We start from the raw sequence: 55,418 nt of genomic DNA on the forward strand, positions 1-55,418 counted from the left end.
TGACCACGACACACGACACCACCCGGGGCCTCCTCGAGGTCACGGCAGATGCGACGGCAGGCAGCCGCATCGTGCACGCCGAGGCGCAGCTGTGCGACCTGCCGGTCGAGACCGAGCGGACGGATGCTCTGCAGACGTTCGTCAAGCAGGAGACCATCCTGGTGCGGCTGCGCACTGCGGACGGCACAGAGGGCACCGGATACAGCTACACGATCGGCACCGGCGGAGGAGCGGTGCTCAGTCTGCTGCGCGAGACGCTGCTGCCCGCGCTGATCGGGCTCGAGGCAGAGCGCCCTGAAGCGCTGTGGCTCGCACTGTTCGGCATCACGCGCGCCACGACGGTGGGGCCGGTCACCGCGCTCGCGCTCGCCGCAGTCGACACCGCGGTGTGGGATGCGAAGACCCGCCGAGCCGGCCTGCCGCTGTGGGTCGCGGCGGGTGGAGCCGCACCGTCCGTCCCGGTGTACGACACCGAGGGCGGGTGGCTGCACTTCCGCACCGACGAGCTCGTCGCGCACGCGGTCGACGCGAAGGAACGCGGCATGGGCGGCGTGAAGATCAAGGTCGGGATGCCGCGTGGCCACCAGGACCTGGATCGGCTGCGGGCCGTGCGAGACGCCGTGGGCCCGGGCATGGACATCATGGTCGACGCGAACCAGTCGTTCACGGTGGCTGAGGCCGTGCGACGAGCGCGGCTGTTCGAGCAGGTCGACGTCTTCTGGTTCGAGGAGCCGCTTCCGGCGGAGGACATCGAGGGCCACCGTCTGCTCGCCCGCTCGACCTCGGTGCCGATCGCGGTCGGCGAGAGCATGTACTCGCTCGGCCACTTCCGCGAGCACCTGCAACGAGGTGGGGCATCGATCGTGCAAGCCGATGTCGCCAGGGTCGGCGGCATCACGCCGTGGCTCAAGATCGCACATCTGGCCGAGTCGTTCAACGCCCCGGTCGCCCCGCACTTCCTCATGGAGCTGCACGTGTCACTCGTCTGCGCCATCCCCAACGCGCTGTACCTCGAGCACATCCCGCAGCTGCGAGCGGTCACGACCGGCGAGATCCGCATCGAGAACGGGCGCGGCTGGGCGCCGACCGAGGCAGGGCTCGGAATCGCGTGGGACGACGACGCTCTGGCTCGGCTGATCGTGTCATGAGCGCCGTGGTCTCCTTCGGCTCGCAGCCCGTCGCGATCGGGCGGGCGGGGCTCTCCGCTCCGCCCATCGCGTACGGAGCCGCCGCACTCGGCAACCTCTACCAGGCGCTCGGCGAGGAGGACTGGCCGACGATCGTGCCCGCAGCGTGGGCGGGCGGTGTGCGGTACTTCGATGTCGCGCCGCACTACGGTCTCGGGCTCGCCGAGCGTCGGCTGGGCGAGGGTCTGCGCGACCTGCCGCGCGACGAGATCATCGTCTCGACCAAGGTCGGGCGACTGCTGGTGCCGCAGGATGCCGGGGGCCGCACCGACAGGGAGAATCTGTTCGACGTTCCCGCCGATCACCGTCGTGTGCGCGACTACTCGCGTGACGGTGTGCTGCGCTCGATCGAGCAGTCTCTCGAGCGTCTCGGTCTCGACCGCATCGACATCGCCCTCGTGCACGACCCGGATGATCACGAGCGGGACGCACTGGACGGAGCGTTCCCCGCGCTGAGCGAGCTGCGCGACCAAGGCGTCATCCGCTCCTTCGGCGCCGGCATGAATCAGAGCGGGATGCTCTCGCGATTCGTGCGGGAGACGGATGCCGACGTGATGATGATCGCCGGGCGCTGGACGCTGCTGGATCAGTCGGCGGCGGCCGACCTGCTCCCCGCGGCCGACGAGCGCGACGTCACGGTGCTCGCCGCCGCGGTGTTCAACTCGGGGATCCTTGCGACGGACGCTCCGGGGCAGGACTCCACGTTCGACTACGGCCCCGCAGGCCGCTCGGTGGTCGAACGGGCGCAGGCGATCGCGCGCGTCGCGCATCGCCATGGACGGACGCTCCCGGAGCTGGCCGCCCAGTACCCGTTGACGCACCCGTCAGTCGGGGTCGTCGTGATGGGCGGCGCGAGCGCCGAGCAGGTCGAACGGAACAGCGGGCTCGTCGCTCGACATGTCGGAACCGAGGTGTGGGGCGAACTCCGGGAACGGGGCCTGATCAGCCACGAGGTGGCCCCCGCGCGGCAGGCCGTGGGCCGAGAAGGGCACCCCGTACGATGAGACTCATGTTCGGCGACGACGAGGCACGCGGACCGCGGCCGCTCCCGGCGCGACGCGCCCTCGTCGATGACGTGTACGACGCGGTGCTCGGTCTTCTCATGGACCGGGTCATCGAACCCGGCGCCCGAGTGAACATCGATGCGGTCGCTCGCGATCTCGACGTCTCGCCGACACCCGTGCGCGAGGCCCTCACGCGTCTCGAGTCCGAGGGACTCGTCGCGAAACGGGCGCTCAAAGGCTACGTCGCAGCCCCACTGCTCGACGAGGCAGGCCTCCGCGACCTCTACGACATGCGCGAGCTGCTCGAACCGGAGGCCGCGCGTCGCGCCTCGACCCATCTCGACGACGACACCGAGAACGAACTCGCCGAATCCGTCGTGCAGATGCGTGCTGCATCCGCCCCCGATGAGGACGAGAGCTTCCGCAATTACCGCCGGTTCATCGACGAGGATCTGCACTTCCACCACCTGATCGCCGAGCATGCGCAGAGCCCGCTGCTCTCGGAGGCCATCGTGCGACTGCGCTCGCACATGCACCTCTACCGACTGAACTTCCGACACGACTTCGAGGACGACACGGTCAACGAGCACGAGGGCATCCTCGACGCCCTGCGCAGACGAGACGCGAACGCTGCTGCCGAGGCGATGCGCGCTCACATCGAGAATTCGTACGATCGGCTCGGCCCCGCGCTCGCGCGGCGGGCGGAGAACGCATCCGAATGATCTGATTTCCGGATTCGGAGCGCGCAAAGTGCCCGAAAATCCGGGGGAAGTCGACCATTTGCGCCATCCGCGACGGACATCATCGGCCCGAAAGCGCGGAATATCAAGGTAAACTCGATATCGACACCCGCCCGCCCGCCTGCGCCGCCCCCGGCCGACGAGCTTTGAGGAGCCGCGTATATGCTGACGCTCCTCGCCGTGTTCCTCCTCGGGTCGATCCTGATGCCCGTGCTGGTGCGATGGCTGGGTTCTCAGGCATTCGCGATCGCGGCTCTCATTCCCGCAGCGGCATTCGTCCATGCGCTGGTGCTCACCCCCCAGGTTCTCGACGGGCCCACGCCGTTCGTGTCGGTCGAGTGGATCCCGCAGCTCGGGCTCAACCTGTCTATGAACATGGACGTGCTCGGCTGGGTGCTCACCCTGATCGTCACGGGCGTCGGTGCTCTCGTTCTGCTCTACTGCCGTTGGTACTTCCACGACGATTCGGCGGGGATCGGCCAGTTCGCAGCCGTCCTGCTCGGCTTCGCCGGCGCGATGTACGGTCTCGTCCTGACCGACGACCTGGTCATGCTCGTCATGTTCTGGGAGGTGACGAGCATCCTCTCGTACCTCCTGATCGGGCACTACCGACGCCGTGCGGCCAGCCGACGCGCGGCCCTGCAGGCGCTCCTGGTCACCACCCTCGGCGGCCTCGTCATGTTCGTCGGTGTCGTGCTGCTCGTGGTCGATGCCGGCACCTCCAGCATCCGCGAGATCCTCGAGCTCGCCCCCACCGGTCCCATCGTCGACGCCGCAGTGGTGATGCTCCTGATCGGAGCCATCAGCAAATCGGCGATCTTCCCGTTCCACTTCTGGCTGCCGGGAGCCATGGCTGCGCCGACGCCGGTGAGCGCGTACCTGCACGCGGCGGCCATGGTGAAGGCAGGCATCTACCTGATCGCGCGCTTCGCACCGATCTTCGCGTTCACCGGGCCCTGGCGGCCGATCATCATCTCGCTGGGGATCGTGACGATGCTCCTCGGCGGCATCCAGGCGCTGCGCGAGACCGACCTCAAGCGCATCCTCGCGTTCGGCACCGTGAGCCAGCTCGGGTTCTTCTCGATCGTGATCGGCTACGGCACGCAGGCGAGCGCCCTGGCGGGTCTCGCGCTCGTGATCGGGCACGCGCTGTTCAAGTCGGCGCTGTTCCTGATCGTCGGCGTGATCGACCGTCAGCTGTCGACCCGTGACATCGATGAGCTGAGCGGTGTGGGTCGTCAGGCCCCGGTCATGGCGACCGCGGCATTCATCTCGGTCGCCTCGATGGCGGGCATCGCTCCGACCATCGGCTTCGTCGCGAAGGAGTCGACGCTCACCGCACTCCTCGATGACGCCATGCACGGATCCCCCTGGGGTCTCGTCGCGATCATCGGCGTCAGTCTCGGTTCCATTCTCACTGCGGCATATGGCATCCGCTTCCTCTGGGGAGCCTTCTGGAAGAAGCGCGATGCCGTCGGCGACCACCTGCCGGACACCGCCTGGCCCGACCCGCCTGTCGGCTTCCTCTCGGCGCCGATCATCCTCGCCGGAATCACGATCGCCGCCGGTATCGGCGCACCCGCGCTCGACACCGCCCTGCAGGGCTACGCGCTCACGGCGACCCCCGGTCTCGATGCGGAGGGCGTGGCCGCGGAGGGACCGGGGCACCTTGCGCTCTGGCACGGGCTGGAGCCCGCGCTCGGCATCTCGATCCTCTCCATCCTTCTCGGCGCAGGGCTCTTCCTGCTCACCGTGCGCACCGGGTGGGATCGCAAGGCGCGCCTCATCCCCTTCACCGCGGCGGACGTCTACTACCTGGTGATGCGCGGCGTCGACCGTCTCTCGGTGCTCAGCACGACGCTGACCCAGCGAGGCTCCCTCCCCGTCTACGTCGGCACGATCTTCGTCGTCTTCGTGGCCGCCGAGATCACGGCCCTGCTGGCGAGCGACGTCGACCGTTTCCAGCTGTCCGCGTGGCATACGCCCGCCCAGGTGGTCGTCGCACCGATGATGGCGGCTGCCGCCGTCATGGCCGTTCGCGCGCAGAAGCGCTACACCGGTGTCGTGCTCGTCTCGATCACCGGTCTCGGCATGGTCGTGCTGTTCGCGACCAGCGGCGCCCCCGACCTGGCGCTCACGCAGATCCTCGTCGAGACGGTCACCATGGTCACCTTCGCCCTCGTGCTCCGGAGGCTGCCTGCGCGGATGGGCGAGCACAACGCCTCCGTCGGTCGCATCCCCCGGGCGCTCCTCGGTGTCGGCGTGGGGCTCACCATGGCCCTGGTCGCGATCGTGGCCACGCAGTCGCGCGTCTCCGACCCGATCTCCGAAGCCTTCCCCCGCCTCGCGTACGAGATCGGCCACGGCAAGAACGTCGTCAACGTCGCGCTCGTCGACCTCCGCGGGTGGGACACGATGGGCGAGCTCTCGGTGCTCGTGCTGGCCGCCACCGGGGTCGCGTCGCTGGTGTTCGTCACGCACCGGGCCGACATGCTCTCGGCGACGAAGACGCTGCCCAAGGCCCGCCGCCGTCGCACGCTCAGCCGTCCCCTCGTCGAGACGACCGAGGGCGTGCGCTTCCAGACCTCCGAGAACGAGAGCAGCCCTCGTGCCTGGCTCGTCGGCGGTCAGAGGATGAAGCCCGAGAATCGGTCGATCCTTCTCGAGGTCATCGTCCGCATCCTGTTCCACACGATCATCGTCGTGTCGATCTTCCTGCTGTTCTCCGGGCACAACCTCCCCGGCGGCGGTTTCGCCGGCGGACTCGTCGCCGGCATGGCGCTCGTCATGCGATACGTCGCGGGCGGGCGCTGGGAGCTCGGAGCCGCCGCGCCCACTGACGCCGGTCGACTTCTCGGCACCGGCCTCATCCTCGCCGTCGGCACCGCCGTCGTGCCGCTGTTCTTCGGCATGGCCCCGCTCACCAGCACGTTCTGGGAGTGGGAGATCCCCGGCATCGGCCACATGGAGTTCGTCACGTCGACGATCTTCGACATCGGCGTCTATCTCGTCGTGATCGGTCTCGTGCTCGATGTACTGCGCAGCCTCGGCGGCGAGGTCGACCGCCAGGCGCAGGAGTTCCGCGAGCGGGGGGTGACCCTCTGATGGATGTCTCCCTGACCCTGATCGTGATCATGGCCGTGCTGTTCGCCTGCGGTGTCTACGCGATGCTCGAGCGCAGCCTGACCCGGGTGCTGATCGGCTTCCTCCTGCTCGGCAACGCCACGAACATCCTGCTGCTCATCGTGATGGGCGTTCCGGGCAACGCGCCCTTCTTCGGCACCGAGGGCGAGCTCAGCGATCCGCTTCCACAGGCCCTCACACTCACGGCCATCGTCATCACGTTCGCCGTCTCGGCGTTCCTGCTCGCCCTCATCTACCGCTCCTGGCAGCTGGGTCAGGCCGATACCGTCGAGGACGACGAGGCCGACATCGCGCTCCGCGAGCGCACCGATGCCGACGAGGATCTCATGGACGACGAGGCCGACGCCGCCGACGACGAGGCCACCACCGACTTCGTGGGCGTGCAGACGGCTCCGATCACCGTGCTGCACATGCGCGACCACCCCGCGATCCACGACGACGCGCCCACGGACCGTCCGACCGCCCCCCGTCCGGCGCCCGCGGCGGCAGAGCCTGCGCCGGATACGGAGCCGGATGCGGATGTCGCAGCATCCACTCTCGCCCACGAATCGGCCCCGCCGGAGGCCGACGACGAGAACGGCGCACCGGACGACACGACAGACGGGGAGGACCGCCCATGAGCGCCCTCGTCCCGCTGCTCGTCGCGCTGCCGCTGCTCGGCGCCGCCGTCACGCTGATCTTCGGTCGCAACCCCCGACTCCAGGCCTTCGTCACTGTCGCGACCCTCGCCATCGTCTCGGTCATCGCGGCGGTGCTGCTGGTCGTCGTCGATGCGGGTGTTCCCCTCGCCGTCTCGGTCGGCGGCTGGCCGGTGCCGTTCGGCATCGTGCTCTACGTCGACCGGCTCGCCGCGCTCCTGGTGCTCATCTCGAGCGTCGTGCTGCTCGCCGTCCTCCTCTTCTCCATCGGTCAGGGTGCGGCAGACGGCACCGACGAGACGCCGATCTCGATCTTCAACCCGTCGTACCTGATCCTCGCCGCCGGAATCTTCAACGCGTTCATCGCGGGCGACCTCTTCAACCTGTACGTCGGATTCGAGATCCTCCTCGTCGCGTCCTACGTGCTGATCACATTGGGCAGCACGGAGTCCCGCATCCGCACCGGCGCCGTCTACATCGTCGTGTCGCTGGTCTCGTCCATCCTGTTCCTCGCCTCGATCGCGATGATCTACGGGGCCCTCGGCACCGTGAACATGGCGCAGATCGCCGAGCGGATGACCGAGCTGCCGCAGGAGACCCAGCTCGTCCTCCACCTCATGCTGGTGGTCGCGTTCGGCATCAAGGCCGCCATCTTCCCCGTGTCCTTCTGGCTGCCCGACTCGTATCCGACGGCACCGGCTCCTGTCACCGCGGTCTTCGCCGGCTTGCTGACCAAGGTCGGCGTGTACGCGCTGATCCGCACCGAGACGCAGCTGTTCGCCGACAACAGCATCGACACACTGCTGCTGATCATCGCGCTCGCGACCATGATCGTGGGAGTACTCGGTGCCGTCGCGCAGGCGGAGCTGAAACGAATCCTGTCGTTCACGCTGGTGAGTCACGTGGGGTACATGATCTTCGGTCTCGCGATAGCGACGCCCGCCGCGATCGGCGCGACGGTGTACTACATCGTCCACCACATCATCGTGCAGACGACGTTGTTCCTCGCCGTCGGTCTCATCGAGCGTCGAGCGGGCAGCACGTCGATCCTCAGGGTGAAGGGACTGCTCAAGGTCGCGCCCGTGATCGCGGTGCTCTACTTCATCCCCGCGATCAACCTCGGGGGCCTGCCTCCGTTCTCCGGGTTCATCGGCAAGTTCGCGCTGTTCGAGGCCGCGGCATCCGTCGGAACCCCGCTGATGATCGTGCTGATCCTCGGGGGAATCGTCACCTCGCTCCTCACCCTCTACGCCCTGATGCGCGCCTGGAACCTCGCGTTCTGGCGCGAGGAGGAGGACTCCGCCGAGACCGAGGGGCGCATCTCGTACCTGGGCAACGCCCCGGCGGCCGACGAGCAGCAGGAGCGTCGCCGCATCCCGAGGATCATGACCGTCGCGACAGCCGGCATGGTCGGGGTCACTGTGGCACTGACCGTCTTCGCGGGCCCCCTCTACGCGCTGTGCGACCGCATCGGTGAAGCTCTGCTCGACCCGGTGAGCCTCATCCAGCTGGAAGACGAGGTGGAGGGATGAGCCCCACCGAGACCGGTCGTCACTTCTGGCGTGACATCCGCGTGCAGCTTCCGTTCCTCGCGTGGCTCGTCGTGCTGTGGATGCTGCTGTGGGCGCAGTTCACGGTGCTCGCCTTCCTGTCAGGGCTCGTCGTCGCGGTGTTCGTCACCCGCGTCTTCCGACTGCCGACGGTCGAGCTCTCCGGGCGCATCAACGTCTGGTACGCCGCGCTCCTTGTCGTGCAGTTCCTGTTCGCGGTGCTGCGGGGAGCGCTCGCGGTGACCGTGCAGGTGTTCGACTTCCGGCGTCAGCCCGGGGCCGCGATCATCGCCGTGCCGCTGAAGTACGCGGACGACCTCATGATGACCCATGTGTCGGTCGTGTCGTCGCTCGTTCCCGGGTCTCTCGTCGTCGAAGCCGATCGCGACCGTCAGGTGCTGTATCTGCACGTGATCGGCGTGCGCAGCCTGGCCGACGTCGAGAAGCAGCGGGAGGGCGTGCTCCGCTGGGAGCGACGGGTCGTGCGTGCGCTCGGCGCCCCCGAGCAGTACCGTGCCCTCAAGGCCGACGCGCGCGCGGCCCGTGCCGCCTCGGCCGGCGGTTCCATCGGCTCGGCCGGTGGCGCGAAGAAGGGCGGTGCCCGATGAACATCCTCCTGCTGGCGATCATGGTCGTGTTCGGCCTCGCGGCCATCCTGACGATCATCCGGATCGTGCGCGGCCCGTCGATCCTCGACCGTGCGGTCGCCTCCGACGTGCTGCTCACCGAGGTCATGTGCGTGCTCGGCGCCGAGATGGCGATCAACGGGCACACCCGCAACATCCCCGTGCTGCTCATCATCGCCGCGGTGGGCGTCTTCGGCTCGATCTCGGTCGCCCGGTTCGTCGCCAGAAGGGACAACACGACGCCATGAACGTATTCGGCCTCAGCATCCCCGACGGCGTCATCGACGTCGCCGTGCTCGTGCTGATCCTGCTCGGTGCCCTGCTCTGCCTCTCGGCCGCCGTCGGACTGCTGCGCTTCCGCGACGTGCCGTCTCGACTGCACGCCGCCACCAAGCCCCAGGTGCTGGGGCTCATCCTGATCTGTCTCGCGATCGCGCTGTCGCTGCGCACGGTGGGCGGGATCCTCGTCGGTCTCGCCCTCGTCGCCCCGATCGTGCTCATGCAGTTCGCCACCGCTCCGTTGTCCGCGCATATCGTGGGACGGCAGGCCTATCGCAACGGCACGACCGACGAGCGCAGCCTCGTCGTCGACGAGCTCGCGGAATCGAAACAGACTCCTCCCGGCGCAGGCTGAGGGGGCACAGAGGGGGGACGATGTCAGCACCGCAGGGGTGGTACGACGCGGGTACGCCGGGTCTTCAGCGCTGGTGGGACGGGGTGCAGTGGACCGCACACGAGCGAGCGGCGGCACCGGCGACGCTGTCGATGGGCTGGTACCCGGTTCCGGGCACGACGGACGTCCGCTGGTGGGACGGCGTGATGTGGACGCCGTACCGCGTCCGCGCCGGCAAGCCGCGGCCCGACTGGCTGGCGGTCGAGCCGCCGGCCATGGGAGTCGTGCTCGGCATCCTGTTCTTCGTGCTCGGGACGCTGCAGCTGTTCGCGGCGCTGGTGACGCAGAATCCCGGCAACTTCATCTTCCCCGCGCTGCTTCTGGCGGTGGCGGTGCTCTGGATCGTCGGCGCCGTGTATTCGCGTGGCGTGCGCAAGCTTCCCGTTCCGCAGTCGGCGCCGATCGTTGATCCGGTCGTGCAGCCGCTGCCCGGTGAGGTCGACGGGCCCGATGCCGGATGGTATCCGATGACGAGGCAGGTCAGCCGCTGGTGGACGGGTTCCCGGTGGAGCTGGTACATCGGCACGAGATTCGGTCCTCGACCGGGGCACGCCGGGCCTCGCGGCTATCTCACATCGATGATCGTCGGCTGGTGTGTGGCCGGGCTCGCAGTCATCGGTGTGATCGTCGCGGTGGTGGGAAGCGTCATGGAGCAGAGCCCCGTCACCGGGTTCATGATCGTGTTCGGCATCATCTTCGCAGTGCTCTTCGGTGGTCTGGGGGCGTTCGCCCTGCTGCTGACGAGGTCGCGCCGCAATGCTCTCCTCCTTCCGGCGACACCTCCGCCGCTGCGCTGAGGCATCGGCCGACGGCGAAGGCGACGGGGTGCAGGGTCAGAGATCGTCGGCGAAGGCCTGGATCAGGCGGGCCGCCGGCTCGGAGTCGCTGATCAGCGTGCCATGCCCGTGATCGGGGATCACCTGCAGGTCGGCGCCGGGGATCTCGTCGATGATCTCCCGGCACCAGCTCATGGGCGCGAGCGGGTCGTCCTCGCCGCGCAGCACGAGCACGGGCTGGTCGATGCGCGCGAACGCCTTCTCGGGCTGGTGCACGATGGTCGCGCGGATCTTGCGGATCAGGTGGGGGCCTCCCCGGAGGTACTCCCGCGCACCGCGCCAGATCACCAGCGGGCGCTCGCCGACCAGGTCGGTCAGCAGATAGCTCGCCTGTGCGGCGACATTGCGCGCAGCCTTGTTCACCGTGGGGCCGGCGAGCACGACGCCCTCGACGAGCGAGGGATGCCGGGCCGCGAGCTCCGCCGCGATCTGACTGCCCATCGAATGGCCGATCACGACGACCGGACCTTCACCGGCGTGACGCAGGTAGGCGGCGACGAGGTCGGCGTGCCGCTCCATGGTGAAGGTGCGTGCGGGCTCGGGAGCTTCGCCGAAACCCGGCAGGTCGAGTGCGATGACCCGGCCGCGCAGTCGCTGCACCACATCGAGGTAGACACTGCGACCCATGCCGATGCCGTGCAGCAGCAGGAAGGTGTGTGCGCCTTCTCCGAAGGTCTCCGCGATCAGCGTCGCCCCGGCGTGCTCGAACTCGAGCAGCGTGACGGGTGTGCCCTTCGGGGCGAGATAGCTGGAGACCACCCCCCAACGCTAACCGAGCGAGGGCAGTGGGACTAACCGAACAGGCGTGCGCCGTATGCCGGTGTGCGACATGACGCGCGTTCGCGTCATGCGAGGATGAAGGGTGTCTTCGCCCAGCTCCGATCCCGATCAGATCGAGACAGGGGGCGAGACGTCAGGCCCCGCGAAGGGATTCCTCGCGCGCATCGCAGACGGACTGAGCGACCCGGTGCTGCGGGCCCTCGTCGCGGCGACCGCCGTCTCGCGGATCGGACGCGGCGTATTCCTCGCGGTCACCGTGCTCTTCTTCACGCAGATCATCGGCCTCTCACCCGCGCTCGCGGCGGTGGTGCTCGCGGTGTCGAGCGGATGCGGTGTGGTGGGCTCGCTCCTCGGCGGCTGGCTCGCCGACAGGTGGAGCGCACGACGCCTCGCATTCGGCTTCGAGATGGCCGGCGGCGTGCTGCTCGCCGCGTATGCGTTCGTCGGCGATTTCGTGTCGGCCCTTCTGCTCGCGAGCCTCTCGGGCTTCTTCGACTCGCTCGGATACTCGTCCCGATCCGCGATCATCGCGCGAGGATTCGCGCCGGAGAAGAGGGTGCACGCCCGCGCAGTGCTGCGCACCGTCACGAACCTCGCGATCGCGGCGGGCTCCGGTTTCGGTGCGATCGCCCTGGCACTCGGCACCCCCGAGGCTTATCGGATCGTCATCGCCGGTGCGGGTGCCGTCTGCGCACTCGGCTCGCTCTCGCTGCTCCGGCTGACGTCGGCGGTCGACGCTCCTGCGCGCAGTCGAGTCACTGATCACTTCACCGAGACCGGATCCATCGACACCCGCGCCACGGAGGCGGCATCCGCCGAGCGCAGGGACTGGAACCGCCGCTCGCCGTGGCGCGACCCCCGATACCTGCTGCTGAGTGCGCTCTCGGCGATCTTCGGCATGCAGTTCGGGGTGGCGGAACTCGGGGTGCCGTTGTGGATCAGCGAGTACACGAATGCGCCGGATGCCACGTTCGCGATGCTCCTGATCGTCAACACCGCGCTGGTCGTGCTGTTCCAGGTGCGTGCCTCGCGCGGCACGCACGACGTCCGGGTCGCAGGCAGGGTGACGATGATCGCGGGCTGGCTCATGGTCGCCGCCTGCCTGATCTATGCGCTCGCCGCGGGGCTACCGACGTGGGCGGCGATCGTCATCCTCGTCATCGGCATGATCACGCACACGTTCGCCGAGATCCTGTCGCAGGCCGGGGCCTGGGGACTCAGCTTCGAGCTCGCCGATCCCGTACGGGCCGGCGCCTATCAGGGCGTGTTCGGCATGGGCTTCTCGCTCGGAGCCCTTGCGTCGCCGATCGTCGTGAACGCCACGGCGATCACCTTCGGCTTCGCCGGATGGGCGATGCTGGCGGCGATCTTCCTCGCCGCCGCGGTCGGTATCTGGGCGATCGCGCGCCGCGCCGCCGCATCCGGGCCGACGTCGGCACCTGCCTGAGAGTGCGGTCGAGGCGCGCCTATCCCGCCGGGATCAGAACGAGCGTGTGCCGGGCCGCTGCGTCCACCGCCTTCTCCGAGAAGGCCCAGGGCTTCTGCACGCCGGCCGCCCAGTCGGCGGTCTGATCGATGTAGTGCTCGTCGAACGCGTGACCCGAGGCTCCCGTGAGATGGATCCAGGTCGAGGAGTCGAAGTCCGACAGGTCGATCACCATCCGCATCGAGGGAACCGTGGTCGTCGCATACGACGTGCCGAGCTCCCACCCCGTCGCGTTGACCACCGATGCACCGCCGCTCACGGCGAACGGTCCGCGGTTGAAGAGCATCTCGATCGGAGCGATGCCCGACGAGCCGAGAGTGTCGCTCGTCAGGGTGATGGCGTGCAGATCGCCCCACCTCCAGGCGCTGACCGCGGTGCCCTGCAGGGCGGAGAGTTCGTCGTATGCCTCTTCGGCCGACAGCGCGAGCATTTCGTCCATGCTCGTGACGTCGAGGGCCGGGTTGGTCCAGAGCGGATCGGCGGGGTCGTCGAGCAGGTCGGCGACCACCGTGAACAGACGCCCCTGCCCGTCGATCGGCAGGGGCTGGTCGCGCTCGGCGAACAGATTCTGCACGAGGTTCGACCAGAGGACGTTCGCGTATGCGGCGGCAGCGGAGGATGCCTCGTTCTGGGCATCCCACGATCGCAGCAGGTCGACCGCATCCGCTGTTCCCGCCCCCTTCACCTCGACGTCGCCCATCGCGGATGCCAGGCGCTTGCCGATCCACATCTCGCTGTCCATCTGGATCTCGCGCATGTCCTCGGCGGTGAGCGGCCCGGCAGCGGCCCGTCGTTCGATCAGGTGCGCGATGCGTGCCGCGCGGTAGCCGTAGTCCCAGTCCCGCGAGAGGAAGTACGGGTAGTCGTCGGTGACGATCGCGTTGTTCGCGGTCACGATGTACCCCGAGGCGGGGTTGTACGACACCGGCAGCTCTTCGAAGGGGATGAACCCGGACCAGTCGTAGCTGCTGTCCCATCCGGGCTGCGGCATCCATCCGTCTCCCGCACCGCGGATCGGCAGGCGTCCGGGCGTCTGGTACCCGATGTTCCCCTCGGTGTCGGCATAGATGAGGTTCTGGGCAGGAACATCGAACAGTGAAGCGGCGTGACGGAACTCCTCGAAGTCCTGCGCGGTCGAGAGGGCGAAGATCGCGGTCGCCGCGGTGCCGGGATCCAGCGCCGTCCACCGCAGGCTGACGGCGTACTCGGAGCCGCCGCCTGTCGGTGCCTGTCCCACTGCTCCGCCCGCCGCGAGACCAGGCTCGGGATCGTCGGCGATGGTCGTGAAATCCTCGGTCAGTCCCGAGATGATCGGGCCGTGCACCGTCGAGCGGATGGTCAGCTCGATGTCGTCGCCACCGGCGACCTTGATGGTCTCGGTGCTCTCCTCGAGTGGCACGAGAGCGCCGTCGCGCCAGTACTGGTCGCCCTCGATCCGCTCGATGTACAGGTCGGTGACGTCGGTGGTCAGGTTCGTGAACCCCCACGCGACCTGCTGGTTGTGGCCGATCACGATGCCGGGGAGGCCCGAGAACGAGAAGCCGCCGACATCGAACGGGCACTCGTCTGTGACCTCGCTGCACTTGAGTTGCACCTGGTACCAGACCGAGGGCAGGGATGCGCCGAGATGCGGGTCGTTCGCGAGCAGGGGCATGCCGGTGGAGGTGAGGTCGCCCGAGACCACCCAGGAGTTCGAGCCGATCCCCTCTCCGACGTCGCCGACCAGGATGCTCGCCGCCTCGATCACGTCGGACGCCTCCTGCCACTCGATCGTGGTGGTGGCCTGCTGCAACTCCCCGTCGTTCTCGTCGTCCTTCTCTTCGGCGGTGAACGCGGCGGGTTCCGCATCCATCCCGAGCGCCGGCACGGTGGAGATCTCCGGGACGATGACGGGATGCTCGTCGAACGGATAAGCGGGGTAGAGCGCGTCGAGCGTGGCCTGCGTCTCTGCGGCATCCGCGGAACCGGAGGCGAGCTCCGCCGCGAGCAGCGCCCGCTCGGTCTCGTCCTCGACGTTGCCGCGGAGGTCCCAGGCCATCGCCTTCAGCCAGGCGACGGAATCCGCGGGCTCCCAGGGCTCGGGCGCGTACTCGGGATTCTGTATGCCCAGAACGGCATACTCGAGCGACAGCTCGGCACCGGACCGCGATGCGAGGTAGGCGTTGACGCCGTCGGCGTAGGCCTCGTAGTAGCCGCGGGTCACGTCGTCCATGGCCTCGACCTCGGCCTCGGCGACGGTGCGCCAGCCCAGGGTGCGCAGGAACGCATCCGTCCCTGCCTGCGACTCCCCGAACATCTCGGCCACCCGACCCGCCGTGACGTGGCGGCGGAAGTCCATCTCGAAGAAGCGGTCCTGCGCGTGCACGAAGCCCTCGGCGTAGAAGAGGTCGTGCGTCGAGTCGGCGGTGATCGTGGGGATGCCGCGGTCGTCGCGCTGCACGGTGACCTCGGCCTCCAAGCCGTCGAGGGGCAAGGAGCCGTCGGTCTGGGGGAACGAGCGTTGGATCGTCCACGTGACGAAGAAGGCGGCGGCGACGGCGATCACGACGATCGCGGCCACGACGAGGAAGGCGATGCGGCCGATGCGCGCACCCAGCGGAGGGCGCGAAGGGTCGACGATCTCCGGCGAGTCAGTTGTCATCTTCGAGAACTCTTTCGGGAAGGCAGGGTGGGACTCAGTCCCAGAGAGCCCCAGAGTGCGTCCCAAGGACGCACTCTGGGAATACTACCCACAACGTTCGGGATCCGGGGCCCGTTCTCGTGCGACTGCGCTCAGCCGATGAGGCTCGGCTGCAGATCGCGCAGCGTGCGCCGGTGCGTCATCCGCGTCACGCCGATCGCCGCCAGCAGCAGCGCGCCGACCAGCCAGATGCCCAGCACCACGAGGTCCCAGCCGGCTCTGCCCAGGTTGCCTCCGTACATGAGCTGCCGCATCGCGTCGACGACGTAGCCGAGCGGGAGCACGTGGTGGAGGGCGGCGAGAGGTGCGGGCAAGGTCTGCCACGGGAAGGTTCCGCCGGCGGTGACGAGCTGCAGCACCATGAGCACGAGCCCCAGGAACTGCCCGACCGAACCGAGCCAGACGTTGAGCGCCAGGATGATCGCGGCGAATGTCGCCGACGCGAAGATCATGACCCCGAGCGTGCCGATGGGGTTGTTGAACGTGAAGCCGAGGGTGATCGCGAGGATCCCCATGAGGCCGAGCATCTGCACCGCGCCCAGCATGGCCGGGGTCAGCCAGCCCGCGAGCGTGACGCGGACAGGGGAGTGCAGGGCGGTGATCGCTCGACGAGAGATCGGCTTGACGATGAGGAACAGCGCGTAGATGCCGATCCAGGCCGAGAGCGCGGCGAAGAAGGGAGCGAGGCCTGCGCCGTAGTCCTCGGCGGATGCGACCTTGTCGCTCGACACCTTCACCGGGTCGGCGATGGTGTCGGCCTGCTGGGTGCGCAGTTCGGGGGTCGACACGGGGATCTGCTCGACCCCGTCGGCCAGCCCGTCGCGCAGCTCGGCCGTGCCCGAAGCGAGGGTGCTGAGTCCATCGCGCAGCTGCGCGGCACCGTCGTTCGCCGCTGCCGCGCCCGTGGCGACGGTCTGAGCGCCGCTCGCGACGGTCTGCGCGCCGGTGGAGAGCGTCTGCGTGCCGCTGGCGAGCTGCGAGGCGCCGGATGCCACCGATTCGGCTCCGGCGGCGAGCTGGTCGACCTTGTCGACCGCGTTCTGCACGGTCGAGTTGCCCTCCTGCAGTCGGGTCCCGAGCGGATCGAGGGTCGCAAGGACCCGATCGATCTGCTCCTGCGTCAGGCCCTGATCGGTGAGCACCGCCGCGATGTCCTGGCGGGCCTGGGGCAGAGCATCCGTCGCCTGCTGCACAGCCGACCCCGCGCGGTCGGCGACGTCGGCCAGCTGCCGGTTGCCGTCACTGACCTGCTGAGCCCCCGACGCCAGAGTCGCCGCGCCACCGGCGAGCTGAGCCGCGCCGTCGGCCAGATTCGACGTGCCGCCCGCGAGCTGAGACGTGCCGGCAGCGAGCTGCGATGTTCCGTCGGCGAGTGTGGCGCTGCCGGTCGCCGCGGTGTTCGCGCCGTCGGTGAGCTGATTCGCGCCGTCGACGGCGGTGACGAGGTTGTCGCGCACATCGCTGAGCCCGGTGAGCAGCCGCTCGGCCGCCTCGCTGCCGACCATCTCGGCGACGGAGCTGCGGATCTTCTCGACAGCCTGCGTGCCCATCGACGACGCCAGATAGTTGTTGGCGTCGTTGGTCTCGAGCTCGATGCGCGCCTGGTGAGGGTCGTCGCCCGAGGCGGAGGTCAGTGCGGCCGAGAAGTCGGTGGGGATCGTGACAGTGAAGTCGACGGTGCCCTCGCGGAGGGCATCCGCCGCCTCGTCGGCCGACATGCGCTGCCAGTCGAACGCGTTGCCCTCGATGAGGTTCTCGGCGACGTCCTCGCCGTAGTTGACGGTCTCGCCGGTCGGAGCATCCGTTCCCGTGGTGGGCGTCGCCGCGCCCTCGTCATCGACCACCAGCGCGACCGGGACATCGGGGAACTTGGCGTAGGGGTCCTGGTTCGCCCAGAGGTAGAGACCGCCGTAGAGGATCGGCACGCACACGAGCGCGATCAGGGCGATGATGCCCATCTTGCTCGCGGTGAGGCGCCGCAGCTCGGCGGCGATCATGGAGGGAACCTTCATCGCTCGGCTCCGTTCTCGGTGGTGTCTGCGGGGGTGTCTGGTGTCTCGTCGGCGTCGGCGTCGGCGTCGGCGTGGCCGTCCTCGTCGCCGTCCTCACTCGACGACCGGGGGTCCTCCGCGGGAGAACCCAGGGCATCGGACGGATCGTCGGCGTGTTCGGAATCGGCGCGCGGTGCGTCGCCCGGTTCCTCTGGGTTCTCCGACTCGGATGCCGGGGCGTCGGGGTCGGGTGCCGGCGCGTCGGGTGCCGGGGCGTCGGGTGCCGGGGCGTCGAGCACGAGGGGCTGCACGGGGCCCGAGGCGTTGATGGCCTCGAGCTCGTTCATCCGCTCGAGGGCGACCGCCGCGGATCCGCCGATGATCACGAGCATGGCGTAGCCGCGGTCGGCGAACTCCGACGCGATGCGCCACCAGCCGTCGGGGCTGCCGCCATGGCGGTCGGGGGAGACGAGCACGATGCCCTCGGTGCCCTCGCGCAGCACGGCGAGTTCGCACAGGATGCGTACGCGGGCCGCCGGATCGACGTTGCCGATCGGCACTCCGGCGAGTTCTCCGAAGCCGAGCTGGGTGAGCCAACGACGGGCATGCAGCGGAGTTGCACCGACACCGGCGAACATGAGCTCCTCGCCGACGACACCGGCGAGCGTGATGTCGGCGTGCGGGTCGCTGACATCGGGGGCGTCGACGAGCGCGACGGCGCGGCGGAGCATCCGGTTGTTCGTCGTGCCGTCGACGGTGACGCGACCGGTCTCGGGCTTCATCCGTCCGCTCGCGATCAGGCCGAGTACGCTGGGGCGCTGCTCGGTCTCGGCGAGTGCGAAGCGCACGGCGCCGGTGTGGAACTCGAGGCTCGTCGTCGGCAGCGCCTGGCCTCCGCGCCCCTTGCTGACGTCGTGCAGAGTGATTCTCATGCGCTGATCTCCTGCGTGGCGACGATCTCGGGATGGGTGGCGAGCAGGTCGTCGGCTTCGCGCCACGACAGCCCGGCGATGCTGAGGAGTGTGCGGACGGCGATGTTGTCGGCGCCGGCGCTCGCGGCATCCGTGCGCGACACGACCGTGCGGGCCACCTCTTCGATGAGCCGGGCGAGCGTGGAGGCGGTGAGATCGGTGCGGAAGCTGCCGTCGCTCTGCCCGCGCTCGGCGAGGGCGGCGACAGTGCGACGCAGCGGGGCGAGTGCCTCGGCGGTGTGATCGACATGCGCCTCGTCGAGGGCGAGGGCGGCGGCGACCTGTACGTGCGCGGCCTCCTGCCAGAGCCTGGCGGCGAGGCGAGCGAGGGCGAGGCGAGGATCGGTGTCGGTCACGGATTCGGCGATCGCGTTGAAGCGCTGGGCGCCGACCGAGATGAGCTCGCGGATCAGTGCCTCACGGTCGTCGAAGTGGCCGTAGAGGGTGCGGCGCGAAAGGCCGGCGCTGCGGGCGATGACGTCGATCGAGGCTCGCGGATCGACGGCGAGCGTGGCGCGGGCCGCGTCGAGGATGCCGGCGCGATTCTCGACGGAGTCACGGCGGGGAGCACGGGTGGTCATGCGCCCATTCTACGTATTGTGCACAGCAGTGTGCAAGATAACTCGGAGGACTCACAGGGTCTGGACGGTGGGCCGTTCACAACTCAGCACGGATCGCCGCTCTGAGCCTTTACCAGCACGATCCAGCGTCGAGGCCCGACGTTCATGCTGAATTGTGAACGCCGAGCCGCCCAGACACACAGAAGGGGGACACACGCAAGAGGGGGCGGATGCCGCAGCATCCGCCCCCTCTCTGAAACCGACAGATCAGTCGAGTCCGGAGTCGAACGCAGCGCCCTCGGATGCGTTGTCGACCGCATCGGCGAGGTTCTCATCGACCTCCTCCACGGAACCCGTGATCTCGCCCGATTCGCCGGCCGTGACGCGGCCGACCAGTTCGCCGGTGGCGCCGCCGATGAGGCCGAGACCCGCGTACTGCTCGAGGCGCGAGCGCGAGTCGGCGATGTCGAGGTTGCGCATCGTGAGCTGTCCGATGCGGTCGACCGGGCCGAACGCGGCGTCGCCGACACGCTCCATCGAGAGCTTCTCGGGGCCGTACGACAGGTTGGGCGACGTGGTGTCGAGGATCGTCCAGTCGTCTCCGCGGCGCAGGCGGATCGTGACGGTGCCCGAGATCGTGAGGCCGACCCAGCGCTGGATCGACTCGCGAAGCATGAGCGACTGCGGCTCGAGCCAGCGTCCCTCGTACATGAGACGACCGAGACGGCGACCCTGCTCGTGGTAAGTCGCGAGGGTGTCCTCGTTCAGGATGCCGTTGACGAGGCGCTCGTAGGCGATGAAGAGCAGCGCCATGGCCGGAGCCTCGTAGATGCCGCGCGACTTCGCCTCGATGATGCGGTTCTCGATCTGGTCGCTCATGCCGAGGCCGTGGCGCCCGCCGATCGTGTTGGCCTCCATGACGAGGGCCACCGGGTCGGTGTACTCGACGCCGTTGATGGCGACCGGGCGGCCGGCCTCGAACGTGACAGTGACGTCTTCGGTCTCGATCGCGACCGACGGGTCCCAGAACTTCACGCCCATGATCGGGTCGACGGTCTCGAGCGAGACGTCGAGGTGCTCGAGGGTCTTCGCCTCGTGCGTCGCGCCCCAGATGTTGGCGTCGGTCGAGTACGCCTTCTCGACAGAGTCGCGGTAGGGGAAGTCATGGGCGACGAGCCATTCGCTCATCTCCTTGCGGCCGCCGAGCTCGGTGACGAAGTCGGCGTCGAGCCAGGGCTTGTACACGCGCAGGCGCGGGTTGGCCAGCAGGCCGTAGCGGTAGAACCGCTCGATGTCGTTGCCCTTGTAGGTCGAGCCGTCGCCCCAGATGTCGACGCCGTCTTCCTTCATGGCGCGCACGAGCAGCGTGCCCGTGACAGCGCGGCCGAGGGGCGTCGTGTTGAAGTAGGTGCGTCCGCCGGAGCGGATGTGGAAGGCGCCGCACGAGAGGGCCACGAGACCCTCTTCGACCAGCGCGGTCTTGCAGTCGACCAGACGCGAGGCCTCGGCGCCGTATTCGAGAGCGCGACCGGGGATCGACTCGATGTCGTCTTCGTCGTACTGCCCGAGATCGCCGGTGTACGTGTAGGGGACGGCGCCCTTGTCGCGCATCCACGCGACGGCGACGGAGGTGTCGAGTCCTCCGGAGAAGGCGATGCCGACGCGCTCGCCGACGGGAAGTGACTGGAGGACCTTGGACATGGTTCCCAGTCTATCGGCGGCGTGTCGGCTGTTTCGGACCGAGGTGGGAGTCAGCGCGCGTCGGCGGCTTCGAGCTCGTCGAGCGCCGCTGGCTCGGCCGTCGGCCGAGCCAGCTCGCGCCGTTGGTGCGCCGCATAGCGACTGCCCCAGTCGGTCAGCGCCTCGACGAGGGGCATGGATCCGCGGCCGAGGTCGCTCAGTCGGTACTCGACCTTGGGTGGGACCTGCCGGTAGACCGTGCGGATGAGCAGCCCGTCGTCCTCCAGCTCGCGCAGCTGGCGCGTCAGCACGCGGGCGGTCGGCTCGTCGAGCAGTCTGCTGAGCTCGCCGAACCGCAGCACCTCGTGCTCGCCCAGAAGGCTGAGGATGCTGGGCTTCCAGGCGCCGCCGAGCACCGCGATCGAGACCTCGGCGTCGCATGCGTCTCCCCACTCACGGACGATGCGCTCCGTCTTCTCCCTCATCGGTATGCCTTCCGCTACGCCTTAGTATCCAAAGGGTCACTATGTACCATCAATGACTGTACTTGTCTGAAGTGTACCCGCGGCGCGAGACTGAGGCAGTGACCTTCCCCCTCCCCACGGCAGCGGCCCTGCCTCGTGCGGCTCGGCATCCGTGGCTCGCCATGATCCCCCTGCTTCTCGGCATCCTGATCGGCGCGCTGGCGATCAGCAGCATGTCGACCGCGCTGCCGGCGATCCGCGGCGACCTCGTCCTGAGCGACAGCGGCGCTCTCTGGCTCGTCGACGTGTATGCGCTCTCTCTGGCGGCGACGCTGATCGTCGCCGCCCGCATCGGCGACGCCTTCGGGCGCAAGCGGATCGTGTTGTTCGGCCTCGCCGGTTTCGCGGTGCTCAACGTCATCGGCGGATTCGCCCAGGACGGGATGCTGCTGATCGTCGTGCGCGCCCTCCTCGGCGTCGCGGAGGCGTTCGTCGTGGCCGGCGTCGTCGCCACGATCGGTGCGCACTATCACGCACGGCAGCGCGTGCTGGCCTACGGGCTGTGGACCGCGACCTTCGGAGCCGGCAGCGCTCTGGGCCCGGTGCTCGGGGGCATCGTCACCGAAGGCCCGGGGTGGCGCTGGCTGCTGCTGGGCAGCGTGCCGCTCGCGGTCGTCGCGGGAGTGCTCGCGATCTGGCTCGTTCCCGACTCCCGCAGCTCGCGGCCCCCGTCGTGGGACGTCCTCAGCATACTGTCGTCGATCGTCGCGCTCGGGGCTCTCGTCTTCGCGCTGCACGAGGTGCTCGCGGCTCCCCTCGCCGCGGGCGTCGCCGGCGTCGTCGCGGTCGTGACGCTCGTGTTCTTCATCCGCCGTCAGCAGTCGCTGCGCGAACCACTCATCGACATGCGGCTCTTCCGAGTACCGGGGTTCAGCCCCGCGATCGTGCGCATCGTGGCGAGCAGCGGTGTGTCGACGGCATCCGTGCTCCTGGTGAGCCTTCATCTGCAGGATGCGCGGGGATTCAGCGCGGCCGCGGCCGGCATCGCGATCCTTCCGCAGGCGATCGCGATCGCGCTCGGCGGGGTGCTCGCCCCTCTGTTCCTCCGGTGGCTCACCTCGCCCACACTCACGGTGGTCGCGCTCGTGATCCAAGGCGCCGGACTCGCCTGGCTGGCGACCGGGGTCGACCTCGTCGCGATCCCGCTCGTGCTTGTCGGCGTGGGGTTCGGGATCGCGGCGACGCTCGCCGCGACGACCCTCTTCGACGTGACCACCGAAGACGACGCCGGTCAGGTGGGGGCGATCCAGGAGGTCGGCTTCGCTCTCGGCGGCGGCCTCGGGATCGCCGTGCTCGGCACGATCGCCTCGATCGTCGGGTCGCGCGGCTTCGTCGTCGCGCTCCTCGTCGCGACAAGCATGGTCGTCGCCGCTGCGCTTCTGCCGCTCTGGAGACGCGCTCCGACGCCTCCCGTCCTCGACCCCCGCTGAAGAAGAAAGGCACTCCGTTGTCCGCACCACGCCCGACCATCCACTGGATCTACGCCCACCCGCAGGAGAACTCCTTCAACGCCCGGCTGTTCCGCGACGGGGTGGAAGCCCTCTCGCGCGACCACGACGTCGAGATCACCGATCTGTATGCTCAGCGGTTCGACCCCGTCCTCGCCGCCCAGGACCTCGGCGAGCCCCACGGCAGGGAGGGCAACGTCGTCGATCTCATGGGCGAGGCGTTCGCCGCGGGGCAGCTGCCAGCGGATGTGAGCGAGGAACAGCGCAAGCTCGGGGCCGCAGATCTCGTCGTGCTCCAGTTCCCGCTGTGGTGGTACGGCCCGCCGGCGATCCTGAAGGGGTGGCTCGATCGTGTTCTCACCAACGGGTTCGCATACGGCCCCGTCGACCCGAACACGGGTCTGCCTCTCCGCTACGGTGAGGGCCTTCTGTCCGGACGCCGTGCACTCGTGATCGTGACGGCCGGCGAGGACGAACGCTCCATCGGAGAGCGGGGCATCAGCGGGGATCTCGACTCGCTGATGTTCCCGCTCACCCACGGCACCCTCTGGTACACCGGCATAGAGCCGCTCGACCTGCACGTGGTCCACGACGCCGATGGGCTGGCGCCTGCCGGCATCGACCGGGAGAGCGCGCGGCTCGTCGAACGCCTCGCCGGGATCCGCGACGAATCGCCGAGCAGCCCGTATCGCCGGCTCCGCGACGGTGAGTATCACGGCACCCGCGCGCTCCGGGCGGACCTGCTGCCCGGGCGCACCGACCTCGGCATACACCGCGTCTCGGCCAGCTGAACGGCGCACCGCGCCTCTGCACTTTCGGTCCGAGCGGTGGCAGAGTGTCCCTGAAGGAGGCGGCACATGGGCGGAGCGATTCTGTGGGGCATCGTCGCGGCGTCGCCTCTGATCATCGGTGCGGCGCTCGCACTGCTGCGCACCTGGCCGCCGCGCTGGCTCGGCATCGTGCTCGGCTTCGGTGCGGGTGCCCTCATGGCATCCATCGCCTTCGAGCTGTGGGAGGAGGGCCTGGATCTCGCGGGTCCCATCCCGCTCATCGTCGGGGTCGTGGGCGGCGCGTTGGCCTACTTCATCGCCGACCGCATCCTGGATGCCCGTGCCGCGAAGTCGAAGAACCAGGGCTCGGGGGCCGGTGTGCCTCTCGCGCTCGGGGCGCTGCTCGACGGCATCCCCGAGCAGCTGGTGCTCGGCATCGGCCTCGCATCCGGCGAACCCGTGAGCATCGCCCTGGTCGTGGCGATCGTCGTCTCGAACCTTCCCGAGTCGATCGGCTCCGCCGCCGATCTGCTGAAGGGCGGCATGGCGAAGTCGCGCGTGCTGCTGCTCTGGGCGGGCATCTCGGTGATCTGTGCCCTGGCGACGGTCGCGGGTTTCGGGCTGGCGAGTGCGACGGGCGACGACTTCCGTGCCGGCGCGAGCGGCTTCGCGGCCGGTGCCCTGCTCGTGATGCTCGTCGACTCGATGGTGCCCGATGCTCAGGAGAAGGCCAAGCAGGTCACGGGGCTCGCGACCGTGCTGGGCTTCGCGCTCGCCGCGGGGCTCTCGCTCGCGTCCTGAGGCGGTGCGGACAAGAAAATCGCGATATGCCCCGCCTGTGGTCGAACTTCGGCGGGCACAGTCGTCGTCCGACGGGGGCAGTCGCATCTGCAACCACGGTCAGGGCCCGACCAAATGCGTGCGCGGGGGCAGCGGACTGAAAGCGGTGTCCCGCGCGCTATAGGAGCCCAACGCCCACGATGATGACGATGACGGCTGCTGCGTACGTGAGGACGTATGTGATGATCACACGCCGCTGTTCGACAGGCATGTTACGTGTGCGAGCGGGCGGAGCGGCCTCGACGGAGTGAGCTGGCTGCGTGCTCGTCTCGTCGCTGTTCTCGTTTGTCTTGTCGCTGTTCTCGGTCTGCCTTGCCCCGTTTCCCACTCGGATGCGGCCGACGATCATCCGCGCCACCGCGATCAGCGCGGTAGCGCCCCCGATCCCGATGAACAGCACGCCGACCGCATTCCATTCGCGACCAGGGAGGCACAGATCCGCCCACCCGGCGAACGTCCGTCCGAATCCGAACAACACGATGAAACCGGTCGTCGACAGCACCCATGGTGGCCCCGCATTCCAGACCCAACGTTGGAGCGCAGGGCCATCCCGATACACAGCCCGCCCCCACAGCACCAGCCAAGGGCTGAGCACGACTAGAGCGATCCCTGCCCCGAATGCCAGCAAATGCGCTATCCCTGCCGGAACACAACTCGAATCCATCGCACCCATCGCACCCATCACCAGTAGAAGTTGAACATGACCGCGCGGCACGCCCCTAGTCCGGTGGTTGCACCGAACGCGAGCTAAAGCCGCCGCCAGCACTGCAACCGACTCCAGCGCCGCCAGTGCCGGACAGGGTCGTGTCTCGTTTGGCCGCGCTCACACGGCCGACGACATCGCGTCAGCTATGCAGTCGATGGCGCGCTGAACCTCGCTCTCCGTCGCCCCCCGCAGGCCGGAACCGTTGGAGGGGATCACGGCGAAGGTTGCTTCTTCTCCGCTGGTGAGCGTGAGCGCCAGGCGGTTGAACGCCATGCTGTCTGCTGTTCGCAGCGAGATGCCCTCGATCTCGGCGAGTTCGATAGCTCGAACCTCTCCCGAAGCGAGGACTGTCGACTGTGTATGCACGAGGAGCTCAGCTCCGCGGATCAGTATCCATCCCTTGCCGGCGAAGGTTTTTCCCGTGCTCGGTCGGTCGAATTCTGCCTGCATGAACCCGAGCACCGGAGTCTCGCCACTTCGTCGCGCTACTCTCGCCATCGTGCGCAGCAAAGGCTTCCACCTCAGCGCACCGATGAGCGAAATTGCGATGAGTGCCGTTCCGAAGATCCCCACGACGACTCTGTCCGCCGTCGGCACGCCCTGCAACGTCGGCACGATGAGACTGGCGGCTCCCATGAGGGCAAGTGCCGCCAGCGCGATGTTTCGTGCCACTGTCGTTGAGGGCCCGATCGGTGCGCTGTGGATCAGTGAGTGCCATTCGTTGGACTTACGAGTCAATCTCGGGCCTCCTTGCGGCTCCTGGGAGCGAGGTGAGGAACATGACCGATCCCGTCAACGTTCCGAAGATCGCCGGCAAGCACCCCGCCCATCGGACCGCCTAGTAGGCCGATGGCGCTTCCAATAAGTGCGCCACCCGCTTGCAGCATACAGAGCGACAACTACTCAGCCCGCGATTCCGCGCACGCTTCCTCCCGTCCCAGCGAGACGCCGATCCGCCCGGTATCGCCGGCTATACACACCTCATCGGACACGGGAACACTGGCATAAACGTACGTGTGACAGGCGCTTGACTCGAGCGCAGCAGCAGAGTGCGCGCCAGCCTTCAACAAGCAGGAGCGTCCCCGCGAACGCTCGCTCGCCTGGTCACTAGCCCTGGCGTGCTCCCTGTCTAGGGTCGTAACAACACGGCCAGACTGTATGCTACGACGTCACTACGAAATTGCTTAGCCGCTTCAAGTACTCATGCGGAACGCCAAGGCGTCGGCAAGCATCGTTCTAGTTACGTCGACGGAGGTTCGTCGGAGGTTCGTCGGGCTTTCAGCGCACGAACACTACCAGCTATGCCATTGACGAACAGCGCCATGCCGATGGCCCCCGCGGCGACGGCTTCCGGTGGTGTGTCGCCCCGGGCCATGGTCGGAACGCCATCACGGGCGTCAAGCCAGTAGGCCAGGGCCAGAAGTAGCGCGCCCAACACGAGCGCGACCGGAAAGAGCCAGTCGAAACGACGACCATGCCCCTGTTCCCCTGCCATCAGCCCAGTCTATCCGCTAATAGAGCCGGCTCGAGAAATCTGTCTCATGTCAGCGTGCGGGAGTGATGAAGGAACGATGCCAGGCCAGCATGGTTCCGCGCGCTCCACAAAAAACAACCTTGCTCATCATTCCCGGGCGAACACCCCGGTGAGAATTGCTACAACTCCGATCGCAATGCTCACGATGCCAGTGAACCCCACCCAATACGCACTTGCTCTTTTACTCAAACTGTCACCGCGCTCGCCTATCAAATCTTTTTGCAGATTGGCGAGGAGGTTGTAAATCCTTCTTCGCCCTCGGAATATCAGAACCCCACCTACAATGGCAAAAATCCCAATCGCGATAACTATGTAATTCTCTATTGTCATGTTGAAATCCTCAATTCAAAAGAAGCGCCACGTAGCCATCGCGCTACACCCGATCCCGGCGCCAGCACTAGCGCCGCCGCCCCAGTACTGGTTCCCATCGGTGGCGAAGCTAAGATCTCCGTGACCGCCCAACGGTCCTGCAGATAGTGAGCACCCGACCGTTGCTGCCTCGATGCGGACGCCCGTTCCGTCGCTCATGATGTCGGCCGGACCCGGAAGGATGCCGAGGCGATCACGGATCGACGCGGGGATCACGATCCTCCCCGCTATGTCCAAGGTCGTCTGCGTGCCCTGACGCCACGGTCGCAGCGGTAGAGGCGACAGGGCTCACTGGAATCCCGGGTAGTCCTTCAACTTCTCCTCGAACTCCGCCTGGTCGCCCTCGCTCAGCACCGCGCTCGCGAGCACGACCATCTGCAGGCCTTCGAGCGGTTCTCCGGTGCGGGCGTTCTGCGCCTCGCGGGTCTTGAGGAAGTCGCCCGTCGGGTCGTTCGAGAGGTCGTAGATGTTGGCGTACAGCCGCATCGGGTCGGGGTAGTTGTCGGTGTAGTACTCCCACGTGTGCTGCTCGCGGGGGTCTTCGCTGCCGTAGAGCTTCGCGATCATCGACGGGTCGATGCCCGAGAACTCGCCGTTGAACGAGTACAGCGGGGGCAGCCCGTGCTCGGCCACGACCGAGTCGATCGTCGCCATCACGTCGAGCTTGGTGCTGTAGTCCTGGATCGGCTCGGTGGTCGCCCATCCGATCGACGTGTACTCGACGAGCATCGACTCCCCGCCGTAGCCGTTGCGCTCCGGGCGCAGGTCTTCGTCGCCGACCTGGACCCACTCGTATCCGTACTCCGCGGTGATGCGCTCGCGGATCTCGGCGAACAGGCCGTCGGCCTCCGCTCTCACCTCTTCGAGGGACTGCTGCTGCAGAGCATCCTGCGGATCGGTGCCCTTGATGCCGGGGTAGGCCTCTTCGTGCTTCTGCTCCTCGCTCTTCATGCCGTCGTAGCTGCCTGACGCGGAGGTCTGCAGCGCGCCGATGCCACCGACCGTGGCGACGTTGAAGATGAGCGTGATCCCGAGGGCGACCGCGGCGAAAGTGCGCCCGCGCGAGGTGAAGAGGGTGCCGACGATCACGGCGACGACCACGAGCTGCAGAGCGAGCATGGTGACGCCGTACAGGGTGTCGGTCGCGCCGACGGCCAACGTGATGAGCAGGACCACCGCGAACAGGATGCCGACGACCAGGGCGATCCACCCGAGCGCGTTCGCCGGCTTCTTCGTCTCGGATGCGGATGCCGTCGCGGTCGCCGTGGCCGACGGAGCCGGCGCACCGTACTGCGGCTGCGAGACGGGTCCGGCCTGGCGACGCGCATTGCGGTAGCCGCCGGGAGGCGGGACGGGAGGCGCCCCCTCGGTGCCGGCGACGTAGCGCGCCCGCTGCTTCTCGTGATCCATCACCATGGCTTGTCCGTCCCCGAGCCGCCGCTGTCATCGCCCTGCTGCTGATCGCGCTCCTGGGTGCCCTGCTCGAGCTGCTCCTTGAGCTCCTCGAGCTTGTCCTCTGAGGGCTGCGGCTGCGGCTCCCCCTGCTGCTCCTCGGGAGGAGCTTCCTGCTCGCTCTGCTGCTTCTGCTTCAGGCGATCCTCGAGGCCTTCCTTGCTCTCCTGCAGGTCGCGGTCGGGGTCGGAGGTCTGCTGCTGCGCCTCTTCGCTGTTGCACTCCTCCGGCATCTCGGTCGTGACCGTGAGAGCCTCGCCGTAGAGCGCGGCCGCGCCTGCACCGTCGCCGTCGGCACGGGCGGCATCGCCCATCCGCTCGATCACCAGGGCGAGATTGATGCGCACGCTGCAGACCTCGAGGCCGGTCGCGAGGTCGAGCGACTCCTCGAGCTTGCCGCGCGCCTCGGGCAGCATCTCGGCCCCGGTGAGAGCCGTGCCCACATTGAACGGGGCCTTGTACGGCTCGAACCAGTTGAGGAACTCCTGGCCGCGCGCCGAGGACTCCGCACCCGAGTAGTCGTCGGCGACATAGGCGGAGATCGACTGGTGCGCGAAGGCGTACATGCTCAGGATCTTGCCGACGAAGAGGAGCGCGGCGAGGGTCAGCGGCAGGGTTCCGATCATCACCCAGCGGCGGATGCGACGGCGTCGCCGATTCGATGCGAGCAGCGCGGCGGCGGCCGCTGCCCTCAGGTCGTCGGGGCCGGCGGAGGGAGCGGGGCCCTGACGGGTCGACAGGTCGGTCATGCGGCACCTCCGTCGGTGGGGCTCTTCTCGCGACGGGTGCGGGTGCGGGTGCGCGCGGACGGCGCCCGCAGCAGGCGCAGTCGGGCGACGAGCATGCTGGCCCGCGCGAGTTCGACACCGAGCAGGCCGACGACCACGAGGGCGGCGATCCAGTAGAGCTCGGTGACGTTGCCGACCGACCCGGACTCGGCGTAGTCCGTCGTGGTCGATGGCGCTTCGGGCAGCTGCAGCTCGGTGTCCGCCGTGCGGTGCTGGTACTCGACGCCGAGTTCGGCTGCGATCGCCTCGAGGTTGCCCTCGTCGATCACCGACAGGGCATCGGACCCCTGATACTCGATGTACTCGCCCGAATCCGATCCGTCGAGGCTGCCGGTCGTCAGCTGCATCGGGCCGCCCTCGGGCGTGCCGTAGCCGAGCACGGCTCCGGCATCCGTGAAGTTCTCGCTGCCATCGAACGGCTCGGGCGCCGAGGTGACGGTCTGCTCGCCGTCGCCGAAGTAGAAGACCATGCGCGAGCGGTCGGGCGAGGACGCCGCCGCGTTGGCGAGGGTGTCGGCGAGCAGCTGGTTCGCGATGCCGATCGAGCTGCCCCGCGACTGGCTCGTCACCTCGGGCCGCAGCACGTCGAGCGACGAGACGAGCGAGGTGGTGTCGGTGGTGAGCGGCATCCGCAGGTCGGCCGAGGCGTCGAACGTGATCAGCGCGAAGCGGGCTCCGGGGTATTCGTCGACGATGGTCTGCACGTCGGCTCGCACTCCGTCGAGACGAGGCCGATCGCCGTCCCAGTCCTCGGCGACGATGCTCGCGGTGGTGTCGACGACGAGCACGATGTCGGTGTCCGTCGCGAGCGTCTGCGTGACGCCGCCCGGGATCCCGGGGCGCAGGAACATGAAGAAGCACGCCAGCAGCATGACGAGCCGCATGACCCACAGCGCCTTGTCGCGGCCCTTCGCCTTCGTCAGGGCGATCACGGCGAGGGCCGCCACCGGCACGCAGAGAAGCACGAGGAGGAAGACGTTGAGGACGGGCTGGAAGATCACAGCTTCACCCTCCACAGCACCACGATGAAGGAGAGCATCGAGATCATCAGGATGACGATCCAGAGGTCCGGCGTGTCGGTCCAGACGACCTGCGCCTGACCCTTCAGCTCGGTCGCCTCCTGCTCCTGCACCTGCTCGACGATGTCGCTCACGGTGGTGGTGTCGCGCAGTCCGTAGGCGGCGCCGCCCGTGGCCTCGGCGGCCTTCGTGAGCTCGGCGCTGACGTCGGCGTCCTTGCCCTGCACGGGGTTGAGCGCGAACACCCGCACGTCGATCGAATCGGCGTAGGCGGCGGCCTCGTCGAGGGTCACGATCGAGGCGCCGTTGACCTCGTTGTCGGTGGCGAAGATGATCGAGCGCGAACGCTCGTCGTCGGGGTGGTCGAATGCCATCGTGCAGGCGGCGAGGCCGTCGCCGATCAGCGATGCGCCATTGCCGTTGAGCGTTCCGACCCAGTGCTCGGGGATCGGATCGTTGGCGTCGAAGCTCTCGCGGATGCTCTGCAGATGGCCGCGGATGAACTCGTAGTCGTCTGTCAGCGGGAAGATCTGCACGGGCGAGCTGTTGAAGATCGTCAGACCGATGCGCTCACCCTCGAAGTCCTTGAGAAGTTCCTCGAAGACCGTGAGCACCTCGACGTCGACCTCTCTCATGGATCCGGAGACGTCGAGGCACAGCATGATGTCGCGGCTCGTGTTGACCGGCTGGATCGTCTGCGACGACATCGGTCGCGCCGACACGACGCCGGCGGAGAGGGCCGCGACCACACCGAGCAGCAGGATGCCCGACAGCGCGAGCACTCGGCGGTTCAGCGCGGTGCGGAAGGTCGGCAGCGCGCGCAGGCGCTCGGCGCGGGCCACGCGAGCGCGCTCGTGTTCCTCGGTCTTCGCGCCGCTGCGCAACCCGACGACCACGCCGACGACGATCGCCACGATCACGACGCCCGCGGCGACGAGGATCAACCACCAGTTCGCTAGTGCCATGTGCGCACCACCGTTCTCGCGGCCTCGGCACCGGCGACCGGGTCGATCGCCGGACCCTGGCGGAAGATGCTGGGGTAGTAGTGGCGGCCCATCGCGTCGATCAGTGCGGGGTGCACCCCGCGCGACACGAGGTCGTCGAGTGCGAGCACCGGCGCCTCGAGCCCGCTGTACTCGTTGACGAACGTGCGCACCACGCGGCTGAACTCGAGGTTGGCGTTGCGGGCCGAGAGCGTGCGGGCGCGGTAGTCGTCCTCGATGCGCTGGATGCGGTCGAGGTACTCCACGCGCAGCTGCGACAGCACGTCGGTGGTGAGCAGCTGCGGACCCTGCGCCTCGCCGGTCAGGGTGAGATCGCGCCGGGGGCGCGTGAGGGCGACCAGCAGCCAGGCGGCCGAGATCAGCAGGATCAGGATGCCGAAGGCGAGCAGGATCCAGCCCCAGCCGTACTGGGCCGGAGGGTAGAGCTCATCAGAGCCGGGCATTCGACCTCCGATTCAGCAGCTGCAGCAGCTGCGAGACGGCGTCGTCCTGACCTGCCAGAACGCTGTGGCTGATCTCCATGCGCTTGAGGACCTCGGCGAGACGCGCGGCATCGGCCTCGGTCTGGGCGGTGAGCTCGCGGATGATGTCGAGGTCGCCCTGCACGAAGTCGGGCACCTCCCACATGCTGTCGACGTCGCTGCGGATCGTGTTCGTGGTGTGGTCGAGCACCGGATCGGCGTCGCTCACGGTGAGCCACAGCACGTCGTGCTGCACGCGCAGTCGACGCAGCATCCGTTCGGTCTCGTCGGTGACGGGAGCCTCGTCGGTGATGACGCAGACGATCATCCTCCGCGAGATCGTGCGCGTGACGTAGGACAGCAGGGCGTCGCGATCGCTCGGCGAGGTGCTCGAGTCGATCGCCTGGTCGATCGTGCGCAGCGCGTGCTCGAGGGCGCCTTCGCTGCGGCCGGGCGCACGTCGGCGCACGCGGTCGGAATCGCCGTAGACGAGCGAGAAGTCGTCGCCGTGGCGCAGGGCCAGAACGCCGAGGACGCCCGTCGCGAGGATCGCGAGATCCTTCTTCGACTTCTCGTCGTGCGCGAGGGCGGCCATCGACCTGCCCGTGTCGACCACGAACAGGATCGTGTGCATCCGCATCGCACGGTGTCTCTTGACCAGCGGAGTGCCCAGTCGTGCCGTGGCGCGCCAGTCGATGTCACGCACCTGATCGCCGTACTCGTACTTGCGCAGATCCTCGAAGTCGAGGCTGCGGCCGTGCAGCAGCGACGCGTAGGCGCCGTCGAGCGCGTGCAGCGACTTGCGCGACGAGTGGATGAAGAGCTTGCTCTTCACCTGGGTGATCAGGCTGGCCATGGCGGGATCAGGGTGTGGGGACGGACGCGAAGATCTGGTCGATGATCTCCTCGCTGCGGATGCCCTCGGCGTCGGCCTCGAAGGTCAGCAGCACGCGGTGACGGAGCACCAGGTGGCGGAGCGAGCGGATGTCCTCCGGCAGCACGTGAGCGCGTCCGTTCAGCAGGGCCAGCGCGCGGGATGCCTGCAGGAAGGCGATGCTCGCACGGGGGCTCGCTCCGTACTTGATGAAGCGGGCGCGGTCCTCGCCGATGTAGGGCGCGGGGTTCCTGGTGACATAGGCGATCGAGACGATGTAGTTGCGGATCGCCGGGTCGACGTAGATGCGGCTCGCGACGTCCTGCAGCATGTGCACGTCGTCGAGGCTGATCGCGCTCGAGACGTGACGGTCGGGGTCGAGCACGCCGGAGTCGATGCGTCCGAGGATCTCGAACTCCTCGGCGGGGCTCGGGTACTCGACGATCTCCTTCAGCAGGAAGCGGTCCATCTGGGCCTCGGGCAGCTCGTACGTGCCCTCCTGCTCGATGGGGTTCTGCGTCGCGATCACGAGGAACGGCTTCGGCAGGTGGTGCACCTCTCCGCCGATCGTGGTCTGGTGCTCCTGCATCGCCTCGAGCATGGCGCTCTGGGTCTTGGCGCTCGAGCGGTTGATCTCGTCGAGCAGCACGAAGTTGGCGTGCACGGGGCCGAGCACGGTGCGGAACGATCCGGTCGCCGCGTCGTAGATCTGGTTGCCGGTGATGTCGCTGGGCAGCAGATCGGGGGTGCACTGGATGCGCTTGAACTGCGCCTTGACCGTGTCGGCCAGCGTGCTCGCCGCAGTGGTCTTCGCGAGCCCCGGCACGCTCTCGAGCAGGATGTGGCCGCCCGCGATCAGCGAGATCAGCAGGCTCATGCGCAGCCGCTCCTGGCCGACCATCTTCGCGGAGTACGCGTCGGAGACCGTCTTGAGCACCTCGCTCGCGCGGCGGAGCTCGGCCTCGGTGGGCGCCTCGGACTTCTTCGACGCCGAGGACGATGCGCCGGGGGCCGGGGGCGCCGCGGCGGGAGGCCCGGGGGGAGGCGGCGGCACGGACGGGCCACCGGCCGATGCAGGGAATGGCTGAGTCATGGTGTCTCCTCGCTTGCGCGGGGGAGGCGCGTCACGCAGATCCCCCCTGTGAACAGCGTAACCGCACGATGTCGGCGTCCCGCCAGAGGGAGAGCGACGCACCTCTGAGGACGAGGGGTGCGTATATCGCAGGCGTCGGCGCGGGCATGGTTAGCTGGAATCCCGCGTGGAGAGACGAGGAACGATCATGGTGCAAGCGAGCGAGCTGCCCCCGGTGCTCTATGTGCCGCTGGCCGAGGAGACGGCGGACCCGGCCGAGGCACAGCTCGAGTACCGGTTGACGAAGGACGGACGCAAGGCGCTCCTGGCGTACTCGGCGTTGGACAGGCTGCATCGTGGCATGGGCGTCGAGCAGCCCTGGGCGCTTGTGCCGACCGTTCAGCTCGAGAGCTTCCGGGAGGTCGATCAGTTCGACACCGTGGTGCTCGACATCGTCATGCCGGTGCGTCTGCGCAAGGGTGCCGAGGGCGATGCCGCGCGTGAAGCGGAATCGCGCGAGCACTCATGATCCGGGCGGATGCTCAGGCGACTGCGAGCGGTATCTCTGCTCTTCGCATCGGGACTGAGGACTTCGATGCGACGCTGGCCGCAGCGAATCCGAGCGGCGGAGATCTCGGTGCGGCAGCGGCCGTGCTCGCCGATGTTCTCGCGCTGACGACGGACATCGCTCTCCGTCTGGTCGTAGAAGTGGACACCATCACGGACGCTGTGCAGGCCGCCGTCGACGACCTCGGGGCGATGGAGGACTTCGCGAAGGCTCGAGTGTCAGAGCTGGGGGCGGGCCTGCGATGAGCTCGGTGCAGGAAACCAGGATCGAGGGTTCGCCCGACGACATCGAGACGATCGCTATCTTCTTGAAGAACAAGGTTGCCGGCGGCGCCGAGAACTTCTCGAGCGACATCTCATCGGCGCGAGCGACGACGCTGGACGGCTGGGCGGGTTCAGGAGCCGATGCGTTCTCGGAGACGGTCTCCACAGCGAACACGTCCGTTGCGACGTATGGAACCGAGGCGTCCTCCGTAGGCCGGTCGGTGCTCGTGCTCGCAGATGCCCTGCGGGACGCTCAGAGTCGTATGACGGGCGCATTGGCCACTGCATCGGCAGGAGGGCTTGCGGTGTCGGGAACGCAGGTGCATCGACCTGGCAATGCCCCGACGCGCGAGTACGAGCCCGATGCGCCGGATACGGAGACGGCGTCCAGCGCCACCGCGACAGCGGCCCATGCGGCCAAGGTCCAGACGTGGAACACGGTGGTCTCGGAGGCCGAGGCGGCGAACACCCAGTGGCAAGAAGCCCTCGACACGTTCGCGGCGACGTGGGCGGCGTCCGGAGCGAACATGCTCACCGTGCTGACGGGGCTTCTCACCGGTGCGATCACGGGCGGCGCACTGGCCAATGCCGCCTTCCGTCTGACGAGCACGAAGGTGACGAACGCCGAGCGGCTGGCATCGCTGACCAAGTCGTTGGAGAGTGCGAGAACGCCCTCGGGAGCGATCAACGGTCCGAAGTCGAACTTCTACAGTCTGTTGGACGAGACCGACGACGTCGCGAAGCTGCTGTCGAAGACCGACGATCTGCTCGTCGGCGGCGAGAAGGGTCTGATGGGCACCCTGCGCGCGGGGGCGGCGATCAGCAAGGGCTTGGTCGTGCTCGGTGTCGCGGGCACCGGCTACGCGATCTACGACGACATCGCCAACGGCGGTGAATCCTGGCAGCAGGCTGCGGCATCGAATATCGGTGGCATGGTTGCGGGGATCGGGGCCGGGGCAGGCACCGGAGCGATCATCGGCTCGTTCATCGTGCCGCCGGTCGGCACTGTCGTCGGCGCTGCGGCGGGGGCCGTGGTCGGCGGGGTCGTCGGCGTCTTCACGTCCGGGATGATCGACGGCATGTTCGAGGGTGCAGGGAACGTCTTCGAGTCCGGATGGAACGAACTCGTCGACACCGGCGAAGCGCTGGGCGATGCGGCCGGGGCCGTGGGCGACGCTATCGGCGGTGCCTGGAACTCGATCTTCGGATGATGCGGGAACGATGAAGCAACCCCGAACGATGCCGCGCAGTGCGCTCGATCTCACCATCGGACGTCCGCTGTGGGTGGCCGTGGTCGTGCTGAACGTGATCCTCGCGGCCGTCGCCACTGTGCTGTGCGTCTGGACATATCTGCAGGACACCGCATCCATGCGTCCGATCCTGGGTGTGCTCATCGCCGTCCCCGCGCTCTGGTGGGTGATCGCGGTGACGCTGTGGCTCACGACCCTGACGCGCCGACGCGTCGGTTCGGAGGACATCAGTCGGGCGAGTGCGAGCGTCCCCGGGGGGATCCTCCTTCCCGGATCGAAGCTCGTGCCCGCGATGATCCTCGTCGCCGCGCTCGCCGCGGCGTCGACTTTCGCGGTCGCCGCGGTGACCGTCGGCGGTGCGTGGAGTGTGGTCTGGGCGGTGCTCGCCGTTCTGCTGCTCGGTCCGATCGTCAGTCACCTGATCTCGCTGCGACAGCCTCGGCGGCTGTTCCTGCATCCTCGCGGGCTCGGATCCGCGACCTTCCACCTCGATGCCGAAGTGCACTGGGATGACATCCAGAGCATCGACGTCGGCGTCGGGATGAACAACTCGATCGTGCTCAAGGTCGCCGTGCGCCCCGGGGCCGTCACCTATCAGGAGCGGTGGCGTCATCCGTTCTCGCGCAGGCGCGGCGTGATCGACGTCGACCCCTCAGCACTGGGGGTGGACGGGACGCTCCTCTGGCTCGCGCTCCGCCTCTACCGCCTGGATCCGTCGACCCGGGAGGAGCTTCGCGGAGACCGGGTTCCGGTCCGGCTTCTCGATCCGCGGGAGGCCGTGGCCACGACCCCGCAGCATGTGAGTGCTCCGGTGCTCTCGGTGTTCAGCCCCGAGGGCGCGATCCGCTAGGGGTGTCCGTCGCGCTGCCGCGCCGGCGTCCGACCCAGACCACGAAGCACGCGACTCCGATGATGGCGATCGCGATCCCGACGATGTATCCCGAGACGCCGAGGTAGCCGCCGGGCACGAGATGCGGGTCGAGGAACGGGTACGGGTACCACCACGGGTCGCCGGTGGCGGGGGCGATGATGAAGTTCGCGCGGACCATCGTGTACACGGCCCAGGCGATCGGGAAGAGGGCAACGATGGCGACGGCGCTCCAGCCGAGTGCGCGTCGGCGAGGGGCGAACAGCAGGTCGGCCAGGAGGAACAGCGGGATGACGACGTGCAGCACTTCGTTCGACCACGGCACGGTCACGCCCTGGGGCAGCTCGACGCCTCTGAGAAGCGTGTTGTAGACGATGCCGGTGACGATCATGTAGGTGCTCACGCAGGCCAGGGCGATTGCGAACCATGTCGGCTCGGGCTCGGTGCCGCGTCGGCGGCGCAGCGCCCAGATCGCGCCGATCGCCAGAACGATCACCGCGAGCACGTTCGACAGGATCGTGAAGAAGCTGAGGAAATTCGCTACGACAGTCGGGATGTGCTGGCCCCACTCGGTGGTGGCGTTGAGCGCATTCTCGATGCTTCGGGAGAGCTGAGCGACGATCGCCGCGAGTCCGAGCGCTGCTGCTGCGAGTCGTGCAAATGGCCACCAGGTCGTCATATTCGCCTCCGCGCACACTTTAGCGGTCACGAAGCACGCGGAGGCTAGACCGATATGTCGATATGTCGGTAGCGTCAGCGGGAGAGCACATCGCGGGGCCGGGAGGGGCACATGAGCGAGGGCACGGCGGGGACGACGACAGGCACGGAGACGCGAAAGCGGTCATGGCGGGGGAGGGCGGGCCTCAGCATCCAGTCGAAGCTGCTCATCATGCTGCTGGCGGTGAGCCTCGTCTCGTCGGTGATCGTGGGAACGATCGGCTTCCTCAACGGACGCCAGTCTCTGCACGACTCCGCGGTCGACCAGCTCATCACCATCCGCTCGATGCGCGCCGCCGAGATCACCGATGCCCTCGAGACGGTGAAGCGCGACGCCTCGCTGAATTCGCGCAACCTCAGTGCGCAGAACCTGTCGACCTCGATCAACGAGGGCTTCGAGGAGCTGCAGCAGGAGCAGCCCGAGCCGGGCGAGCGCGAAGGGCTCGAGGCGTACTACGCGGACGTGTTCATCCCGAAGCTCGAGGAGCGTACCGGCGACGAGTACGGTGACAGCGCGTTCATCCCCGATTCGGTGGCCGGTCAGCACCTGCAGTACCACTTCACGACGCAGAATCAGGACTTCGACGCCGACTACGACACTCTCCTCAACGACAACGATCCGGACGACGGAACCCTGTACGGCGAGGCTTCCGTGAGGTACGGCGACTACTTCACGCGACTCGTGCAGGAGGCGGGCTACGAGGATGCGCTGCTGATGAACCTCGACGGCGACGTCGTGTTCTCGGCCTACAAAGGGCCCGAGCTCGGCACCAATCTGCTGACCGGGCCGTACCGTGAGACGGTTCTCGCCGGCGCCTATTCGGATGCGATCGCGACGAACTCGGTGAACACCGTGATCCTCACCGACTTCGAGCGATGGATCCCGTCGCTCAACGTGCCGACCATGTGGGTCATCTCACCGGTGGGGAACGACAGCCGCATCACCGGGGCGATCGCGTTCCAGGTGTCGATCGACACGATCAACGGCCTCACCACGGGGTCTGAGGGCTGGAAGGAGCAGGGTCTCGGGGACACCGGCGAGGTCTACCTCGTCGGTCGCGACGACCTGATGCGCAGCAACTCGCGTCGGCTCATCGAGGACCCCGAGAGCTACGCCGAGATCGCGATCAACGGCGGGGTGCCGCCGAGTGTCGCCGAGCGGGCGGTCGAGATCAACGGAACGGTGCTGCTGCAGCAGGTGAACACGCAGGCGGTGACGGATGCTCAGGCCGGCCGCAGCGGTACGACGGTCGGCCGCGACTATCTCGGCCGCGAGAGCGTGACGGCGTACGCGCCGCTCGAGGTCGAAGGCCTTGACTGGGTGATCATCGCGCGGATCGACTCGGAGGAGGCATTCGCGCCGGTCAGCGACTTCACCCGCACGGTGCTGCTGTCGCTGCTCGGCATCCTTCTGGGCGTCTCGCTGCTGTCGCTGCTGCTGGCCCAGGTGTTCACGCGCCCCGTGCACAGACTCGTCGCTGCGGTCCATCGCGTCGCCGAGGGCGATCTCGACGTGCAGGTGCCGCAGGGCGCGCGCGATGAGTTCGGCGATCTCGGCAGTGCGTTCAACGACATGGCGTCGAGCCTGCGCATCAAGCAGGAGCTGATCGACGAGCAGCAGGCCGAGAACGAGAAGCTGCTGCTCACGCTGATGCCCGAGAGCGTCGCCGCGAAATACAAGCAGGGTGACGAGGCGATCTCGGAGGCGCACGAGAACGTGTCGGTCGTGTTCGCCGAGCTCGTCGGCTTCGACGACTACACCCGCGGCCTCACCACCGAGCAGGAGATCGGTCACCTCAACACACTGATGCGGGGCTTCGACGAGGCGGCCGAGAAGGCGGGCGTCGAGAAGGTCCGCACCCTTCGCGGCGGCTACCTCGCCTCGTCCGGGCTCATCGTCCCTCGCGTCGACAACGTGCGCCGCAGCGTCGACTTCGCGAGGAACCTGCTCGGCGTCATCGAGCGGTTCAACGCGCAGAACGGGTCGACGATCGGGCTGCGTGCGGGTGTCGACACCGGCACCGTGACGAGCGGACTCGTCGCGAGGACGACCCTCGCCTACGATCTCTGGGGCGACGCCGTGAACCTCGCCTACCGGGTGCGCTCGGTGACCGGCGAGCCCGGCGTGTACGTGAGCCAGACCGTCTACGACCGCACACGCGAGATCTTCACCTTCACCGAGGCGGGCACCGTCGAGGCGCACGGGAAGAGCGAGACCGTCTGGAAGGTGAGCTGACATGCTCGACGACGCATTCCGCGACGGGTGGGGCTGGTGGGTCATCGCCCTCGCGGTCGGCGTGCCGGTGCTGCTCGTCGTCCTCACCGAGCTGATCAACGGGCTCCGACGCCGCAACAACCCGCTCGCGGGACCCCTGCGGCTGCTCCGCAACGGTGTCATCCCGGTCGGTGCGCTGTTCGCGCTGCTGGCCTTCGCGATCCAGTCGCCCGCCGATCAGGTGTGGACCCGCGTCGCCGCGACGGTCTTCGGGTTCCTCGTGATCCTGCTGCTGCTGTCGTCGTTCAACGTCGCCCTGTTCGCGAACGCCGCGGAGGATTCGTGGCGCAAGCGCATCCCGACGATCTTCGTCGAGATCGCCCGCCTCGTGCTCGTCGCCCTCGGGCTGGCATTGCTGTTCTCGTGGGTATGGGATGCCGACGTGGGTGGCCTGTTCACGGCCCTCGGCGTCGGGTCGATCGTGATCGGCCTCGCGCTGCAGAACGCGGTCGGCGGCGTCATCTCGGGTCTGCTGCTGCTGTTCGAGCAGCCGTTCAAGATCGGCGACTTCCTCGATGCGGCCGGCGTCAGGGGCCGCGTGGTCGAGGTGAACTGGCGTGCCGTGCACATCGACACCGGTTCCGGCATCCAGATCGTCCCGAACTCGAGCCTCTCGGGGGCATCTTTCACGAACCTCTCCGAGCCGGACGGGCCGTATTCGGCATCCACCGACGTGAAGTTCGCGACCGATGACCCGCCTCACGAGGTCATGGCGCTGTTGGTCGAGGTCGCGGACGCCCTGCCGATGCTCGCCGATCGAGAGCGCGCCTCCGTCAGCTATTCCGGTGGCGGGGCCTACGGCGTCTCGATCCCGGTCGCGGGGCCGGCGGATGCCGGACGTGCACTCTCGATGTACCTGTCGTGGGTCTGGTACGCGGCGCGGCGGCGCGGATTCGCGCTCGACGGCGATGCCACCGACCCGATCGCCGAGCCGGGCCGCCTCGCCGAGGCGCTCGCCGAGATCGCCGGCACGCTGCATCTGCACGACGACGACCTCGAGGCGATGACGCAGGCATCGCACCTCGAGCGCTACGGCGTCGGCGAGGTCGTTCTCGCGAGCGGTGTCGTTCCCGATGAGGTGCGGGTGGTCGTGTCGGGCAGGGCGGTGCTCGCGATCGAGGTCGACGGCGGACGCATCGAATTCGCGAGCGCAGAGAAGGGCGACCTGATCGGTCAGACCGCGCTCACCCGCGAGCGCACTCAGGCCGTGACGGTCGCGGGCGAGATCCTGACCGTCGTCGTGCTGCCGCTCGCGACGATCGACCAACTGATCCGCACCCGCCCGAGGCTGGCTGCCGAGATCGGGGAGTCGCTCGAACTCAAACGCAAGCTCGCGGGTGACATGCTCGCGAGCGTCGAGGCGCAGCGCGGGTCGATCCGTCAGCGCCGGTCGGTGTCGCCGCGCTGAGACGGGCGCTTCGCGCCGCCGGTGGCAGGTTTGCGCGCGGTGCGGGTTCACTTTCGCATCCCGCGCGCGGTACGGGGTCACTTTCGCATCGGAAACGCGCTCTGGGGGTGCGTTTTTGACCCCGCTCGGACCGTGTTCGCGCGACGCTCGCGATGCACGGGCGCGACCCACGGGACTTCCGCGGCTCGACGGGACCTTGCGTCGACAGAGTCGGGACAGCCCGAGGATCGAGCCGGGACCTTGAGTCGAAAGAGTCGGGACAGCCCGAGGATCGAGCCGGGCGCCAGGGTCGTCAGTGCGCGCGGCGGCCCCACCGCATCCGGGTGACGAGCACGCCGAGCAGGCAGAGTGCGCCTCCGACGAACATGAGCGGTGTCGGCACCTCGCCGAGGATCGCCCACGACATCAGGATCGCGATCGCAGGAACCACGTAGGTCGTGGCCGACGTCTGCCCGGCGGTGCTGCGCTGCAGCACATACGCCCAGGTCGTGAACGCGATCGCCGTCGGGAAGATGCCGAGGTAGACGACCCACAGCGTCGAGTCGAGAGGGGCAGTCTGCAGCGCGCCGATCAGACTGCCGGTCCACGGGAGCAGCGCGACGGCGCCCGCGACGGCGCCGAGGAAGGTGAGGGTCGTCGCGTCGGACCCGGCGGTCAGCAGACGCTTCTGCAGCAGCGTGCAGCCGGCGTACATCACGGCGGCCAGCAGCGCGAGCAGCAGCCCCGTGATGTCGGGCCCTTCGCTGGTCGACGAGTTCATGCCGATCAGCACCACGCCGAGGAAGGCGATCGGGGCTCCGATGATGAGCGGCTTCGGGAAGCCCTCGCGCAGGAACAGTCCGCTGAATACCACGACCATGAGGGGTGCGAGATTGACGACCATCGCCGCCGTGCCCGCGTCGAGTGTGCGCTCGGCGGCGTTCAGCGCGAGGTTGTAGACGCAGAACCACCCGACACCCCACACTGCGACGAGCCACCAGTGCCGGCGTTCGGGCAGACGGATGCCGTGGCGCACGGCGATGATCGCGAGCACGGCGCTGCCCACCGCCATGCGCAGCAGGGCGAGTGCGCCGGGGTCGAAATGCGGACCCGCACCGCGGATGCCGATGAACGCCGACGCCCACAGCACGACCGTCACCAGGGCGGCGACGAGCACGAGCGGCCCCTGCGTGCGGGGCTTCGCGGGATTCAGGCTGTCGTCGCGCTGCACGCGACCGGTCTTCGGCATCCTCCGATCCTGGCACCGGCCACCGACATCGGCGATGCGTTGGAGTGACAGCATCCGTTGCTTTTCTGTCAGCGTCGTCGGCATCCGCGGTTCCCGTCGCAGTTCGTGCCTCTCGCCCGCCCCCGGGCGGCACGGACTGCAATCGGAATGCGTCCGGCACGCCAGGAAACGGCCGCGAAACAGCCCTTCGGTAGGATGGAGTCGCCCGACAAGGGCCAGCTCATCAGCCGGTGCAAACCCGGCGAAAGCAAGGGGGATACCCATGCCAGGAATCGTTATCGTCGGCGTCCAGTGGGGCGATGAGGGCAAGGGCAAGGCCACCGACCTGCTCGGCGAGCGCACCGACTGGGTCGTCAAGTTCAACGGCGGCAACAACGCGGGCCACACCGTCGTGGTCGGCAACGAGAAGTACGCGCTGCACCTGCTGCCCTCCGGCATCCTGTCGCCCGGGGTGACCCCGGTGATCGGCAACGGCGTCGTGATCGACCTCGAGGTGCTCTTCAGCGAGCTCGAGGCACTCGGCGGCCGCGGCATCGACGTCTCGCGTCTTAAGGTCAGCGCCAACGCGCACATCATCACCCAGTACCACCGCACGCTCGACAAGGTCACCGAGCGCTTCCTCGGCAAGCGCATGATCGGCACGACCGGCCGCGGCATCGGTCCGGCCTACGCCGACAAGATCAACCGCGTCGGCATCCGCGTGCAGGATCTCTTCGACGAGAACATCCTGCGCCAGAAGGTCGAGGGCGCGCTCGACCAGAAGAACCACCTGCTGGTGAAGATCTTCAACCGTCGCGCGATCACGGCCGACGAGATCGTCGAAGACCTGCTCTCCTACGCCGAGCGCCTGCGCCCCATGGTCGCCGACACCGGCTACCTGCTCGACGAGGCGCTGCACCGCGGCGAGGTCGTCGTGTTCGAGGGCGGCCAGGCCACGATGCTCGACGTCGACCACGGCACCTACCCGTTCGTCACGTCGTCGTCGGCGACCGCCGGTGGCGCGTCGACCGGCTCGGGCGTCGGACCCGGTGCGCTCGATCGCATCGTCGGCATCGTCAAGGCGTACACGACCCGTGTGGGCTCGGGTCCGTTCCCGACCGAGCTGTTCGACGAGCAGGGCGAGTGGCTGCGCTCGCGCGGCTTCGAGTTCGGCACGACCACCGGCCGTCCTCGTCGCGTCGGCTGGTACGACGCGCCGATCACCCGCTACGCGACCCGCGTCAACGGCATCACCGACCTGGTGCTCACCAAGCTCGACATCCTGACGGGTCTCGAGCAGATCCCGGTGTGCGTGGCCTACGACGTCGACGGCACGCGCTTCGACGAGGTGCCGGTCAACCAGACCGACTTCCACCACGCGACGCCGCTCCTCGAGTACTTCCCCGGCTGGAGCGAGGACATCTCGACCGCGCGCACCTTCGAGGACCTGCCGAAGAATGCTCAGGACTACGTGCTGGCGCTCGAGAGCATGAGCAACACGCGCATCTCGGTCATCGGCGTCGGCCCCGAGCGCGATCAGGTCATCGTGCGTCACGACCTGCTCGACTGAGCGCGTCGTGACTCGGTTCTGGCTCGGCGGATACGGCTCCGCGATGGAGGGCTCTGCCGACGGCATCGGCCTGCTCGCGGGCGATGCCGACAGGCAGACAGCCCTCGAGTACCGCGGCGCGGTCACGCAGACCCCGTCACCGTCCTGGCTGGCGCAGCATCCGACCCTCGACGTCGTGTACGCGGCGCTCGAGGGGAATGCCGCGGTGCAGGCGTTCTCGCGAAGCGGCGAATCGACGCTGCGGCCGCTCGGCGAACCCGTCGAGGCGGGCGACTCGGTCTGCCACGTCGCGGTGTCGCCCGACGGATCATCCCTGATCGCGAGCTGCTACGGCGACGGACGCGTGGTGCGCATCGGCATCGATGCGCAGGGGCGCCTGGTGCCGGATGCCGTGAACAAGGCCGCCGAGCTGCGTGCGGCGCTCCTCGGGGAGCCGATCGAGGCGTCGGCGCCGGCGGGGGTCGCCGCCGCGGCATCCGACCCGTACTCCGGTGAGCGCACGGCAAGCGGCGAGGCGCGCGCCTCGCACGCGCACGCCTCGGCGTTCCTGCCGGACGGGCGCATCGCCACGACAGACCTGGGCTTCGACCTCGTGCGGATCTGGCGCCAGACCGCGGGCCGCCTCGCTCTCGATCACGAGGTCGTACTGCCTCTCGGCACCGGCCCGCGTCATATGGTCGTGCACCCCAGCGGTCACCTGCACGTCGTCACCGAGTACTCGTGCGAGGTGTTCACGCTCGCCGCGAGCCGCGACGGCACGTGGGGGGTGGCGTCGTCGGTGCTGGCGAGCCCGATCGCCGAGATCGGCGTGGACTTCCCCGCCGAGCTCGCCCGCACACGCGATGCGCAGTTCCTCTACACGGCGCTCCGCGGCAGCAACACGATCGCGGCTCTGCGCGTGCGCGGGGGAGGCGAGAGCCTCGAGCCGATCGCGCTCGCCGACTCGGGCGTCGACTGGCCTCGGCATCACCTCGTGCACCAGGGAAAGCTGCTCGTCGCCGGGCAGCGCTCCGACACCGTCGCGCTGATCGACCTCGACGAGCGCACGGGGGCTCCGCTCGGCATCCGTCACACCGCCCAGGCGCCGACGCCGACGCACTTCCTGCCCGTTCGCTGACGCGCGCTCGCTGAGCCTGCTTGACCTCAACCTTTGTTGAGGTTCTACGGTCGTGCCTATGACTATGGACACGGGCGCCACGCAGACCGAGAAGAACTCCGGCATCATGAGCGGCGCGTACCTCTGGATCACCATCGGCGCCTGTGCGCTCGTGTTCCTCGGGGCATTCGAATCCCTCGCCGTCACGACCGTGATGCCGGCGGTGAGCACCGACCTCGACGGAGAGCGTCTGTATGCGCTGGCGTTCGCCGGCCCGCTGGCCACGGGTGTCATCGGCATGGTCGTCGCCGGTAATTGGGCGGATCGCCGCGGACCGGTGGCGCCGCTGTACGCCTCGGTCGCGCTGTTCGTCATCGGCCTTCTGGTCGCCGGATTCGCGCCGACCATGGAAGTGCTCGTCGCCGGACGCTTCGCTCAGGGTCTCGGCAACGGCGGGCTCATGGTCGCGCTGTACGTGGTCGTCGCGCGCGTCTACCCGCGCTCACTGCACCCCGCGATCTTCGCCGGATTCGCCGCCGCGTGGGTCGTGCCCTCGCTCGTCGGGCCGACGGTCGCCGGGGCCGTCACGGAACTGTGGAGCTGGCACTGGGTGTTCCTCGGCGTCGTCTTCCTGGTGGTCCCCGCCCTGCTGATGGTGGTGCCCGCTCTCCGCGGGCTGTCAGGCGACGGCGACGTCACGATCCCGTGGGCGTTCGGCAGGCTCGGATGGTCGGTGCTCGCTGCGGTCGCCGTGCTCGGCCTCAACCTCGTCGGCGACATCCCCGGCGCCGGCCCCGCGCTCGCCGCTGCAGCCGTCGTCGTGGCGCTCATCGCGGTGCGCGCGCTGCTGCCTGCAGGAACCCTGCGCGCCCGACGAGGGCTGCCCTCGGTGCTGCTCGTGCGCGGACTCGCCGCCGCAGGGTTCTTCGGTGCTCAGGTGTACATCCCCTATCTGCTGACCGAGCGCTACGAGGTGTCGCCGACCATCGCGGGGCTCTCCCTCACCGGCGGTGCGCTCGCGTGGTCGGCCGCCGCGACCGTGCAGGGGCGAATGGGGGTGCGGCTCTCCAGCGTCACTGCTGTGCGGATCGGCACGATCCTCGTCGTCGCGGGGGTCGTGCTCGCGCTCGCCGCAGCGGTGCTCACGGCGTCCGTCGTCGTCATCATCGTCGCGTGGATCGTCGCCGGTGCCGGCATGGGGCTGATGAGCCCGCGCACCAGCGCCCTGACCCTCGAGATGTCGGCGCCTGAGAATCAGGGCTTCAACAGTGCGGCCATGACGGTCGCCGACTCTTTCGGAAGCGCACTCGCGCTCGCGATCACGGGGGTGCTGTTCACCGGTCTCGCCGCGATCGGCGACCCGTTCGTCGCGGTGTTCGCGCTGGCCGGCGTCATCGCGTTCGCCGCAGCGGTGCTCGCTCCTCGGGTCACGCCGCGAGGCGTGTGACGTCTGCCGTTCACTATTCAGCATGGAATCGAGCGGTTGAGGCGAAACCGGGTCGTTCCGGTCGGGTTCGGGGCGCTCGTGCTGAGTTGTGAACCGGGCGGGGGCGAGAGTGGCCGGCGCCGGCGACGCGCCCGGCCCGCTCTTGCACAAGCTCCGGCGGAACACCACCCCGTGACTCGACGTTGGTCTTGAGGAAGACTGGGCGACGGAGAGGTGCACCCCATGACTGCTGAGAAGACCGACGAATACGACCTGATCGTGCTGGGTGGTGGGCCGGTGGGCGAGAACGTCGCCGACCGCGCCGTGCAGGACGGACTGACCGCGATCATCGTGGAGAGCGAGCTGGTGGGCGGCGAGTGCTCGTACTGGGCCTGCATGCCGTCGAAGGCGCTGCTGCGCTCGGGTCAGGCTCTGCGGGCGGCGCAGAAGGTCAAGGGCGCTGCCGAGGCGGTGACCGGCACGCTCGACGTGCGGGCCGTGTTCGACCGCCGGGACTCGTTCACGAGCAACTGGTCGGATGACGGACAGGTGAAGTGGCTCGACTCGGCCGGCATCGACCTGGCCCGCGGCCATGGACGCCTGACAGGCGAGCGTGAAGTGACGGTGACGGATGCCGACGGCGGCACCCGCGTGCTGCGCGCCCGCCATGCGGTCGCGATCAGCACGGGGTCGGACGCAGTGATCCCGCCGATCGAAGGTCTTCGCGAGTCGTCTCCCTGGACCAGCCGCGAGGCGACCAGCGCCGAGGAGCTGCCCGAGTCCCTCGCCGTGATCGGCGGCGGCGTCGTGGCGGTCGAGATGGCGACGGCGTACGCGGCTCTCGGCTCGACGGTGACGATCATCGCCCGCAGTGGTCTGCTCGGCGCGATGGAGCCCTTCGCGGGAGAGCGCGTCGCCGCCGGACTGAAGGAGCTCGGAGTGGATGTGCGCACCGACACAGGCACCACGCGCGTCACGCGCGGGGACGACGGAGTCGAGATCGTGCTCGACGACGACTCGACGGTCACGGCGGCAGAGGTCCTCGTCGCCACCGGGCGTTCTCCCCGAAGCGGCGACATCGGCCTCGACGTCGTGGGCCTCGAGCCCGGGCGCTGGATCACCGTCGACGACACGCTGCGCGTCCCCGGATCCGACTGGCTCTACGCCGTCGGCGACGTCAACGGGCGCGTGCTCTTGACGCACCAGGGCAAGTACCAGGCGCGGGCGGCCGGAGACGTCATCGCAGCGCGTGCGCAGGGCAGGGACGTCGATGATGCTCCGTGGGGCAAGCATGTGGCGACTGCCGACAAGACCGCGGCCCCCCAGGTCACCTTCTCGTTCCCCGAGGTCGCTTCGGTCGGGCAGACCGAAGCCGAGGCGCGCGAGGCCGGCCACGACGTCGCCGTGGTCGATTACGACCTCGGCGGGGTGGCCGGCGCGAGCCTCTATGAGGACGGTTTCGAGGGCCAGGCCCGCATCGTGATCGACAAGGAGCGCGACGTCATCATCGGTGCGACCTTCGTCGGACCCGAGGTCGCGGAGCTGGTGCAGACGGCGACGGTCGCGATCGTCGGCGAGGTGCCGATCGCCCGACTCTGGCACGCGGTTCCGGCGTACCCGACGATCAGCGAGGTCTGGCTGCGGCTGCTGGAGGGCTACGGGCGGGATTCTGCGTGATCTCCCGAACCATCCGTCGCCGCGTCCGCTCCGAACAGAGGGAGAGGCATCGGGTGCGATCGGCGTGCCCGGAGCACGATTGTTTCTCATATTGACGTGGCCGAGCGCAAGCCCGGGACGGATGTCTCACACGTCTTATACGCTCGAACCCACATCCGAGGAGGCAGGACCATGAAGGCTGTACTCGCAGGAACCGTCATCGCCGAAGCCGACGAGAGCGATCTCGCGCGCATCGAGGGCAACTGGTACTTCCCGCCCGCATCGATCACGGAGGGCGCGCTCGTCGAGAGCCCGACCCCGTACACGTGCCCCTGGAAGGGCGCTGCTCAGTACTACTCGGTGCAGGTCGGAGACGAACTGCACACCGACTACGCCTGGTCGTACCCGACCCCGTTCCCGAGCGCGTTCGACCGCGTCGGCAAGGACTTCTCGGGCTTCGTGGCGTTCGACCCGCGGGTCGAAGTCTCGGCATGACCTCTGTATGCCGCAGCCGGGGCGCTGATGCCCGTCTCGTCGATCGATCGACCGGAGAGTAATCATGATCGAGTTCCGCAACGTCACCAAGCAGTTCCCCGACGGCACGACAGCCGTGAAGGACTTCAGCCTCGTGTTGCCGTCCCGCAAGACGACGGTCTTCGTCGGTTCGTCCGGCTGCGGCAAGACCACTCTTCTGCGGATGATCAACCGCATGGTCGAACCGACCTCGGGCGAGGTCGAGATCGACGGCGAGAGCGTTCTGGGCGGTGACCCGGTCGCCCTGCGTCGCCGCATCGGCTACGTGATGCAGAACTCGGGTCTCATGCCGCATTTCACCGTGATCGACAACGTGGCCACGGTACTGCGGCTGACCGGTGTGAAGAAGGGCCCTGCCCATGAGCGAGCGCGCGAGCTGCTGAAGACGGTGGGCCTCGACCAGTCGCTGGCCGAGCGGTATCCGAGCCAGCTCTCGGGCGGTCAGCAGCAGCGCGTGGGTGTGGCCCGCGGACTCGCAGCGGATCCGAACATCCTGCTGATGGACGAGCCGTTCGGCGCCGTCGACCCGATCGTGCGCGCCGACCTGCAGCAGGAGACACTGCGTCTGCAGCACGAGCTCGACAAGACGGTCGTGTTCGTCACGCACGACATCGACGAGGCCTTCCTGCTCGGAGACCAGGTCGTGATCCTCGACAAGGGCGCTCGTATCGTGCAGGTGGGCAGCCCGAGCGAGATCATCGAGAACCCGGCAGACGACTTCGTCGCCTCCTTCATCGGCGCCGACCGCGGTCGGCGCGCTCTGCACCTCAAAGAGACCCCGCACGGCACCGTGGTGGTCGACTCCGAGGGTCGCACCCAGGGTGCGATCGTGGCCGATGCCGAGAAGGCCGACGGCCCGCTCGCAGGACCGGATGCCGCCGCCCTCGGCGCCGTCCAGGGCGGCCTCACATGAACTGGGTCGTCAACAACCTCGGGCTCATCCTCGAGTTGACGGTGGTGCACCTGAGGCAGAGCATCATCCCGATCGTGCTGGGCTTCGTGCTGTCGCTGCCGCTCGGCTGGGTCGCGTGGCGCTTCCGCCTGGTGCGCGGTCCGATCATCGTGCTCACAGGACTGCTGTACACGATCCCGTCGTTGGCTCTGTTGATCCTGCTGCCCTCGGTGGTGGGTTACTCGGCCCGCACCGAACCCAACCTCATCATCGCGCTCACGATCTACGCGATCGCGATCCTCGTGCGCGGCGTCTCCGACGGTCTCGACTCGGTCGACGACGACATCCGTCAAGCAGCCACGGCGACCGGGTTCGGTCCGCTGCGCCGCTTCTGGGCGGTGGAGTTCCCGCTTGCGGGGCCCGTGATCCTGGCGAGCCTGAGGGTGACGGCGGTGAGCACGATCTCGCTGGCCACCGTCGGCATCCTGATCGGCATCACCAACCTCGGCTATCTCTTCACCAACGGCCTCGACCGTCGCATCATCGCCGAGGTCTTCGCGGGAGTCATCGCGGTCGTCGTGATCGCGCTGGTGATCGATCTGCTTCTGCTGCTGCTCGGACGGGCCCTGATGCCGTGGACGCGCGCCGCGACCAAGAAGAGTGCCGTGCGTGCCGTCGCCGTGGGAGCTCTCGCATGAACCTCTTCGCCGAGGCCTTCGCCTGGATCTTCGCTCCCGCCCAGTGGACGGGCAACTACGCGCTCCCCAAGCTGCTCGGCGAGCATCTGACGCTGACCGCGATCTCGGTGCTCATCGCCGCGGTGATCGCCGTCCCCATCGGGTGGCTCATCGGTCATACCGGCAAGGGCCGTGAGATCGCGGTGGCTGTGTCCGGCGCTGCCCGCGCCATCCCGGCGTTCGGTCTCATGATCCTCCTGGTGCTCCTGCTCGGGGTGCTGCGCATCCCAGAGGCGGCCATCACGACCTTCGTCCTGCTCGCGATCCCGTCGCTCCTCGCAGGTGCGTACACGGGGCTGGAGGCCATCGATCGCCGCGTGATCGACTCCGCGAAGGCCATGGGCATGACGGGCTGGCAGATCTTCTGGAAGGTCGAGGTGCCGCTGGGCCTGCCGTTGCTGGTGGGCGGCATCCGCTCGGCACTGCTGCAGGTCATCGCGACCGTCACGATCGCCGCCTACGTGGGTCTCGGCGGTCTCGGCTATCCGATCATCCAGGGCATCCCGCTTCAGCGTTTCGACCAGGTCCTCGCGGGCGCCATCCTCGTCGCGGTCCTGGCGCTGATCGTCGATCTGCTGCTGGCGTCGGCCCAGCACCTCGCCGTGCCGGCCGGTCTGCGAACGGGCGGGGGCCGTTCTCGTCGTTCGCGTGCTCTCACACCCGCGGCCGAGCCGTCGACCTCCGCCGCGTCGGAGTCTCCCGCCGCAGAGCCGGCGACCGCCTGACCTTTCACCACAGCATCCATATCGCAGTCCCCCAGAGAAGAGGAAAGTCCATGTTCACAGCACGAGGAAAGCGCTCCGCCGCCGTCATCGGTCTCGTCGCGGCCGCGGCGCTCACCCTGTCCGCCTGCGGATCGAGTGATTCGCTCGGAGAGTCGGGCGACTCGGGCGAGAGCTCGGGTGGCGGTGACGCCATCGTCGTCGGCTCGCAGGCCTACTACTCCAACGAGATCATCGCCGAGATCTACGCTCAGGCGCTCGAGGCTGCCGACTTCACGGTCGATCGCCAGTTCAGCATCGGTCAGCGCGATGCCTACATGCCCGACGTCGAGTCCGGCGACATCGATGTCTTCCCCGAGTACACGGGCAGCCTGCTCGAGTACATCTCGGAGGACGAAGTCGACGTCACCAGCCCCGACGACGTGTATGCAGCCCTGCAGGACGCACTGCCCGAGAGCCTCACGGCGCTCGACTTCGCCGAGGCGTCGGACCAGGACTCCTACACGGTGCTCAAGAGCTTCGCCGAGGAGAATGACCTGAAGACCATCGGAGACCTCTCGAAGGTCACCTCGCAGGTCACGATCGGCGCGGCGCCCGAGTTCGAGCAGCGCCCGTACAGCCCGGCCGCGGCCAAGGAGGTCTACGGCGTCGACCTGGCGTTCTCGGCCACCGGCCCCACGACCCTCGAGTCGCTGCTCGCCGGCGAGATCCAGGTCGCGGACATCTACACGGCGGACCCCGCATTCGAGACCGAGGACATCGTCGCTCTCGAAGACCCCGAGAACCTGATCATCTCGTCGAACGTCGTGCCGATCGTCTCGAGTGACATCGCGGACGACGTGTCCGACGTGCTCAACGCCATCAGCGCGAAGCTGACCGCAGAGGAGCTCGTCTCGCTGAACGTCCTGAGCACGGTCGACCAGCAGTCGTCGGCCGACATCGCCAAGAAGTGGCTCGAGGACAACGACCTCGTCTGATCACGAGCGGTTCTCATGAGAAGTGCCCGGGCCCTCAGGGGTCCGGGCACTTCTGCGTGCGAGGTGCGAGTCTCGCTCGCGCCGAGTGGGGCTAGACCCGGGCATCCTGCCGGGGGATCAGCACCTGTTTGATGATGATGAGGATGGATGCCGCGACCGGCACTGCGACGAGCGCACCGAGCAGGCCGAGCAGGGTGCCGCCGGCGAGGGCACCGATCACGACGAGGGCTCCGGGGACGGCGACGGCCTTGTTCATGACTCGTGGAGTGATGACGTACGCCTCGATCTGCATGTAGACGACATAGATGAGGGCGAACACGAGAGCCGCGACGGGGTCGCTGAAGAGCGCGAGTCCGCTGCCGATGATCCAGAAGATCACCGATCCGACGAGGGGGATCAGGGTGATGCAGAACGCGACGGTCGCCATGAGCGGAGGGAACGGCAGGCCGAGGAAGAGATACAGCAGGAACGTGAGCACAGCGTTGCAGAACGCGAGCACGACCATCCCCATGACGTAGGCGCCGACCGAGTCGGTGATCTGGTCGGTGATGTCGCTCGCGCGAGCGCGGTCACGGGCAGGAGCGAGGCGCAGCATCCCCGCCTTGATCGAGGGCAGAGTCGCGACGAAGTAGAGCGTGAGCACGAGCACCACGATGATTCCCGAGATGGCGCTGGCGATCGAGGCTCCGACCTGCAGCGCTCCTCCGCCGATCGCGGCGATGTTGCCCGGGTCGGTGAGGAAGTTCTGCACGTCGGTGACCAGGGATTCGAACTGGTCGCCGAACTGATCCTCGAGGGTCGCGTAGATATCGCTCCGCATGAACTCCTGGATCATGCCGGGCACCGAGCGGATGAAGCTCGCGATCTGCTCGATCACGACGGGCAGCACCATCCAGATCACGAGGCCTGCGACGACGATGAGTCCGAGGATCGCGACGACCACGGAGAGAGCGCGCGACAGACCGCGTCGCTCGAGGAATCGCACGGTGGGGTCGAGTCCCAGGGCGGCGAACAGGGCGAGCGCGATGTAGATGAGCACGGTCGACAGGTTCGCCACGGCGAGGCCGAGAACGATGGCGGCGAGGCCGCCCAGCGTCACCAGGAACCCGAAGACGAAGGGGCGATCGATGCGGGTCCAGAACGATCGGCTCGGCGTCATCGGCTCGACGACCCCCGTGCGAGGAGGGTGAGAATCGGACCGGGTGCGGGAAGCGGTCGTCACAGCAGTGGGGTGCTCGGATGCGGCGACCGCGGACGTGCCGGACGAGCCCTCGGTTCCGGCGGATGAGACGGGGGCCGAGTCCGGATGATCGGCCCCCGGGGACGGCTCGGATGCGTCGGCGGACGCGCTCGGCGACGGTTCCTGCTCTTCTCGGCTCATGTGCTCACGATAGCGTTCGACCGAGTGTCGCCCCACGACCATCCCCGTGCGGGGTGGGGTCGTCCTGCCGCGTGTTTCCGTAGAGTAGGGGGCATGACCGCCGCTGAAGACCCCCGGGCTGAACTCCTGCGACTGCGTTCGAGCATCGACAACATCGACGCCGCACTCATCTTCATGCTCGCGGAGCGCTTCCGCGCCACGCAGCAGGTCGGACAGCTCAAAGCCGAGCACCAGATGCCGGCATCCGATCCGGGTCGTGAGGAGCAGCAGGTCGCGCGCCTCAAGGCTCTCGCCGAGGATGCGCACCTCGACCCCGAGTTCGCTGAGAAGTGGTTCAACTTCGTCGTGGCCGAGGTGATCCGCCATCACACGGAAGCCGCCGAGGGGCGATGATCCGGCCTTCCGGGCGAGTGACAGTGTGTGCAGCACTCACCCGCCCGGGGACCGAACTAAGTTTATTGAATAAACTATGATAGAGGTTACGCAGAACCCACTGGTCTGTCAATCGATTCGGACAACGGGACCGGCTCCATGCTGAACGGCGACGATGCACTCGACACGCAGGCGTCGGTGCGCCGTGCAAACCTGCGTCGGGCGCTGCAGCTCGTGTTCAGCAGCCCCGGTACCCAGACGAGGGCAGGCATCGCTCGGGCCACCGGGCTCACCGCGGCGACGGCATCGTCTCTGGTCGCCGAGCTCATCGAACTGCAGCTGATCGCGGAGGGGGCCCAGGCTGCCAGCACAGGCGGCAAGCGGGCCACGACCCTCAGCATCGATGCCGCCCATCACCTCATCCTCGTGCTCGTGGTGAGGCCGACCGACGCGCGCATCGCGCTGGTCGGTCTCGACGGCGCAGAGGTCGAGACGCGCAGGGTCGGGTACTCGTCCGAGTCGCGGGACCGACTGCTCGACGACGCACTCGCCGAGATCGCGACCGCGCACCGCGGCCGACTGCTCGTCGCGGGAGTGCAGCTGCCGGGCACGACCGACGGCCGTTGTGTCTTCGAGAGCGTGCAACTGGGATGGACGGATGTGCCGCTCGCCGAGCGCTTCGAAGCGGTGCTCGGGATTCCCGTGCTGCTCGTCAACGACGTGGATGCCGAGGCGATCGCCGAAGCCGCCAGGGAGGACGAATCCTCGGGGTATCGGCTGTTCATCCACATCGGAACCGGAATCGGGGCGGCGGTGACCCTCGATGGCGAACTCGCCCCGGGTCCTCGCGACCGTGCAGGGGAGATCGGTCATGTGCAGGTGCAGTTCGGCGGCGATGCGCGGGCGTGCCGGTGCGGACGACGCGGGTGCCTGGAGTCCGTGGCATCGATGACCGCCATGATCGGCGACGACTTCGACGACGCGCTCGACGACCAGGCGATCGGAGGTCTCGCGGCGGCGGCCGATGCGGAGCGGCTGGCCGAGGGGGCGCGGTCGCTGGCGCGTACGATCAAGCTCATCGCGGCGGTGCTCGACGCCGCCGAGGTCGTGATCGGCGGCCCTGCTCGCGCGCTCGGCGATCGATTCCTCCATCTTGTGCAGGCCGAGATCGACTACACGGCGACGGGCACGGCGAACGTGCCCGTACGTTTCGCCGACGCGGATGCCTCGATCTCCACCGGCGTCGCTCAGGTCGCGTTGTCGAGCGCGCTGGGCGTGCGATGGAGTCCGGCGCAGCTGCGCGCGGCATCCGCTCCGGCATCCTGATCGACGGGCCGGCGTCGCGCTCAGCGCGAGGCGATCCCGACGAGCGCGGCGACGAGTCCGGCGATCACGAGGACCACGATCGCGAGGATGTGCACGATCTTTCCGGCGACGAGCATCGGCAGGTCGGGCCCGTCGTAGGAGGCGGGATCGAAGAGCACGCCGCGTGCGCGGAAGCTCCAGCGCATGCCGAATCCGATGCGCCGCAGCGCGTGCGACGGCGCGGCGAACGTCTGTCCGCGCTGTTCGCGTGACGCCTTCCATGCCGCCTGGACCGCGTACCAGGAGATGACGAAGAAGGGCATCGCGAGAGACACCGCCCAGGCGATGAGGGCGACGCCGATCAGAGTGCCCATCCCGGGGTCGAGCTCTCGGATGAAGAACAGCCCGAGTGCCGCGAGCCCGACGGCCACGGGCACGAGCACCACGCCCCAGCCCCATCCGGGGTGGGCGTCGTTTGTCGGTCGCCTCTCGACGCGCCCTGCATCCTGCCAGGTCATGTGATCCCCCCTGTCGCACCGCGTGGATGACGGAGTCGACCGTCTCAGCGTATCCGGGTGCGCGGGCACGGTCGGTCCGTCGTCCTGGAGCGCCCGCGCCCGCGCCCGCCGGACTTCTCCTGAGACGACGATGCGGAGCGCCACCGGGGTGGCACTCCGCATCCGTTCCGACGGTGCTACTTGACGCTGCCGGCGGTGAGGCCGCCGACGAGGCGCTTCTCGATGAGCATGAACAGGATCACGACGGGCAGGATCGCGACGATCGAGAC

The 55,418-nt window shown here is 68.2% G+C and carries 55 protein-coding genes (2 of these 55 cut by a window edge); 31 read left to right on the forward strand and 24 right to left on the reverse strand.

Annotated features, from left to right (window positions below; translation table 11 throughout):
• The 10 genes from MRBLWH13_RS16530 to MRBLWH13_RS16575 form a co-directional block, all read left to right on the forward strand.
• A protein-coding gene (locus tag MRBLWH13_RS16530; RefSeq protein ID WP_341956002.1) for a mandelate racemase/muconate lactonizing enzyme family protein crosses the window boundary here: on the forward strand, positions 1–1,148 show its 3' portion. 1 nt of this gene lie to the left of the window's left edge; the window shows 1,148 of its 1,149 coding nt (coding positions 2–1,149); its start codon straddles the left edge of the window (only 2 of its three bases are visible, at positions 1–2); it ends in the stop codon at positions 1,146–1,148.
• A complete protein-coding gene (locus tag MRBLWH13_RS16535) occupies positions 1,145–2,191 on the forward strand; it encodes an aldo/keto reductase (RefSeq protein WP_341956003.1) in 1,047 nt (348 codons plus the stop codon). The genes MRBLWH13_RS16530 and MRBLWH13_RS16535 overlap by 4 nt, the downstream gene beginning before the upstream one ends.
• A gap of 5 nt (positions 2,192–2,196) precedes the next feature.
• Complete coding sequence (locus MRBLWH13_RS16540; protein WP_341956004.1) at positions 2,197–2,913, forward strand: GntR family transcriptional regulator; 717 nt, start codon at positions 2,197–2,199, stop codon at positions 2,911–2,913.
• Between the two features lie 180 nt (positions 2,914–3,093).
• Entirely contained in the window at positions 3,094–6,036 is a 2,943-nt protein-coding gene (locus tag MRBLWH13_RS16545) for a Na+/H+ antiporter subunit A (protein ID WP_341956005.1), read from the forward strand.
• A complete protein-coding gene (locus MRBLWH13_RS16550) occupies positions 6,036–6,695 on the forward strand; it encodes a Na(+)/H(+) antiporter subunit C (RefSeq protein WP_341956006.1) in 660 nt (219 codons plus the stop codon). The genes MRBLWH13_RS16545 and MRBLWH13_RS16550 overlap by 1 nt, the downstream gene beginning before the upstream one ends.
• Entirely contained in the window at positions 6,692–8,245 is a 1,554-nt protein-coding gene (locus MRBLWH13_RS16555; RefSeq protein ID WP_341956007.1) for a Na+/H+ antiporter subunit D, read from the forward strand. Before MRBLWH13_RS16550 ends, MRBLWH13_RS16555 begins: the two co-directional genes overlap by 4 nt.
• Complete coding sequence (locus MRBLWH13_RS16560) at positions 8,242–8,871, forward strand: Na+/H+ antiporter subunit E (protein ID WP_341956008.1); 630 nt, start codon at positions 8,242–8,244, stop codon at positions 8,869–8,871. The genes MRBLWH13_RS16555 and MRBLWH13_RS16560 overlap by 4 nt, the downstream gene beginning before the upstream one ends.
• Positions 8,868–9,137: a monovalent cation/H+ antiporter complex subunit F gene (locus MRBLWH13_RS16565; protein WP_056310811.1), complete on the forward strand. Its 270-nt coding sequence runs from the start codon at positions 8,868–8,870 to the stop codon at positions 9,135–9,137. Before MRBLWH13_RS16560 ends, MRBLWH13_RS16565 begins: the two co-directional genes overlap by 4 nt.
• Positions 9,134–9,523, forward strand: coding sequence for a monovalent cation/H(+) antiporter subunit G (gene mnhG, locus MRBLWH13_RS16570; protein ID WP_056511310.1), 390 nt, complete (start codon positions 9,134–9,136; stop codon positions 9,521–9,523). Before MRBLWH13_RS16565 ends, mnhG begins: the two co-directional genes overlap by 4 nt.
• A gap of 20 nt (positions 9,524–9,543) precedes the next feature.
• Positions 9,544–10,359, forward strand: a complete 816-nt coding sequence (locus MRBLWH13_RS16575) for a DUF2510 domain-containing protein (protein WP_341956009.1) — start codon at positions 9,544–9,546, stop codon at positions 10,357–10,359.
• A 36-nt stretch (positions 10,360–10,395) separates the two neighbouring features.
• Here the strand turns inward: MRBLWH13_RS16575 and MRBLWH13_RS16580 are convergent, their stop codons facing one another.
• Entirely contained in the window at positions 10,396–11,157 is a 762-nt protein-coding gene (locus tag MRBLWH13_RS16580) for an alpha/beta hydrolase (protein ID WP_341956010.1), read from the reverse strand.
• 103 nt (positions 11,158–11,260) lie between these two features.
• On the opposite strand from MRBLWH13_RS16580, the gene MRBLWH13_RS16585 reads away from it, so the two are divergent.
• Entirely contained in the window at positions 11,261–12,625 is a 1,365-nt protein-coding gene (locus MRBLWH13_RS16585) for an MFS transporter (protein ID WP_341956011.1), read from the forward strand.
• A 19-nt stretch (positions 12,626–12,644) separates the two neighbouring features.
• Here the strand turns inward: MRBLWH13_RS16585 and MRBLWH13_RS16590 are convergent, their stop codons facing one another.
• The 6 genes from MRBLWH13_RS16590 to MRBLWH13_RS16615 all read right to left on the reverse strand — a co-directional run bounded on the left by MRBLWH13_RS16590 (position 12,645) and on the right by MRBLWH13_RS16615 (position 21,031).
• Positions 12,645–15,305, reverse strand: a complete 2,661-nt coding sequence (locus MRBLWH13_RS16590) for a penicillin acylase family protein (RefSeq protein WP_341956012.1) — start codon at positions 15,303–15,305, stop codon at positions 12,645–12,647.
• Between the two features lie 131 nt (positions 15,306–15,436).
• Entirely contained in the window at positions 15,437–17,356 is a 1,920-nt protein-coding gene (locus MRBLWH13_RS16595; RefSeq protein ID WP_341956013.1) for a YhgE/Pip domain-containing protein, read from the reverse strand.
• Positions 17,353–18,267, reverse strand: coding sequence for a hypothetical protein (locus MRBLWH13_RS16600; RefSeq protein WP_341956014.1), 915 nt, complete (start codon positions 18,265–18,267; stop codon positions 17,353–17,355). The genes MRBLWH13_RS16595 and MRBLWH13_RS16600 overlap by 4 nt, the downstream gene beginning before the upstream one ends.
• On the reverse strand, positions 18,264–18,887 hold the full coding sequence (locus MRBLWH13_RS16605) for a helix-turn-helix domain-containing protein (RefSeq protein ID WP_341956015.1): 624 nt from the start codon (positions 18,885–18,887) through the stop codon (positions 18,264–18,266). Before MRBLWH13_RS16605 ends, MRBLWH13_RS16600 begins: the two co-directional genes overlap by 4 nt.
• 246 nt (positions 18,888–19,133) lie before the next feature.
• Positions 19,134–20,567, reverse strand: a complete 1,434-nt coding sequence (gene argG, locus MRBLWH13_RS16610; RefSeq protein ID WP_341956016.1) for an argininosuccinate synthase — start codon at positions 20,565–20,567, stop codon at positions 19,134–19,136.
• A gap of 50 nt (positions 20,568–20,617) precedes the next feature.
• Complete coding sequence (locus MRBLWH13_RS16615) at positions 20,618–21,031, reverse strand: helix-turn-helix domain-containing protein (protein WP_341956017.1); 414 nt, start codon at positions 21,029–21,031, stop codon at positions 20,618–20,620.
• Positions 21,032–21,129: 98 nt separating this feature from the next.
• Between MRBLWH13_RS16615 and MRBLWH13_RS16620 the strand changes: the two genes are divergently transcribed.
• The 3 genes from MRBLWH13_RS16620 to MRBLWH13_RS16630 all read left to right on the forward strand — a co-directional run bounded on the left by MRBLWH13_RS16620 (position 21,130) and on the right by MRBLWH13_RS16630 (position 24,089).
• Positions 21,130–22,500, forward strand: coding sequence for an MFS transporter (locus MRBLWH13_RS16620; RefSeq protein WP_341956018.1), 1,371 nt, complete (start codon positions 21,130–21,132; stop codon positions 22,498–22,500).
• A gap of 17 nt (positions 22,501–22,517) precedes the next feature.
• Positions 22,518–23,309, forward strand: a complete 792-nt coding sequence (locus MRBLWH13_RS16625) for an NAD(P)H-dependent oxidoreductase (RefSeq protein WP_341956019.1) — start codon at positions 22,518–22,520, stop codon at positions 23,307–23,309.
• 66 nt (positions 23,310–23,375) lie between these two features.
• A complete protein-coding gene (locus tag MRBLWH13_RS16630) occupies positions 23,376–24,089 on the forward strand; it encodes a hypothetical protein (RefSeq protein ID WP_120494775.1) in 714 nt (237 codons plus the stop codon).
• A 157-nt stretch (positions 24,090–24,246) separates the two neighbouring features.
• Here the strand turns inward: MRBLWH13_RS16630 and MRBLWH13_RS16635 are convergent, their stop codons facing one another.
• The 12 genes from MRBLWH13_RS16635 to MRBLWH13_RS16690 all read right to left on the reverse strand — a co-directional run bounded on the left by MRBLWH13_RS16635 (position 24,247) and on the right by MRBLWH13_RS16690 (position 33,428).
• Positions 24,247–24,813 carry a hypothetical protein gene (locus tag MRBLWH13_RS16635; protein ID WP_341956020.1) on the reverse strand — a complete coding sequence of 189 codons (567 nt, stop codon included), beginning with the start codon at positions 24,811–24,813 and terminating at the stop codon, positions 24,247–24,249.
• 138 nt (positions 24,814–24,951) lie between these two features.
• Complete coding sequence (locus MRBLWH13_RS16640) at positions 24,952–25,431, reverse strand: hypothetical protein (RefSeq protein ID WP_341956021.1); 480 nt, start codon at positions 25,429–25,431, stop codon at positions 24,952–24,954.
• A gap of 643 nt (positions 25,432–26,074) precedes the next feature.
• Positions 26,075–26,329 carry a hypothetical protein gene (locus MRBLWH13_RS16645; RefSeq protein ID WP_341956022.1) on the reverse strand — a complete coding sequence of 85 codons (255 nt, stop codon included), beginning with the start codon at positions 26,327–26,329 and terminating at the stop codon, positions 26,075–26,077.
• 126 nt (positions 26,330–26,455) lie between these two features.
• Positions 26,456–26,698 carry a hypothetical protein gene (locus tag MRBLWH13_RS16650; protein ID WP_341956023.1) on the reverse strand — a complete coding sequence of 81 codons (243 nt, stop codon included), beginning with the start codon at positions 26,696–26,698 and terminating at the stop codon, positions 26,456–26,458.
• Positions 26,699–26,713: 15 nt separating this feature from the next.
• Complete coding sequence (locus tag MRBLWH13_RS16655; RefSeq protein ID WP_341956024.1) at positions 26,714–26,953, reverse strand: hypothetical protein; 240 nt, start codon at positions 26,951–26,953, stop codon at positions 26,714–26,716.
• A gap of 72 nt (positions 26,954–27,025) precedes the next feature.
• Complete coding sequence (locus tag MRBLWH13_RS16660; RefSeq protein WP_341956025.1) at positions 27,026–28,153, reverse strand: hypothetical protein; 1,128 nt, start codon at positions 28,151–28,153, stop codon at positions 27,026–27,028.
• The gene (locus MRBLWH13_RS16665) at positions 28,147–28,938 is read right to left on the reverse strand and encodes a hypothetical protein (protein ID WP_341956026.1); all 792 of its coding nucleotides are present in this window, start codon (positions 28,936–28,938) and stop codon (positions 28,147–28,149) included. Before MRBLWH13_RS16665 ends, MRBLWH13_RS16660 begins: the two co-directional genes overlap by 7 nt.
• Positions 28,935–29,993, reverse strand: coding sequence for a VWA domain-containing protein (locus tag MRBLWH13_RS16670; protein WP_341956027.1), 1,059 nt, complete (start codon positions 29,991–29,993; stop codon positions 28,935–28,937). The genes MRBLWH13_RS16665 and MRBLWH13_RS16670 overlap by 4 nt, the downstream gene beginning before the upstream one ends.
• Positions 29,975–30,961, reverse strand: coding sequence for a VWA domain-containing protein (locus MRBLWH13_RS16675; RefSeq protein ID WP_341956028.1), 987 nt, complete (start codon positions 30,959–30,961; stop codon positions 29,975–29,977). The genes MRBLWH13_RS16670 and MRBLWH13_RS16675 overlap by 19 nt, the downstream gene beginning before the upstream one ends.
• Positions 30,952–31,443 (reverse strand): hypothetical protein, encoded by a 492-nt coding sequence (locus MRBLWH13_RS16680; protein ID WP_341956029.1) that lies wholly within the window; start codon positions 31,441–31,443, stop codon positions 30,952–30,954. The genes MRBLWH13_RS16675 and MRBLWH13_RS16680 overlap by 10 nt, the downstream gene beginning before the upstream one ends.
• Positions 31,430–32,317, reverse strand: coding sequence for a DUF58 domain-containing protein (locus MRBLWH13_RS16685; RefSeq protein WP_341956030.1), 888 nt, complete (start codon positions 32,315–32,317; stop codon positions 31,430–31,432). Before MRBLWH13_RS16685 ends, MRBLWH13_RS16680 begins: the two co-directional genes overlap by 14 nt.
• A gap of 7 nt (positions 32,318–32,324) precedes the next feature.
• On the reverse strand, positions 32,325–33,428 hold the full coding sequence (locus MRBLWH13_RS16690) for an AAA family ATPase (protein WP_341956031.1): 1,104 nt from the start codon (positions 33,426–33,428) through the stop codon (positions 32,325–32,327).
• A gap of 187 nt (positions 33,429–33,615) precedes the next feature.
• On the opposite strand from MRBLWH13_RS16690, the gene MRBLWH13_RS16695 reads away from it, so the two are divergent.
• Genes MRBLWH13_RS16695 through MRBLWH13_RS16710 form a run of 4 tightly spaced genes read left to right on the forward strand, consistent with a single transcriptional unit; the run spans position 33,616 to position 36,338 of the window.
• Positions 33,616–33,936, forward strand: a complete 321-nt coding sequence (locus MRBLWH13_RS16695) for an SAV_915 family protein (RefSeq protein WP_341956032.1) — start codon at positions 33,616–33,618, stop codon at positions 33,934–33,936.
• Entirely contained in the window at positions 33,933–34,220 is a 288-nt protein-coding gene (locus tag MRBLWH13_RS16700) for a hypothetical protein (protein ID WP_341956033.1), read from the forward strand. Before MRBLWH13_RS16695 ends, MRBLWH13_RS16700 begins: the two co-directional genes overlap by 4 nt.
• A complete protein-coding gene (locus tag MRBLWH13_RS16705) occupies positions 34,217–35,449 on the forward strand; it encodes a hypothetical protein (protein ID WP_341956034.1) in 1,233 nt (410 codons plus the stop codon). The genes MRBLWH13_RS16700 and MRBLWH13_RS16705 overlap by 4 nt, the downstream gene beginning before the upstream one ends.
• Before the next feature lie 10 nt (positions 35,450–35,459).
• Positions 35,460–36,338, forward strand: coding sequence for a hypothetical protein (locus tag MRBLWH13_RS16710; protein WP_341956035.1), 879 nt, complete (start codon positions 35,460–35,462; stop codon positions 36,336–36,338).
• Here the strand turns inward: MRBLWH13_RS16710 and MRBLWH13_RS16715 are convergent.
• Positions 36,313–37,035, reverse strand: coding sequence for a Pr6Pr family membrane protein (locus tag MRBLWH13_RS16715; RefSeq protein ID WP_341956036.1), 723 nt, complete (start codon positions 37,033–37,035; stop codon positions 36,313–36,315). The genes MRBLWH13_RS16710 and MRBLWH13_RS16715 overlap by 26 nt on opposite strands.
• A 111-nt stretch (positions 37,036–37,146) precedes the next feature.
• Here MRBLWH13_RS16715 and MRBLWH13_RS16720 point away from each other — a divergent pair, with 111 nt between their 5' ends.
• Complete coding sequence (locus MRBLWH13_RS16720) at positions 37,147–39,309, forward strand: adenylate/guanylate cyclase domain-containing protein (protein ID WP_341956037.1); 2,163 nt, start codon at positions 37,147–37,149, stop codon at positions 39,307–39,309.
• Position 39,310: 1 nt separating this feature from the next.
• Positions 39,311–40,756 carry a mechanosensitive ion channel family protein gene (locus MRBLWH13_RS16725; RefSeq protein WP_341956038.1) on the forward strand — a complete coding sequence of 482 codons (1,446 nt, stop codon included), beginning with the start codon at positions 39,311–39,313 and terminating at the stop codon, positions 40,754–40,756.
• A gap of 292 nt (positions 40,757–41,048) precedes the next feature.
• Here the strand turns inward: MRBLWH13_RS16725 and MRBLWH13_RS16730 are convergent, their stop codons facing one another.
• Positions 41,049–41,984, reverse strand: a complete 936-nt coding sequence (locus tag MRBLWH13_RS16730) for a DMT family transporter (protein ID WP_341956039.1) — start codon at positions 41,982–41,984, stop codon at positions 41,049–41,051.
• Between the two features lie 262 nt (positions 41,985–42,246).
• Between MRBLWH13_RS16730 and MRBLWH13_RS16735 the strand changes: the two genes are divergently transcribed.
• The 9 genes from MRBLWH13_RS16735 to MRBLWH13_RS16775 all read left to right on the forward strand — a co-directional run bounded on the left by MRBLWH13_RS16735 (position 42,247) and on the right by MRBLWH13_RS16775 (position 51,573).
• Positions 42,247–43,533 carry an adenylosuccinate synthase gene (locus MRBLWH13_RS16735; RefSeq protein ID WP_341956040.1) on the forward strand — a complete coding sequence of 429 codons (1,287 nt, stop codon included), beginning with the start codon at positions 42,247–42,249 and terminating at the stop codon, positions 43,531–43,533.
• Positions 43,534–43,540: 7 nt separating this feature from the next.
• Positions 43,541–44,650: a beta-propeller fold lactonase family protein gene (locus MRBLWH13_RS16740; protein WP_341956041.1), complete on the forward strand. Its 1,110-nt coding sequence runs from the start codon at positions 43,541–43,543 to the stop codon at positions 44,648–44,650.
• Positions 44,651–44,708: 58 nt separating this feature from the next.
• On the forward strand, positions 44,709–46,076 hold the full coding sequence (locus MRBLWH13_RS16745; RefSeq protein ID WP_341956042.1) for an MFS transporter: 1,368 nt from the start codon (positions 44,709–44,711) through the stop codon (positions 46,074–46,076).
• Positions 46,077–46,298: 222 nt separating this feature from the next.
• The gene (locus MRBLWH13_RS16750) at positions 46,299–47,732 is read left to right on the forward strand and encodes an NAD(P)/FAD-dependent oxidoreductase (protein WP_341956043.1); all 1,434 of its coding nucleotides are present in this window, start codon (positions 46,299–46,301) and stop codon (positions 47,730–47,732) included.
• A gap of 171 nt (positions 47,733–47,903) precedes the next feature.
• Positions 47,904–48,206 carry a DUF427 domain-containing protein gene (locus tag MRBLWH13_RS16755; protein WP_341956044.1) on the forward strand — a complete coding sequence of 101 codons (303 nt, stop codon included), beginning with the start codon at positions 47,904–47,906 and terminating at the stop codon, positions 48,204–48,206.
• A gap of 64 nt (positions 48,207–48,270) precedes the next feature.
• Positions 48,271–49,158, forward strand: a complete 888-nt coding sequence (locus tag MRBLWH13_RS16760; protein ID WP_341956045.1) for an ATP-binding cassette domain-containing protein — start codon at positions 48,271–48,273, stop codon at positions 49,156–49,158.
• Complete coding sequence (locus MRBLWH13_RS16765; RefSeq protein ID WP_341956046.1) at positions 49,155–49,835, forward strand: ABC transporter permease subunit; 681 nt, start codon at positions 49,155–49,157, stop codon at positions 49,833–49,835. The genes MRBLWH13_RS16760 and MRBLWH13_RS16765 overlap by 4 nt, the downstream gene beginning before the upstream one ends.
• On the forward strand, positions 49,832–50,599 hold the full coding sequence (locus tag MRBLWH13_RS16770) for an ABC transporter permease (RefSeq protein WP_341956047.1): 768 nt from the start codon (positions 49,832–49,834) through the stop codon (positions 50,597–50,599). Before MRBLWH13_RS16765 ends, MRBLWH13_RS16770 begins: the two co-directional genes overlap by 4 nt.
• Positions 50,600–50,649: 50 nt before the next feature.
• Positions 50,650–51,573 (forward strand): ABC transporter substrate-binding protein, encoded by a 924-nt coding sequence (locus tag MRBLWH13_RS16775; protein WP_341956048.1) that lies wholly within the window; start codon positions 50,650–50,652, stop codon positions 51,571–51,573.
• Between the two features lie 91 nt (positions 51,574–51,664).
• Here MRBLWH13_RS16775 and MRBLWH13_RS16780 read toward each other — a convergent pair whose 3' ends face one another.
• A complete protein-coding gene (locus MRBLWH13_RS16780) occupies positions 51,665–52,954 on the reverse strand; it encodes an AI-2E family transporter (protein WP_341956049.1) in 1,290 nt (429 codons plus the stop codon).
• Between the two features lie 93 nt (positions 52,955–53,047).
• Between MRBLWH13_RS16780 and MRBLWH13_RS16785 the strand changes: the two genes are divergently transcribed.
• Both MRBLWH13_RS16785 and MRBLWH13_RS16790 read left to right on the forward strand, forming a co-directional pair.
• Positions 53,048–53,347, forward strand: a complete 300-nt coding sequence (locus MRBLWH13_RS16785; RefSeq protein WP_341956050.1) for a chorismate mutase — start codon at positions 53,048–53,050, stop codon at positions 53,345–53,347.
• Positions 53,348–53,485: 138 nt separating this feature from the next.
• Positions 53,486–54,652 (forward strand): ROK family protein, encoded by a 1,167-nt coding sequence (locus MRBLWH13_RS16790; protein WP_341956051.1) that lies wholly within the window; start codon positions 53,486–53,488, stop codon positions 54,650–54,652.
• A gap of 20 nt (positions 54,653–54,672) precedes the next feature.
• On the opposite strand, the gene MRBLWH13_RS16795 is transcribed toward MRBLWH13_RS16790, so the two are convergent.
• Both MRBLWH13_RS16795 and MRBLWH13_RS16800 read right to left on the reverse strand, forming a co-directional pair.
• The gene (locus MRBLWH13_RS16795; RefSeq protein WP_341956052.1) at positions 54,673–55,149 is read right to left on the reverse strand and encodes a hypothetical protein; all 477 of its coding nucleotides are present in this window, start codon (positions 55,147–55,149) and stop codon (positions 54,673–54,675) included.
• 176 nt (positions 55,150–55,325) lie between these two features.
• Positions 55,326–55,418: the 3' end of a carbohydrate ABC transporter permease gene (locus MRBLWH13_RS16800; RefSeq protein WP_341956053.1), read on the reverse strand. The gene runs 828 nt beyond the window's last position; only the last 93 of its 921 coding nucleotides appear in the window; its start codon lies beyond the right edge, outside the window; the stop codon is at positions 55,326–55,328.

It is taken from the genome of Microbacterium sp. LWH13-1.2, from assembly GCF_038397735.1.
GTDB lineage: Bacteria > Actinomycetota > Actinomycetes > Actinomycetales > Microbacteriaceae > Microbacterium.

Excerpts from the sequence above, each read along its gene's own strand:
- MRBLWH13_RS16715 (WP_341956036.1), bottom strand. The coding sequence starts at position 37,035 with ATGACGACCTGGTGGCCATTTGCACGACTCGCAGCAGCAGCGCTCGGA.
- MRBLWH13_RS16775 (WP_341956048.1), top strand. The coding sequence starts at position 50,650 with ATGTTCACAGCACGAGGAAAGCGCTCCGCCGCCGTCATCGGTCTCGTC.
- MRBLWH13_RS16540 (WP_341956004.1), top strand. The coding sequence starts at position 2,197 with ATGTTCGGCGACGACGAGGCACGCGGACCGCGGCCGCTCCCGGCGCGA.
- MRBLWH13_RS16730 (WP_341956039.1), bottom strand. The coding sequence starts at position 41,984 with ATGCCGAAGACCGGTCGCGTGCAGCGCGACGACAGCCTGAATCCCGCG.
- MRBLWH13_RS16660 (WP_341956025.1), bottom strand. The coding sequence starts at position 28,153 with ATGGTGATGGATCACGAGAAGCAGCGGGCGCGCTACGTCGCCGGCACC.
- MRBLWH13_RS16765 (WP_341956046.1), top strand. The coding sequence starts at position 49,155 with ATGAACTGGGTCGTCAACAACCTCGGGCTCATCCTCGAGTTGACGGTG.
- MRBLWH13_RS16735 (WP_341956040.1), top strand. The coding sequence starts at position 42,247 with ATGCCAGGAATCGTTATCGTCGGCGTCCAGTGGGGCGATGAGGGCAAG.
- MRBLWH13_RS16700 (WP_341956033.1), top strand. The coding sequence starts at position 33,933 with ATGATCCGGGCGGATGCTCAGGCGACTGCGAGCGGTATCTCTGCTCTT.
- MRBLWH13_RS16705 (WP_341956034.1), top strand. The coding sequence starts at position 34,217 with ATGAGCTCGGTGCAGGAAACCAGGATCGAGGGTTCGCCCGACGACATC.
- MRBLWH13_RS16650 (WP_341956023.1), bottom strand. The coding sequence starts at position 26,698 with ATGACAATAGAGAATTACATAGTTATCGCGATTGGGATTTTTGCCATT.
- MRBLWH13_RS16695 (WP_341956032.1), top strand. The coding sequence starts at position 33,616 with ATGGTGCAAGCGAGCGAGCTGCCCCCGGTGCTCTATGTGCCGCTGGCC.
- MRBLWH13_RS16665 (WP_341956026.1), bottom strand. The coding sequence starts at position 28,938 with ATGACCGACCTGTCGACCCGTCAGGGCCCCGCTCCCTCCGCCGGCCCC.
- MRBLWH13_RS16750 (WP_341956043.1), top strand. The coding sequence starts at position 46,299 with ATGACTGCTGAGAAGACCGACGAATACGACCTGATCGTGCTGGGTGGT.
- MRBLWH13_RS16745 (WP_341956042.1), top strand. The coding sequence starts at position 44,709 with ATGACTATGGACACGGGCGCCACGCAGACCGAGAAGAACTCCGGCATC.
- MRBLWH13_RS16675 (WP_341956028.1), bottom strand. The coding sequence starts at position 30,961 with ATGGCACTAGCGAACTGGTGGTTGATCCTCGTCGCCGCGGGCGTCGTG.
- MRBLWH13_RS16605 (WP_341956015.1), bottom strand. The coding sequence starts at position 18,887 with ATGACCACCCGTGCTCCCCGCCGTGACTCCGTCGAGAATCGCGCCGGC.
- MRBLWH13_RS16630 (WP_120494775.1), top strand. The coding sequence starts at position 23,376 with ATGGGCGGAGCGATTCTGTGGGGCATCGTCGCGGCGTCGCCTCTGATC.
- MRBLWH13_RS16555 (WP_341956007.1), top strand. The coding sequence starts at position 6,692 with ATGAGCGCCCTCGTCCCGCTGCTCGTCGCGCTGCCGCTGCTCGGCGCC.
- MRBLWH13_RS16565 (WP_056310811.1), top strand. The coding sequence starts at position 8,868 with ATGAACATCCTCCTGCTGGCGATCATGGTCGTGTTCGGCCTCGCGGCC.
- MRBLWH13_RS16645 (WP_341956022.1), bottom strand. The coding sequence starts at position 26,329 with ATGGCAGGGGAACAGGGGCATGGTCGTCGTTTCGACTGGCTCTTTCCG.
- MRBLWH13_RS16710 (WP_341956035.1), top strand. The coding sequence starts at position 35,460 with ATGAAGCAACCCCGAACGATGCCGCGCAGTGCGCTCGATCTCACCATC.
- MRBLWH13_RS16685 (WP_341956030.1), bottom strand. The coding sequence starts at position 32,317 with ATGGCCAGCCTGATCACCCAGGTGAAGAGCAAGCTCTTCATCCACTCG.
- MRBLWH13_RS16770 (WP_341956047.1), top strand. The coding sequence starts at position 49,832 with ATGAACCTCTTCGCCGAGGCCTTCGCCTGGATCTTCGCTCCCGCCCAG.
- MRBLWH13_RS16785 (WP_341956050.1), top strand. The coding sequence starts at position 53,048 with ATGACCGCCGCTGAAGACCCCCGGGCTGAACTCCTGCGACTGCGTTCG.
- argG (WP_341956016.1), bottom strand. The coding sequence starts at position 20,567 with ATGTCCAAGGTCCTCCAGTCACTTCCCGTCGGCGAGCGCGTCGGCATC.
- MRBLWH13_RS16790 (WP_341956051.1), top strand. The coding sequence starts at position 53,486 with ATGCTGAACGGCGACGATGCACTCGACACGCAGGCGTCGGTGCGCCGT.
- mnhG (WP_056511310.1), top strand. The coding sequence starts at position 9,134 with ATGAACGTATTCGGCCTCAGCATCCCCGACGGCGTCATCGACGTCGCC.
- MRBLWH13_RS16575 (WP_341956009.1), top strand. The coding sequence starts at position 9,544 with ATGTCAGCACCGCAGGGGTGGTACGACGCGGGTACGCCGGGTCTTCAG.
- MRBLWH13_RS16780 (WP_341956049.1), bottom strand. The coding sequence starts at position 52,954 with ATGAGCCGAGAAGAGCAGGAACCGTCGCCGAGCGCGTCCGCCGACGCA.
- MRBLWH13_RS16595 (WP_341956013.1), bottom strand. The coding sequence starts at position 17,356 with ATGAAGGTTCCCTCCATGATCGCCGCCGAGCTGCGGCGCCTCACCGCG.
- MRBLWH13_RS16795 (WP_341956052.1), bottom strand. The coding sequence starts at position 55,149 with ATGACCTGGCAGGATGCAGGGCGCGTCGAGAGGCGACCGACAAACGAC.
- MRBLWH13_RS16590 (WP_341956012.1), bottom strand. The coding sequence starts at position 15,305 with ATGACAACTGACTCGCCGGAGATCGTCGACCCTTCGCGCCCTCCGCTG.
- MRBLWH13_RS16755 (WP_341956044.1), top strand. The coding sequence starts at position 47,904 with ATGAAGGCTGTACTCGCAGGAACCGTCATCGCCGAAGCCGACGAGAGC.
- MRBLWH13_RS16615 (WP_341956017.1), bottom strand. The coding sequence starts at position 21,031 with ATGAGGGAGAAGACGGAGCGCATCGTCCGTGAGTGGGGAGACGCATGC.
- MRBLWH13_RS16720 (WP_341956037.1), top strand. The coding sequence starts at position 37,147 with ATGAGCGAGGGCACGGCGGGGACGACGACAGGCACGGAGACGCGAAAG.
- MRBLWH13_RS16600 (WP_341956014.1), bottom strand. The coding sequence starts at position 18,267 with ATGAGAATCACTCTGCACGACGTCAGCAAGGGGCGCGGAGGCCAGGCG.
- MRBLWH13_RS16690 (WP_341956031.1), bottom strand. The coding sequence starts at position 33,428 with ATGACTCAGCCATTCCCTGCATCGGCCGGTGGCCCGTCCGTGCCGCCG.
- MRBLWH13_RS16535 (WP_341956003.1), top strand. The coding sequence starts at position 1,145 with ATGAGCGCCGTGGTCTCCTTCGGCTCGCAGCCCGTCGCGATCGGGCGG.
- MRBLWH13_RS16725 (WP_341956038.1), top strand. The coding sequence starts at position 39,311 with ATGCTCGACGACGCATTCCGCGACGGGTGGGGCTGGTGGGTCATCGCC.
- MRBLWH13_RS16545 (WP_341956005.1), top strand. The coding sequence starts at position 3,094 with ATGCTGACGCTCCTCGCCGTGTTCCTCCTCGGGTCGATCCTGATGCCC.
- MRBLWH13_RS16560 (WP_341956008.1), top strand. The coding sequence starts at position 8,242 with ATGAGCCCCACCGAGACCGGTCGTCACTTCTGGCGTGACATCCGCGTG.
- MRBLWH13_RS16550 (WP_341956006.1), top strand. The coding sequence starts at position 6,036 with ATGGATGTCTCCCTGACCCTGATCGTGATCATGGCCGTGCTGTTCGCC.
- MRBLWH13_RS16760 (WP_341956045.1), top strand. The coding sequence starts at position 48,271 with ATGATCGAGTTCCGCAACGTCACCAAGCAGTTCCCCGACGGCACGACA.
- MRBLWH13_RS16680 (WP_341956029.1), bottom strand. The coding sequence starts at position 31,443 with ATGCCCGGCTCTGATGAGCTCTACCCTCCGGCCCAGTACGGCTGGGGC.